The organism is Pseudomonas sp. PAMC 29040, assembly GCF_003994535.1.
GTDB lineage: Bacteria > Pseudomonadota > Gammaproteobacteria > Pseudomonadales > Pseudomonadaceae > Aquipseudomonas > Aquipseudomonas paraversuta.
In genome coordinates, this window is the sequence record NZ_RZAA01000001.1 from 115,344 (window position 1) to 173,014 (window position 57,671).

The window sequence follows — 57,671 nt, forward strand, 5'->3', positions numbered from 1 at the left end:
GGGCATGGCAGGCCAGGGCTGCTTGCGCAACGGGTCGACCGGGCTGTAACTGTAGCCATTGCAATCACTGGTCCAGCCCAATTCGCCACAGCTGCTCAAGCGCGCCGACATGGTGAAACCGCCGGGCGTCTGCATGTGCCGAAAAGGTGACTGGATCAAGACGCCGGCCAGAGCCTGCAAGAGTGCCTCGGCCCACGGCAAGGCAAACCCGTGAAGCACAAACCCCTGCTCGCTGATGCTTTGCAGTCGGGCGGGTTGCTGCAGGTCCTCGTCAGCAAACAGGTCGAGAGTCATTGGTTAAAGCGGCTTGCTCGCTTTGACATCAGTGATCTTGTCGTCCGAGCCGGCGTGAATGATTTCAAGCGCTGCGCGGGCTTCTTCATCGGAGCCGGTGGGTAGCTGTGCAAACTCGAAACGACGCTCGCCGTTGAGTTTGTACTTGATCACGTATTTAGTGGTGTTACGCGTAGTGTCCACAATATTTCCTGTCTTTGAAGGCCGGGGATGTCAGGCTTAGCGGAGTTTGGAGCTGGAGCGACGCACGATCTTGATCGTAGGCTGGAAGCTTGGCTTGCGGGTCACGCTAATCGCCCGGCTGGTAACGGTATCAATGGTGATGTTCCAGAAGCCGGTGCTGGGTGCCGTGATTCTGGCCGGGAAATCCTTGAATGCGCCGCCGTGGTAGGAGTGACGGCCACCATTTTTGAAGCTGCGAAAATGTGCGTCGCTCATCAGGCGAATATTGCAGGGTTGAGAGCACTCGATGACGACAATGTCGTCTTCGTTAAGGTGCTCGCGCTGGTGAATAAATTTCATGGGGGCTCCAAGGGGAGGGCTTTAGCTGAAAAATCAGCAAGATAGCATGTGCTTTAGTCCAAAAAGGAGACTAAAGCCGCATATTATGCCTCGATGCAGACAAGTCTGACGCAAAACGCGGATAATTCGCCACAATTGAATATTTATTCCCTGTGGCCGGGGAGAAAACCTGGAGATCCACTGTCGTAGGATCTTTAACGGAGGAAATGTATGAAGCGGGGCGTTCTGTTGGCAATGCTGGTTTTGGGTGGCTGTGCATCAGTCACGGATATAGAACAGACGCTGCCCACCATGAGTGTGATATCAGGCAAGAAGCCTGATGCGTACGCTCAGTGCCTGGTACAACAACTGTCCAGTACTCGAAGGGCGCCACAAATTGAGCCGCATAAAGAAGGTTTACGAATCATCGTCCCGCAAAAGCTGACGTCGAATCCTACAGCCGTGATTGATATTGAAGAGCGTTCCGGCGGCAGCAGCATCAAGGTCTATGAAAGCATGTCCAACGTGCCGGTGCGTCCGGGAGATATCCGCAAAGCCGCAACCCATTGTATTTCTGGTTGATCGCTGGCAATCCGGGCCCACTGTCCCCTCTGTAAAACCTGACGGCTGCTGCTTGCGGTGTCAGGTTTTTTTGTGCCCGGGATTAAACCCGGTGCAAGTGCAGAGGGCGTTCAGACAGCAAGCCGGGGCTTGGCGTTAGCGGTAGGTTATTGCTGTGGGCAGTGGTATCTCCAAGGTCTGTCCTGAGCAAACTACTTGCACACCACCACAATATTTCTGCTGTTGAAATTGCCCACATCTACTCCCAAGGTTTTCTGACTATTGTCCGCCACCGGTGAGCCGTCAGTTCCCACAATGCTGTAGCCGGTCCCGGCACAGGAGGCGTCAGCCTTTTCGTAGCACTTGGCCCAGGACATGGCCTCGCCAGAACAGTCTATGCTCAGTCCTTGCTTGCCATCCACCAGATAGGTGCTGGATGCAGTGGCACAGCCGCCAAGAACCAATAGTGCAAGAAGCGTCAGGGGCTTATTCATCAGGGTCAGTCTTCGAGAGTTAGGGGTCAGGATTTATTGTTGCGTCGACGGGCTGCGGGTGCTGGCTGATCCTGGAGTACAGAGGCAACCTCTACTGCGGCCTGTTCCGACTCAAAAGGACCGGCGACTTGCTCGTCAGCCGAGTCGGTAATCCACCATTGATTCGGGCTGAGATTTTTTATCAGGTAACCGTTGATGCTGTTTGTTGTGGCGGACATGGTGCAGTGGCCTTGTTGGCGGGGGAATGGGCGTAATAATAGCGCTTATTCAGGGCTTAAAGCTCGAGTAATGCCAGTTTGCCCACACTGCTTCAGAGCCCGTACGGGCTGGTCCACAGGTCATGTGGAGCAGTGGCGATTAGAAAAACAGGCAATAAGTGAACTAACTGGCGCAAATTTTCTCTATGTTGGCATCAGTTTGCTATCGGGAGGCATTGTAAGCTCGAAGCCGCCTGATTAGACTGCGCCAAAATTCGAACGTACAGCCCTTTTAAGGACTCATATGATCAAGAAATGCTTGTTCCCAGCAGCCGGTTACGGCACTCGCTTTTTGCCAGCGACCAAAGCCATGCCTAAAGAAATGCTGCCGGTGGTGAACAAGCCACTGATCCAGTACGGGGTTGAAGAAGCACTGGACGCTGGCCTGAACGAAATCTCCATCGTGACCGGACGTGGCAAGCGCGCACTGGAAGACCACTTCGATATCAGCTACGAGCTGGAAAACCAGATCAAGGGCACAGATAAAGAAAAGTACCTGGTCGGTATCCGTCGCCTGCTGAGCGAATGTTCTTTCTCTTACACCCGTCAAACCGAAATGAAAGGCCTGGGTCACGCGATTCTGACCGGCCGCCCGCTGATCGGCGACGAACCCTTTGCCGTAGTACTGGCGGACGACCTGTGCGTCAACCTGGAAGGCGACGGTGTTCTGACGCAAATGGTCAAGCTGTACAACCAGTATCGCTGCACCATCATTGCGATCCAGGAAGTTGATCCCCAGGAAACCAACAAGTACGGCGTTATCGCTGGCGACCTGATTGGCGACGACCTGTACCGCGTGCGCAACATGGTTGAAAAACCGGCGCCCGAAGATGCTCCTTCGAACCTGGCCATTATCGGTCGCTACATCCTGACTCCGGATATTTTCGAGCTGATCAAACAGACCGAGCCGGGTAAAGGTGGCGAGATCCAGATCACCGACGCCTTGATGAAACAGGCGCAAAACGGTTGCGTAATTGCCTACAAATTCAAAGGCAAGCGTTTCGACTGCGGTGGTGCTGAAGGCTACATCGAAGCCACCAACTTCTGCTTCGAGAACTTCTACAAAACGGGCAAAGCTTACTAACAGAGCCCGTCTGTAACGTTTCAAGAGAAAGCCACCTGCGGGTGGTTTTTTCGTTTTTTTACATTCGTCAGCACCGGTGCTGGTCAATCGCGCTGAAGTGATTATGCTGATGAGCTGCCCAGGAGATAGAAATGGCCTACGAATTTGATTTGTTTGTAATTGGTGCGGGATCCGGCGGTGTGCGCGCGGCCCGTTTTGCTGCAGGTTTCGGTGCCAAAGTCGCGGTAGCGGAAAGCCGCTATTTGGGCGGTACGTGCGTCAACGTCGGGTGTGTACCCAAAAAGCTGCTGGTCTACGGCGCACATTTTTCCGAGGATTTCGAACAGGCTTCGGGGTTTGGCTGGAGCCTGGGCGAGGCGAAGTTTGACTGGCCAACCCTGATCGCCAACAAGGACCGCGAGATTCATCGTCTCAATGGTATCTATCGTAACCTGCTGGTCAACAGTGGCGTGACCCTGCTCGAAGGCCACGCCAGACTGACCGGTCCCAACGAAGTGGAGGTCAACGGTCAGCGCCACACCGCCAAGAACATACTGATTGCTACCGGTGGCTGGCCGCAGATCCCTGAAATCCCGGGTCACGAACACGCGATCAGCTCCAACGAAGCGTTCTTTCTTAAAGAGTTGCCAAAGCGTGTACTGGTCGTGGGCGGTGGTTACATTGCGGTGGAGTTTGCCGGGATTTTCCACGGGCTGGGCGCCACGACTTCGTTGCTGTATCGCGGCGAGATGTTCTTGCGCGGTTTCGACGGAGCGGTGCGCAAGCATCTGCACCAAGAGTTGATCAAGCGCGGGATGGACGTGCAATTCAACGCCGATATTGCCCGTATCGACAAGCAGGCGGATGGCAGCCTCAAAGCTACCCTCAAAGATGGCCGCGAGCTGGTTGCCGATTGCGTGTTCTATGCCACCGGACGTCGTCCGATGCTCGATAACCTGGGGCTGGAGAACACCGGGGTCAAACTCGACGAGCGCGGTTTTGTTGAAGTGGACGAGCTGTACCAAAGCGCCGAGCCGTCGATTCTGGCGATTGGCGACGTGATTGGCCGGGTACAGTTGACGCCGGTTGCACTGGCCGAAGGCATGGCCGTGGCACGGCGTCTGTTCAAGCCTGAGCAGTACCGCCCAGTGGACTACAAGATGATCCCGACTGCGGTGTTCAGCTTGCCGAATATCGGCACCGTGGGCTTGAGCGAAGAGCAGGCGATTGAAGACGGGCACCAGGTGCGGATTTTCGAGAGCAGCTTCCGGCCGATGAAACTGACCCTCACAGAGTGCCAGGAACGCACACTGATGAAGCTGGTGGTTGATGCCGACACCGATAAAGTGCTGGGCTGCCACATGGTCGGGCCAGAGGCGGGGGAGATCGTCCAGGGCCTGGCAATTGCCTTGAAGGCCGGTGCCACCAAGCAGCATTTCGACGAAACCATCGGCGTGCACCCGACCGCAGCCGAAGAGTTCGTGACCATGCGTACCCCGGCCAAAGGTTAAGAGCCGGCTCCCACACCGGCCTGTAGGAGCGAGCTTGCTCGCGATGGCGGCGACGCGGTTTACCTGAAAAACCGCGTTACCCGCATCGCCGGCAAGCCGGCTCCCACACCAAAAACAGCATGCTCAACCCCGGCCTATACCTGTAGGAGCGAGCTTGCTCGCGATGGCGGTGACGCGGTTTACATGAAGAACCGCGTTACCCGCATCGCCGGCAAGCCGGCTCCCACAACAAAAACAGCATGCCCAACCCCGGCCTGTACCTGTAGGAGCGAGCTTGCTCGCGATGGCGGCGATGCGGTTTACATGATGAACCGCGTTACCCGCATCGCCGGCAAGCCGGCTCCCACAACAAAAAACAGCATGCCCAACCGCGGTCTGTAGGAGCGAGCTTGCTCGCGATGGCCGCGACGCGGTTTACCTGACGAACCGCGTTACCCGCATCGCCGGCAAGCCGGCTCCCACAACAAAAAACAGCATACCCAACTCCGGCCTGTACCTGTAGGAGCGAGCTTGCTCGCGATGGCGGCGACGCGGTTTACCTGATAAACCGCGTTATCCGTATCGCCGGCAAGCCGGCTCTCACACCAAAAACAGCATGCCCAACCCCGGCCTATACCTGTAGGAGCGAGCTTGCTCGCGATGGCGGTGACGCGGTTTACCTGAAGAACCGCGTTACCCGCATCGCCGGCAAGCCGGCTCCCACACCAAAAACAGCATGCTCAACACCGGCCTGTACCTGTAGGAGCGAGCTTGCTCGCGATGGCGGCGACGCGGTTTACATGATGAACCGCGTTATCCGCATCGCCGGCAAGCCAGCTCCCACAACAAAAAAGAGCATGCGCATCAGCTATCTGAAGTCCGCATACGGTATCAACGGTTGCACCGGCATCGGCAAGTTGCCCTGCCAGGTGTCAAACGTATACCGCAGGTAGAGCATCGCCCGGCTTGGGGCGTAGCCTTCACTGTGTTGATAGAGCAAGCCACCGCCCAGCACCAGATTGTCCGTCAGCCGGCGTTCTACCAGGCCCTGCAGGCGAATGCCGATGCCATTGCTGTTGCCTCCCGACGTCTCTCCCAACCCTTCCGATAGCTCGTAGCCGGCCTGATCCACTGCGTGCAGAAGCTTGTCGTTCAGCCCGCTCAGAGGGTAGAGGTCGTTGGACTTGGTTTGGGCGTACGACCAGCCCACCGAGCTTTCCAGGGATACAGACCAGTTAGGCGTACGAAAGGCGTAGTTGAGCGGTACGCCGATGGAGAAGTATTGCTGGGGACTGTAATACCCGCCCTGGCCCAGGGTGTATTCGCTCAGGTCTTTGTCGTAGCTCCAGTACATCACGGTCAGACCGGTGCGCATGCGTTCATCGGCGCGCTCCACCAGGCGATAGTAATAGCCCGCCATGGCGGTGTTCTTGTGGTTGTCTTCGACATTCTTGCCAACCAGCCAATGCTGCCCAAGACTGGCCCACACGCCGTCAACACCGCCTTCGTCGTGGCTCAGGCTCAGGGTCACGCCGTTAGAGGTCACACCCCCCCAGGTCACGCCCGTATTGGGGTCGGTCGCACCGGAGTACGACAGGATCGAGTTGCTCAAAGGCCGGCGCGATCCGGTCAGCGTCCAGCCCACTGAGCCGATCTTGCTGCTGTAGGCCACGCCGCCGAGCCAGTTAGGCACTTTGAACGTATCCGGCGTGCGGCCGATATCAACGTTCCATGTCTCATTCTTCCAGCCAGCCGCCAGCATGGTGCCATTGGCCGATTGCGAGCGGTCCTCACAGCCCGAGAAGTCCGGTCCGTCGGTGCCTTTGCGCCTTACGGCTACCCCGCAGGTGCCATAGTTCTCACGGACAAGACCGTCCGGGTCGGCTTTGAAAGCCCCGGCATCCATGTTGATCTGCTCGGCCCGCATAAAGCCGGTGCCATCGGCAATCGGTAAATCCAGTTGCAGGATGGTGGTCCGGGTGTCCGTATCCGAGGTGCCCTGGGAGGCATTGTCCGAGCGCCAGCCGTAATCAGTGTACAGATGCAGCGTCGGATTTTGTCGCTGGTACAGTTCATCCACGTCACTGCGCAGGCTGCTCGCCAGCCATTGGTCATCGTCTTTTTCACGACTGGCCATGGTCATGGCGCGATCGTCCCGCGGGCTGGCCTGCTGCGCTGGCAGCAACCCGGCACCGGCCATGCTTTTGGCGTAATAGTCCAGGGCTTGCTGCGGCTCAGTCGCGGAGATCAGGCGCGCTGCATCGCGGTACATCAACGGGTCGGCCTGGGGCGTCTTCAGCAGCTCGGCGTACATGGCCCGGGCTTTCCCCGGCTCACCCACGTCGGACCAGGCGTTGGCCACCCGGCGTTGCTGCGCAGGGGTCAAGACCACGCCCGGAGCCGGCTTGAACTGTGCCAACTGCTGACGGGCCGGGGCCAGTTGCTTACTGGCAATCAGGCTCTCGATTTGTCCCAACTGCGCATTGATGTCGCCAGGTTCATTCTTCAGCACCTGGCTGTACAGCTTTTGCGCCTGGGTAAAGTCGCCGCGTTCCTGGGCCCATCTGCCAACGGTCATCAGGTCGTCGTTGTCGGGGTTTTGCATCAGCAGGGCAATCGCCTGGGGCTCCTGGCCGGCTGCGCGCAGACTGTCGGCCCGGGCCACCAGCACGTTGCGCTGCAAGCGCGCATCGAGCTGAACCATGTCGTCAGTCCATTGCGCCCTGGGCAACAGTTCCAGCGTGCTCAAGGCACTGGCATCGCGCTCGGTGCTCGACAGGTAAAGCGCGTAAGCGTAAAGCGCCTGCGGATTTTTGCCCTGGCGCTGCATCAGCTGTTTGAAACTGGCGTCGGCGGCGCCTGGTTGATTGATTTCGCGCTGGGCATTGGCCAGGCGATAAGTCAGCCAGGGTTCATCGGGGGTCAAGTTGCGGATTTTGCTCAGCAGCGCCACCACTTGGGGCCAGTCCTTGCGCTCAGAGGCGGCATCGGCCTGGCGATTGAGCTCGTCCAGCTCCAAGCTTTGGCGCAACCCGGCGAATTCCCTTTGACTGGCAGGGGGCAGGCTATTGAGGAAGGCCTTGGCCTTGTCCGGTGACTGGGCGGTATACAGGCGCACCAGACCGCGCACCGCACTGCCATTGCCGGGTTCCAGGCGACGGGCCTGCAGCAGCAGGGCTTCAGCTTGGATATCATCGTGTCCGGCACGGGCAACGCTGGCCAGCCCGATCAGCGGGTCGGCATCCGCAGGTTTGGCTTTGCGCGCTTGTTGGTAAGCGTTGCGGGCAGCGACCAGGTTGTTCTGCTCCAGGGCCTTGTCGCCTTGACTGAGCAGCATCCGATAACGGCTGGCGTCCATCAGGTCTTGCCATTTGCTGATATTGGACGTGTCCTGATCCTTGGTCCGCGCGGTGGCGAAATTGGCACTGGACTCCTGATAGCGGCCCTGGCGAAACAGGGCCATACCCAATGCTCCGTAGAGCGTCGGGTCCTCGGGATATTGCTTGATGGCACGGCGCAGCAGACCTTCGGCGGCCACAGGGTTACGGGACTGATCAATCATCTGCTTGCCCTGTGCGCCTGCTTGCCAGGCCGGATCACCAAGCAAATGCTGTTGGGTCTGCAGATTTTTGCTGGCTTCGCCAAGCAGCGGGGAGGCCGGGTACCGATTGACAAAAGCCTGCCAGGCCTGGGCGGTAGAGCGATTCACGGGCTGGCCATTGAGGTACTGATATTCGCGCTCGGCGGCGGCGTTGCTGGCCAGTGGGTCGGTTGACAGTTGATGCAGCACCACCAGCGCTTCAGGTGCCCGATTCTCACGGAACAGCAAGTCGGCCAGGGTTTGGCGCAGCCCCACGTTACCCGGGTACTGGCTATCCAGTGCGCGCAGTTGTTCGATCACCCTGGGCCGTTGGCCGGGGATATTGCTGCGAATACGCAGATATTCCAGTGAGGTGGCGAAATCCGGAGGCGCATTGCCAAACAGTTGCTCGAAAATTGTGGCAGCTTCTTCCGGGCGGCCTGCGGCGGCAAACAGGCGGGCCTGCTGCAGGGCTTTCTGGCTTTGCGGGTCTTGCAGTTTCATCAGGCTCTGGGCCTGGCGCAGCGCTGGCGAGTCGGGCGCGATGCTTTGCAATTGTGCAAGGCGCTGGTTTGCCAGCCCCGGGTTTTTGTCCAGCAAGGCCTGGCGGATCGAGGCCACCAGCGCTTGGGGATTGTTCGGTGCGATCAGGCTCAGGCGCGCCAATGAGTCGCGCACCAGATCTTCGCGGTACAAGGCTTCACCGATCCGCACCTGCTCCAGCAACCACTGTTGCTGATCCTGCACGCTGACTGGCTGGGCCATGGCCGCAGTGGAAAAACCGCTGAGCAATAACGCCCATGTCGTTAATTTTTGCATGTGTTCGCCCACGCAGGACTGAGCCGACCATCCTTGTCAAAGCGATAGCGTTGTTGATCCCAGCCCTGGCCGAACAACAGCAACGACTGGTTGTAATAAGCATCGGCCGCGGGCGGGTCTTGCTGCACGCGAGCCTGCTGGACCGCCAGCGCCGGTGAATCGGCGCTGGCGAGCAGCGGTAACAGGGCCCCCGAGAAACCTACCGGACCGGTGCCGGTGTAGGTGCCGGTTATGGCATCTACGCTCTCTGGCGGATAACCCAGGGTCCGGGTCAGATTGACCATGGGGGCAAAGTGCTGTTGCAGGGTCTGGCGATTGGCCGCGTCCGGGGCCAGCATGCCGAGCCACAGGTAGACGCGGATCGCATCGTAGTCCCCCGCGCTGCCATCCTTGGGGTCCGGGGCCCAGCCGCCTGCGGCTTGCCACAGCAGCCAGTCAGGGGCAAAACCCTTGGGCGAACCTTCGATCAGCAGACGTTGCTGATTGCTTGCCAGCTCGGCCCAGACCGGTGAGATCTGGGCAAAGCGGGCCAGCAGTTGGGGCGGCATATAGCTGGGGTTCAGGCGCCAGCCTTGAGCGCTGTCAAACCCCACATCACCGGGCAGCAGCATCAGGCCCAGCCCGGGCAACGTGCGCAGGCTTTGGGCGGCGCTGCGCCAGAGCATGTTTTGCCCTTGCGCGATATAAGCCGGCCACTGCCACAGCCGCCCGGCCTCCAGCAAGCTGTAGGCAATCCACAGGTCGGAATCGCTGGCGTTGTTGCTATCCAGCACTTGCCATTTGCCGCTCTTGGACTGTCCCCACTGCCACGCGGGCAGATGCTTATCAAGATTGCCCTGGGCCAGGTTGTTGCGGGTCCAGTCGAGAATCTTTGCGAAACCTTGCCGGTCGTTACCCACCAGGGCAAAAAACAGCCCGTAGCTTTGCCCCTCGGAGGTGGTGATCAGCTGCGCCGAGGAGCTATCGATAATGCGTCCGTCGGCGCTCATCATCGCCTTCTTGTAACTGTCCCAGGCGGGCCAGTTACAGGTAGCAGCGCTCACCACCTGGGGCAAGGCGCCGAGGGTCACGGACAGGGCCAGTGCAGCAAGGCGTCCCATGGTCTCAGTCATCCTTGTGCAGGCGACGATTGGCTGCCCAGCTCAGGGCACGCCACAGCAGGAAGGCTGTCAGCAGAACGCTGATGACCGCCAGTACCGCCAGCAACACCGGGTGCTCGGACAGTTGATACCACAGCAGCAGGTACCACGGCAGGTTACCCACGTAGTACTGGTCACCCACCAGCTGGCTATAAACCCCGCTGCTGCGAATCAGCGCAACAGAGCCTGCCACGGCATCCAGTTTGCCGCTGTCGCCGATGGCATCACGCAGCAGGTTGTAGTCGGCGTCGTCATTGCCCAGCAGTGCAACGATGCTGCGCTGGTCATGGTGCGGTGACTGCATGCCCAGAATGGCTGCAATCGGTGCCTGGGCCGTGACCTCTGTGCGGTTGGCCGGTTTGTTGCGCTGATCAGGCGACGGGCCGCGGCGATTGTTGGCATCGATGGCGGAATTGCCATAAGGCTGTACCAGCATGTCGCGCTGGCGTTGCAGCAATAGGCTCAGGTCCGGATTGTCGCGCATCTCCGGTGCCATTTGCCCCAGCAACAGCAGATCAGCGTCTTCTTTGGCTGCCGTCTGCCAGTCATCGCTCAGGCGCAAACCGAAGGCCGGATAGCCGGAGCGGGCAGAAATCCCGGCCACGGCTTCAAGCAAGGTACTGATCTGGGTAGGAGTGGTCTTGGCCGGCACCACCACGATCGATTCCGACATGTCGGCCATGCGGCTGAACGGGAAACCGCTGCGGGCGAAGGCCTTGAGGTCTGGCATGCTGATGTAGTGGTGGTAGCCGGACAGGTCGATGGTCGAGTCTTCATCGATGATGGCCTGGGTGTTGGCCGGCAGTATGGTCTGGCAACGATCACGCTGGGCGCTGCCCATGGTACTGGCGAAGTTGAAGTCGAAACGCAGGCGGTTGCGGTCGCCAATTTTCAGCGAAGGTACCACCAGCTTGTCATTGGCATTGGCCGTGTCGTTGGACAGCACCGCCAGACGCAGTTCTTCAAGGCTGCTGGTGTCTTTGCGGACCAAAGGCAGGCTGGTGATGAACTGTTCGTTGAGGCTGATGTTCAGGCGCGAATCATCATTGGCCGACGGTGCGGTGTAACGGTATTGGGTGCGCAACGGAATGCCCTGGTTGCGCCACACAAACAGGTCGGGTGGCAGGTTCACATCCAGGGTGATCGGCCGCGGTTGCAATCCGCTGACTTGCAGCTGCTGCGGGTAGCTGATCAGCTCGGCAAAGCGCACCGGGCGGTCGGTACGCATCCAGGCCGGGGCATCGTAGGGTTTGCGGGGCTGCAGTTCTTCGACCTTGTCGATGGTCACGCGAGAGCCGCGCAGCAGGTTGCCGCCCAGAGCGAGGGCCTTGGCCGCGGTGGCCAGGTCTTCTTCGTTACGGCCCATGATCAGCAGGATTTTGCTGTAAGGCGCATCCGGGTGGTCAATCAGCTCGACCACAGGCGCGGTCACGGCCGGGAATTTTTCCAGGTCGCTCATGAACGCCGGGCGGTGATCATTGGTGGCAAACACCACCGAAGGCTGAGTGGCTTCCTTGTTTTGTACGCTTGGCAAAGCGTCATACAGCACCGGGAAACTGGCGCCGCGCCAGTTGGACTGGCTGCCGAAGTACGATGCCAGAATGGCGGCGGCTTTCTGTTCGCCCAGGGTCGGGTTGGCAGCGAATACAAACGGCAGTTCAAGTTTGCCGCTGTTGCGTGGATCAAAGAACGGCAGCGGGAAAAACGCCAGATCGTTGGTCAGGCTCAGCGCCTGCTCTTGCAGGGTGATGCTGCTGGAACGGCTGATATTGACCCACAGGGTGCTGTTGGCCGGGTCTTCGCAGATATCGGTGTAGTGGCCGATAAACTCCAGGCGAACCCGGTTGAAGTCCGAAATCAGGCGCGGATCAAGGGCCATCTGCTGAGTGGTTTTACGCCCCAGTTGATCCTTGTCGATGGGTAGCACCCCCATCAGCACATCATTGAGGTACACCCGGATATGGGAGACGGTCGGGATCAGCGAGGGCGAGGGGGTGTACTCCAGTTGCAGGCGGGCATCGCTGGCAATCCGGTCGCGGCGCAGGGTGAACTCCACTTGCTCCGAGTTGTTGATCCCCAGCAGCAGGGTGTCGGTGGCACGCCCCAGCTGTTCAAAGGTGCGGGTCACCGTCCAGCTCGGCAATGGCTGGAGCGAGTCCTCCACGGGCGGCTTGGGCAGCGGCGCAGGCGAGCTGCCCGGCAATGGCAGCGGTGCAGACATCAGCTGTGAGGCAAAGGTCATTAGCGCAAGGCTGGCGAAAAAAGCTTTTTTGGAAAATCGACTCATGATCTGCTCACTGGCCGGGAGATAAGAGGGGTGGACGCTTTGGGCATGCGCGGCAAAAAGCTGCCCAGCCACTGAAGAACTCGCATGAACGGACGCGCAAGCGTGCGCACCCAGGCAGGCAGGTATTGGTAAAGGCGGTAATAGCCTTTGGCGCCCAGGGCGAGAATTTCTCTCAGGCTCTGGATCGGCTTGTCGGCTTCGAATCCGCTGTTGTGATCGAGCCAGGCATCGGCCCGGCCAAAGGTGCACTGGACGAACTCGATTTTCTGTTCGGGCGCCAACCCGGCGAAGCTCAAACCCATAAACATGTCGTGGGAGCGGGTCAGGCTGCCGGTGAATACAAACTCGCGGTTGCCGCGCTGCAGAATCAGTGACACCAGGGTGCCGACCGGCAATTGCAGGGGCTGAATAAGCTGCAGGCCGACCCCGCCATCGGAGTAGTCCACCAGTTCACAGGGGTAGCAGTGGCCGTCGCTGAGTCTGATCGCCCCCGGCAACCGGGTCTGTACCCGATGGGTGTGACGCACCTGGCGCACTTCAGCAGCCACGGCCACGGCAGCACCGATGATCAGCAGGTTGTAAATCACCCACAGCACGCTGACGAAAATAGTGAAGATCTCGTCTTTGGGCCCGTAAAACAGGCGCCATACCGCAAAGCCGAGGCCGAGTACGTTGAGCAGCGACAGCACCAGGTAAGGTTTGGCGGTCTGCCAGTCGAACTGGTTCTCCTCCATCATGCCGCCCTTGGCGGTGACGTTGAACTTGCCCCGGGACGGGCTGAACAAGGCCACGGTGGTCGGCCGTGCGATGTACCAGGCCAGCACGGTCTCGTACACCTCGCCCCAGAATGTCTGGCGATAGGCGCCTTGCATCCGCGAGTTGGTCAGGCTGGCATGGATCATGTGCGGCAATACGTAGAGCAGAATCATCAGCGCCGGGGCGTAAATGATGTAGGCGTGCAGCAGCAGAAAGGCCAGCGGCGCAGTGAGGAACACGATCCGCGGCAGCCCCACCAGAAAGTGCATCATGGCGTTGGTGTAGCAAATACGCTGGAAGAGGGTCAGGCCTTTGCCCAGCAGCGGGTTGTCGGTGCGGAAAATCTGCACCATGCCCCGTGCCCAGCGGATCCGCTGGCCGATATGGGCCGACAGGCTTTCAGTGGCCAGGCCTGCAGCCTGGGGGATGCGCAAGTAGGCCGAGTTCCAGCCGTTGCGATGCAGGCGCAGGGCGGTGTGGGCATCTTCGGTGACGGTTTCGACGGCAAAGCCACCGATCGAGTCGATCGCGCTACGCCGGACGATGGCGCAAGAGCCGCAGAAGAACGCGGCGTTCCACATATCGTTACCGTCCTGGATCAAGCCGTAAAACAGTTCGCCTTCGTTGGGGCGGTTGCGGAAAGTCCCGAGGTTGCGCTCGAACGGGTCCGGTGACAGGAAGTGGTGCGGTGTTTGCACCAGTGCCAGTTTCGGGTCGCGCAGAAACCAGCCCACGGTCAATTGCAGGAAGGAGCGGGCAGGCATGTGGTCGCAGTCAAAAATCGCTACCAGCTCACCGTCGATCTGGGTCAGGGCATGGTTCAGGTTGCCGGCCTTGGCGTGGCGGTTGTCGGTCCGGGCGATATAGTTGATGCCCGCTTCCTCGGCGAACTGTTTGAAGCTTGGACGGTTGCCGTCATCGAGCAGGTGAATGCGCAACTTGTCCTTGGGCCAGTCGATACCCAGCGCGGCATACACCGTGCCGCGGGTCACCGAGAGCTCTTCGTTGTAGGTAGGTATCAGCAGGTCGACCGTCGGCCACAGGCTGGTATCGCGTGGCAATTGCGCCGGCTGGCGATTGAGCGGCCAGGAGGTCTGAACGTAGCCCAGAATCAGCACCAGCCAGGAATAGGTTTCTGCCAGCAGCAAAATAAGGCCGCATACCAGATCCAGGGAGTCGTTCCAGTTCAGGGTCGAGGTGTAGCGCCACCACAGGTAGCGGCACGAGATGATCACTGAAAGGGCAATCATCAACAGCGTCGGGAAGCGCCCCGGTATACGCCGCACCAGCATCGCTATGCCCCACAGCAAGATAACGAACACCAGTTGCGCCAGATACCCGAAGGGTTCGGTCACGCAGATAATGATCAATACCGCTGCCAGCACGCCAATGGCGATGTACAGCGCCTTGCGCAGGGGCCAGCCCATGGTGTTCCAGCGGCGCGTGCTTTTAATCACTTGCGGGCTGATCGCCGTAGGCAACCGCACAAAGGCATTGGACAGCAGGTTCCAGGGCTGCTGCACAATCCTCAGCAAGGTCTGCAGCAGTGAGCGCACATACTTGCCTGGCGAGCGGCGGCCCCGGTTCTGCTCGGCCGGGCGCACCAGCAGCAGCCACAGGCTCTGGATCGCATAGCGCAGCGGGTCGCCAATGCTCGCGGACTTGTCCGCCAGATGCGGGTACAGACGTCGGTGCTGTGCGCGCAGGGCTTTCCAGCTGGGGGATTCGAGGCGCAGGAAAATCCAGCCGAGCGCCTGAAGCGAAGCCAGAACAAAGGCCGTGAAACGGCTGCAGTTTTGTTCACGGCGCAAATAGGTATAGGGAAACCAGCGCTCTGTCATTCAAGCCTCCGGCCACGCAGCAGGCACCAGCTGGCCAAGCTGAGGATGTCTTGGGCGATCAGGCTGCCCGGGGCATAACGGCCTGCCGGTTCGCGCCGGGCCAGGGCTTCGCCCACGGCTTCATCGCTATGCAGGCTGACCGGCAGCAGGTAGCGGGCATAGCGATATTGCCAGATCAGCACCAGGTCACGTTGTAACTGGCTGGCCGCGTCATAGCGATTGACCAGCAACAAGGGCCCATGGCTTAGCTGTGGCTGCAACAGTACATGGCAAGCCGCATCGGCATTGATTACGGTGATTGCGATCTCGCAGTGCGGGTTAGCCGCATGTCCCGGCAAGCGTTGCGGCAGATCGAACAAGATCCAGTCAAAGGCCTCGGCCAGCTCTGCCTGGCGCTGCTTCCAGAGTTCGGGATCGGCCAGCAGCAAGGCATCGAGCTGCAGGTATTCGTCAGTGCTCAACTGACCGTAGGGCAGTACACAGAGCCCGGGCTCAACGGTCCATGCCTGCTGGTGCCAGGGTTGCTGGTCCAGGGTGGCCCGCGCCCAGCCCTCAGGCGGGCCGAGCTTGAGGTTGAAGTGCAAGCCGAGGGTGTTTTCCGGGCACATGTCGACCATCAGGACTTTTTGTCCCAGCTGGTGCAGTGCGTAACCCAGTGCCGCCAGGGTGGAGCTGGTGCCCACCCCGCCACGCACGCCATGCAGGCTCACGCAGATCATGGGTTCAGCTCCGCGGGCAAGTCCTGGGTGTTCGCCCTTTGCAGCTCTTCGACATGGGCCAGCAGCGGCCACCGTTCAAAGGCTTGCAGCAACTCCATCTGCGCCGAGACGTCGACATAATTGAGCGACGGCAAGTCGATCATCGATTTGAGGCGGGCGATGTCATCGGCGCGCTCTTTGCGCGAAAGGATGTCGGCGCTTATTTGAGCTTCTGTGGGTAAGGTAGCCATCCACCGTTCTCCTTGATTCGCACATAAGGCTTGCCGTTGTAGTCCAGCACAACAGTCCCGGAGTTTTCCGATACTTTCGCGGTCTGCGGCAGGTCAGTCAGCAGTTTTGTCCAGTCCACTGTCTGGCCATTACTGAGGGCCGGGTCGGCATACAGGCGGGCAATGATTTCGGCAACGGCCAAATAGCTGCTTGGCTCGGTGATATGCACCGGTGCGGTCTGCCCGTTGTCGCCCATATTGATCAGCTTGATGCCGACCGGAACGTGGGTAATGGAGTCACTGGGGATTTCACGCATGCCGGCAATCTGCATCCGGTCGCCATGCAGGGCTGCACCGTGCTCAGGCACGATGGCCACAACCACCCGACGGCCACTTTTTTGCAGCTCTTTAAGGAACGAATTCAAATCATCGAGCAAAAGCTGGGCCCGGCTGCTGTAGTCGGCTGCCTGGGTGCCGCCATCGGACTGCACCTGACGGTTACCGTCGTGCAGGGTGGTGGTGTTGTAGAACAGTGCCATATTCGGCTGCTTTTCGTTCAGGCGGTGTTGCCACCACTTGCTCAGCACATCGCGGTCGCGCCAGATCGGCGAGCCATCGAAGCCGACATAGGTGCGTGGCAGGCCAGCCGGAACAACCCCCAGCGCCGGCTGTGGCAATTCACCCTGTTCACGGACTTCCTGGAGAAAGCCGTCGAACTCGCCGGTGTGGTTCAGCATCAACTCATCCGAGAAACCCAGCTTGCGCAGGTCATCAAACAGCAGGCACTGATCGGCCGGTGGCTTGTACAGCTGAGCGTGGGATGTCTGGCCGCAACTGGCGCGTAACAGGCGGATCGCTGCCGGGCCGCTGTAGGCTGTAGCCGAGTTGAAGTTGTCGAAAATCACATCCATCTGGCTGAACAGCGAGTTATCACGCAAGCCCACGGCATCCAGGTCGTCCCAGGCCATGGAGCAGATATTGATCACCAGCAGGTCAAACGGCGGTGGCTTGACGGCGGGGTCCTTGAACTCGACCTTGCGGCTTGATTCAGCAAGATAGAATTTGTCCAGATAGCCATTGAGCGTCGCATCGTCCGGTTCACCGCCGCTGCCGGCCTGAGCGGTCTGGCCGGGCTGGGTGCTGGCCATTTGCTGATCGGCGGCAGGGGGCAGCAGCCATTGCAGGCTGCCCATGCTCAACCAGGCAAAGCCCAGCAGGGTGAAGGTGGTCAGGCGCAGCCACTGGCTGAGAAACAGATAGCCGACCACCAGCAACAGCAACATGGCACACACTTGCCAGTCGATGAAACGCCCGAGCAATTCAACGATGTAGTCGAAAGAGAAGTCCAGTACCCCGGGTTGCGCCAGCAAACGGCTGAACGGCGGGAACCAGGTGTCTTGGTACAGCAGTGCCACAGCCACCGGGATTGCTATCAGGGTGCGTGCGCGGCGCAGCATTGGATGGCCGATGGGGATCAACAACACCAGGGCGAAGATCAGGTTGGGCAATACCTGGAAGTTCAGGTGACCGGTCCAGGTCAGCAGGAATTTGCCGAGGAAATACACATTCCAGGCTCCCAGGCCGCGCCAGGAGCCGGAAATCTTGTGCGCCGGGGAGGCAGGCTTAGACAGACTCATCGGGCGCTCTCAAAGAAGGGCTGGCAGGTGCACGACGTCGAACGCCGCGGGATTTCAGATAGCGGGGTGACAGGTACTGTTCGAAGTGATCCTTCAAGTACCTGCGGATGCGCTGTGCGAACAGTGTCAGCAGCACGGTTACCACGCAGGTCAGGACAATCACATCAATCAGGTCAAGGAACGTCATGCTTGTGGCTCACGAATGGGCAACGTGGTGCGTTGCGGTGTTAACGGCATGCGGCTACCGGCAGCAGGTGTCGCCATTACGGTGTTTTCAATCGGAATACTCAGGTGGGCAGGTACTGATCCGGCCTGCATAAAAGCGTCCTGCGGCAGATCATCGGGGCCGGTGAGCACCTGACGCTGGAGAAACATGTCACGCCATGGCAGGCGGCAGATATTTCCCAGGGCCGGGTCCAGGCCATCGGCACGGCAGGCGAACAGAAACAGATACAGGTCTTCATCCAGTACGCAGGCAAAGTCACCATAGCGGCGCAGGCACATCTGGTTCAGGAACAGTTCTTCGGCCAGCCCGGGAACCGGTTGAAACCGGACCAGTTGGTGGGTGACTTCACCGGAACTGTCGTTATAAATCTGCTCCACGGTTTCGAAGAATTCCCGCGGGCTTACCAGACCGCGAATCTGCGGTGGCCGCTGGCGTTCCAGCAGCGTTGCAAAGTCGCTGTTCTGGCTGTATTGCCAGCGCTGGCCCTGAACACTTTCGATCATGCTGAGGAATCTTGAGAGCAGGGTGCCGTCCGGAACAATCAGGTTGGCCCCGCAGGCCAGCAGCAGTCGCTCGTCGCGATAGCGCACGGCGGGTTCCATTTCCCGCACTACGATCTTCAGTGTCGGGCCGCACTGTTCCCGCAGGTCGTGCAGTTGTTGGGCCAGATCGAGCAGCTGGTGGCTGTTGTCGATCCCGACAATGACTGTGGCCTGTCTGGCGTTGCGGGCTTCTGCAAGCAATGCTTCGCGGCTTTCAAACAGATACCAGTGTTTTGACAGTGATGGCGTGCCTTCCAGCACGGCGCGTTCGGCCAGGTACAGGTGCTGGTCGTCACCGACCCGTGGCTGCACGTCGACTGCGGTATCGGGGATCAGGGTAAGGGCATTGTCCTGGATCGCGAGTTTGAACTCCTGACCTGCCGTTACCCCCATATGGTTGTGCCAGAAGTGCAGTTGGTAACGCATGACACCGTTATGGCGATACAGGCGACCCAGGCCGGACAATGTCTCGTTGAGTTGCAGCAGTTGCGCATGCAGGAGCGGCGCCTCGCCGTGGGTAATCACCAGCAAGGTTGCATCGCGCAACTGCAGCCACTCGTGCAGACGCTGACACCAGCGTTGCAACTGTTTTGCGGTGGTGGTTTCAGCCCAGCAGCTGGCAGGTAGCAGCAAGGTAATCTGACTGCCGGCAGCGACACCGATGCGGCCCATATCCCGGGTCAGCGTGGCGAGCCCTTGCTCGACTTTGGCGAGGGGGATCTCGAACTGCCGGAGTTTGTCGGGGCCCAGATCGGCCGCCATTGTGCCGGTGATACTTTGCACCGCGTCCGCACAGCAAATCAGGGTCGCAGGTACATGCTCGGGAATCGCTTCAAGAAACTGTCGGGCCAGCAGCCTTGCATCAGCCTGTTGATCGACCGCGACCCAATACAAGCCACCGGTGCGCAACACGATCTGTTGATCAAGCAATCCACGGATAGCCAAGCTGATATGAACCAAGCGTAACGTCCCCCCAGGGATATACGAGTTGCAATACACCCCATGTTTGTCGGAAGTATTGTCTCGTTGCATACAAGGCGTTCGAGTAATGCCTTGCAGCGGTGACTTATTATTGACGCCAATCAAATGTTGATCGACATTTTATATAGCGGTGCCCGATGCGAAATACACCTGTTTGTTGGTTGTAAGCAATGCTCTGGAAGAGTAGTAGTTAAAATTAGAGCATGTAGGCAGATGCGCATCGTATCACTGAAAAATCATCCGAGACTATGATTCCAGTCACATGTCGTCAAAAAAATACCGCCTATTTTTCCGTCGGCATTTAATTGGCGCCTTGAGGGGTCGCGTTTAAAGCGGGTTTGCGGGCGTGGAATTCAGCCGTCTGTACGCAGGCGAAGACGCTTATGTGTGCGCCTGGCTTTCTCGGTGACCTGTTGCGTGCTATTGCTTAGGTGGGGGTGTTGGCTTGAGCCCCTTGAGCGGACTCATTTAAAGAGTCTGGAATCGTCACCGAAACGTCTAAGAGGTGCAGATATGCCAGTCAAACACGATTTGTTGCAAGACTTGGGACTCACTAAAGAGGCTGTCAGCAAGTGTCGCAGCGAAAACGCTCATCTGAACCAGTTGTTTGTGCAATATGGCGAGAAGGATGCCGAGGTCATTGAAGCGGAGGCCGGGGAGGCCATTGGTGTCCCGGATGAGGTCTTGAAGAAACTCAAGGAGCAAAGGCTCCAGATCAAAGACAAAATTGTCCAACTACTGAACGTTTAAGTCACCGCAAGCTGCAGGAATCGTATATGTCCAGAATTATCAAAATTGTTGCCACCTTAAGTGCCAAGCCTGGTCATGGGCCGGCTGTTAAACAGGCGCTGAGTGCATGTGTGGCCGGATCACGGGCTGAAGCCGGTTGTCTTTTCTATGACCTGCATGTAGACCGCTCCAATCCCGAGCGTTTTGTATTCATCGAAGGCTGGAAGGACATGGCGGCCATTGAGCACCACAAAACCACAGCGCATTACCTGGCGATGGGCAAAGCTGTTGCTGACTTGATCGAGCATCGTGAAGTGCTGTTGCTGGACGAGTTGAGTATCTGAGACAGGGATCAACACAGCAGCATCAAGCGGCGGCCCTGAACAGGCCGCCGTTTTCATGTCGGGCTTGTGCAAGCTTGTTAAGTTCCTCGGCAGCGACTACAGGGCCTTGGCCATGTCGCGTAACAGGTATTTCTGGACCTTGCCGGTCGAGGTCTTGGGCAGCAGGGTAAACACTACCGTGCGCGGCACTTTGAATCCCGCCAGGTGCTGGCGACAAAAAGCAATGATATCCAGCTCGAGCACCTGCTGGTGGTCATCCTTGAGGGTGATAAAGGCACAGGGCGTTTCGCCCCACTTTTCATCCGGGCGGGCGACCACCGCCGCTTCCAGTACCCCGGGATGACGATAAAGCACGCCTTCAACTTCGATGGTCGAGATGTTTTCGCCACCCGAAATGATGATGTCTTTGAGCCGGTCACGAATCTCCATGTAGCCATCCGGGTGGCACACGGCCAAATCCCCGGTATGGAACCAGCCCCCCTCAAAGGCTTGCGCCGTGGCACTGGGGTTCTTCAGGTAACCCTTCATAACGGTGTTGCCACGCATGAATATCTCACCCATGGTTTCTCCGTCCCGCGGGGTCGGTACCAGGGTTTTCGGATCGGCAACCATTACCCCTTCCAGCGTCGGATAGCGTACCCCCTGGCGGGATTTGATCTGCGCACGCTCGGCCAGTGGCCGGGCATCCCATTGCTCATGCCAGGCGCAAATGGTCACCGGGCCATAGACTTCGGTCAGGCCATACACGTGGGTGACTTTGATGCCCATTTCTTCCACCGCACCTATCACTTGGGCCGGTGGTGCTGCACCCGCGACCATCACACTCACCGGATGATCGATGGCAACCCTGGCGGATAGCGGCAGGTTGGTCAGGGCATTGAGCACAATCGGCGCGCCGCACATATGGGTGACCTGATGCTCCTGGATCAGACTGAGAATTCGTTGCGGATCAACCCGGCGCAGGAACACGTGCACGCCGGCCAGGGCCGTGATGATCCACGGGTAGCACCAGCCGTTGCAGTGGAACATCGGCAAGGTCCATAGATACACCGGGTGATTGCCGATGGCCCAGACCATCTGGTTGCCCAGGGAGTTAAGGTAGGCCCCGCGGTGGTGATAGACCACGCCTTTGGGGTTGCCCGTGGTGCCGGAGGTGTAGTTGAGCGCGATCGCCTGCCACTCATCTGCCGGCCATTGCCACGGGTAGTCAGGGTCGCCCTCGGTCAGCAGCGCCTCGTAATCCAGTGTGCTGACCGGCTGGCCTTCGCCGTATTGCGGGTCATCCACGTCGATGATCAGCGGTGGATGATCAAGCATGGCCACGGCAGCATGGATCACGGCATGGAATTCACGGTCGGCAATCAACACCCTGGCTTCGCCGTGGGCCAGCATGAAGGCAATGGCTTCGGCGTCGAGGCGTACGTTAAGTGCATTGAGCACTGCGCCGAGCATGGGCACCGCAAAGTGGGCTTCGAGCATGGCCGGGATATTGGGCAACATCACCGCCACGGTATCGCCCTTGCCAATCCCGCGAGCGGCCAGCGCACTGGCCAGACGCCGGCAGCGCTGGTAAGTCTGCAGCCAGGTGCGGCGAATCGAGCCGTGGATCACGGCGGGGTAGTCCGGGTAGACACTGGCTGTGCGTTCGATAAAGCTCAACGGCGACAGGGCAATATGGTTGACAGCATTGGGCTCAAGGCCTTGCTCAAAAATCGACATGAAGGTCTTCCGGTGGCTGATTGTTAGCTCTTTGGCTGCCCGCGCCCATCGGTGGGCGGGACAGTTTTATGTCCGGCCTGACTTATAGCTCACTCGGTGTGGCATAGGGAAGCAATGGCCCCGGGCTAATCCAGCAGCGCTGCCAAGGCAGCCATCACCTCGGGCTTGTCGGTGTGGGCCACGTTAAAACGCATGCAGTGGCGCAGTGCGGGGTCAAAGCCGAACAGGATGCCCGGCGCCAGCACCAGATCCCGGGCGAGCGCCTCCTGGGCCAGGGTTGCGGCGTCCCGTGCGGCGGGGAGCGTGGCCCAGATATACAGGCCCCCGGTGTAAGGTGCATTGAGGGTGAACCCCAGGCCTTGCAACCAGCTGGCCACCCGCGCACCGCTGGTCAGCAGACCTTGCATCACCCGCTTGCGGTGTTTGTGATAGGTGCCGTCAGTGAGCATCGAACAGACGACCTGTTCGAACATTTCCGAGGTGATACCGCCGCACATCAGTTTCAGATGGGTCAGGTTGGCGGCTGCCTGCGCCGAGGTCACCACATAGCTCACCCGCAGATTGGCACTCAGGGTTTTGGAAAAACCGCTGAGGTAGGTGACGTGTTCGATCCCGGCCAGGGCCGCGAGCCGCGGAGGCGGGTCCGGGTGCCAGTCGCCGTACAGATCGTCCTCGATGATATGGCAGTCATGACGCTTGGCCAGCTCCAGCAAGCCGTAGGCCTGGGCCGGAGAAAAGGAATGGCCGGTGGGGTTATGCAGCAGGCCTGTGGTCAGATACAGGCTCGGCCGGTGCTGTTCAAACAGCTGCTCCAGCGCTTGCAGATCCAGCCCCTGGGGAGTGCGCTCAAGGGTCACGACCCGTGCCCCGTGCAACGCCAGATTGGCGTGGAAGTTGAAGTAGCAGGGCATGTCCAGCAGCACCGTATCGCCGGGACGCACCCGCAAGCGCAACAACATGTCCAGTGCCTGCACGGTGTTGGCGGTGGTGATGATCTGCTCGACGGCAACGTCCAGGCCCTGGCCCAGCAGTTTTTGCTGGAGTGCCAGACGCAATGGCAGGTAACCCGCCGGATCGCCATAGCCGGTGAGGCGCAGCCCCGGCGAGCGGCTGAGCTGGCGCAGGTGGGTACGCATGGCGCTGGGCTCCAGCCAGCTTTCAGGCAGATGACCGCTGCCGGGGCGCATGGCGCCGCTGGCGCCGGTCAATGAGCGGCGCAGGACACTGGTCAGGTCTTGCGGTAACAGATCAAGCGCGCTCGCCCGTTCTGCAGCCGCAGCCCTGGCCGCGACAAAGTAGCCAAGGCCCTGGCTTGAAGTGATCCGGCCCTGTCCACGCAAGCGATCGAGAGCCTCAATCAGGGTGAATTTACTGACGCCCCAGCTCAGGGCCATTTCCCTGGCGGAGGGCAGTCTGGCCCCCGGGTTCAGGCGACCTTGGGTAATGGCCTGGTTCATGGCTTCGACAATCTGCTGGACTTTGGGAGTGCCGGGCTGGAATTCAATCGTGGGGATAGGCATCAATGACCTCGTACTTTACCGGTCATGCTACCAGTAAAGTACGGTCAAGTTGGTCGGGGCTTGATCTGCCCATGCCGGGCTGCGCCACCTAAACTGCGGAACCGCTCGCAGGTGTTCGAGCAATGGTTTCGGGATCTGATAAAGATAATGGCCACACAACTGACACTCGCGTCCTTCCTCTACTTTCTGTTTTTCTGCGCCACCATGACCTTTAGTCCCGGGCCCATGACCTTACTGTTGATGGGCTTCGGCATGCAGCAAGGCTTGAAGCGCTCAATGCCGGTGCAGCTTGGCGCCAGCGCAGCGTATCTGGTGTCGATCCTGATTTTTGCCGTCGGATTTGCCGAACTGGTCAAGGGCAATCCCCTGATCAGTCGCGTCATTCAATGTATCGGCGTGGCCTATTTGCTGTATCTGGCCTATCGGCAATGGAACAGTCGCGCACTGTTGCTGGAGCGTCCTGCCGAGTCCCTGGACAGCAGCTTCAGGGGGCGTTTCGCCAAGGGGCTGCTCACCGGCTTTGCCAACCCCAAAACCATTGTCATGTTCAGTGCCGTGTTCCCGCAGTTTGCCGGGCAGGGCAGTGCCACCCGGGCGCTGGATCTGGCGGTACTGGGGCTGGTGTTCTTGCTGTTGCAGTTCACCAGCGGCTGCCTGTATTGCTACTTCGGCCAGCGGGTGCGGCGGGTGCTGCAAAGCCCGTCGCGACAAGTTCTGTTGCAACGGGCCACAGCCATCATGCTGTTGGGGGTGGCCATTCTGTTGGCCCGGGGGTTTTAGCGGCTGAGCCTCAGAAGCGCAGGGTAGCCCCGGTGGTCAGCCAGCGGTCGCGGTCGCGGTTCAGGGTGCGACCGAGCACCAGGTCCAGATCCACGGCAGAGCCTATGTGGAACCTGGGACCTGTCTGCCAGGACTGCTCGCCGCCTTCTTCGCCGTAGCGTTCGCCAATCAGGGTCAGCGAGTTGGTAACGGCATATTCAAAGCCGCTACCCCAGGTCAGTCGGTGGCTCTGCTTGCCGTCGTTCCAGGCATGGCTCCAGCCGCCGTTGAGATTGAGTCGCAGAGGCGCGAAAGGTTGCCAGGTGAGCGGCAGGTTGAGGTCGGTGCCGTCATAACTGTGGGCCCGGTTCAGCGCAAAGCGGGCCTCGCCCGATAGCGCCAGTTCCAGGCTCTGGTCCAGACTTGAATACAGCTGCGCCTTGAGTTGCGGGCTCAACTGTCGGGCGGTGCCGTCGTTGCTGTGACCTTGCTCTATGGCGCCTCCCCATTGCAGCCAGGGCAGGTTGTGTGAAGTACAGCCCTGGGAAATGACTGCGTTGTGGGTGGCGCTGTGGTGACGGTTGCTGGTGAACCAGGCGTCGATGTTGCATTCGCCGGGGCTGTTGATTGCGCCGTCGTCGACCACGTATGAACCACCGGATGCACAGGTTTTGGAGACCAGGCCAAGGGTCAGGGCGATGCTCATCGAAGCGCCGACCCAATGGCGAACGGCTGCTGAACGGGATACTTCAGTCATGGGTAAAACTCCTGAGTGGAATCGATAAAGGTCAGTTGTTAACCGTTACAACATGAATGCCGGCCGCTCTGGCCCGGCTGATCAGCGCACAGGTGTCATCTCCCCCGGGCAGGGCAATGACCACGTCCGGGCGACTGTCCGTGAGCATGAATTGATTGCGCCGGCGCTCGGCCTGCTTGCCGTACATCTTCCAGTTAGGCGGGTAGCGCACCACATCGACTCCCGCCTCGCGCGCCCAGTCCTCCACGGCGCTGCCCAGATACGGACTGGCGCCGTGAATCAGCACGCTCACGCCATTGATGGCCTGGTAGGCATCCAGAACGCGCAGGCACATCAGGGTGTCGGCGTAATGGCGCCCGGCACAGATCAAGAGGCGCACGGGTCAGTGTCCCTGGAGTTGTGGTCGACGAAGCCGTTGAGTTCTGCGCAGCGCTCCAGCACCGGGTAGCCGAGGGCGGCAATATGGTGATGAACCCGCCGATAGTCGCGCAGCACGCGCTGGAAAATATCCCCGGACTCGGCCCAGGCCGTTTTGTCATTCTGCAATTTACGAAAATGCTCGCGACTGGCTTTGGCTTCCAGCTTGCGCACGGTGTCCTTGTGGCTGACCAGGGTGTTGGCTGCCAGCACGTCTTCGCCCATGAAGGCGGTCACTGCCAGGTTCAGGCTGTCCTGCAGGGCCTGGTGCATAGCCTGGATATGGCGCAGCTCGAAGCTGGAAAAGTGCTCGCCACGGCGGGTTCTGCGGATGGCCAGTTGCGCCAGGTTGTTGAGGATGTCGCCGGCATGTTCGAGGTTGATCACGAACATCAGGATTTCCTGGGCGCGGTCGGCGTCATGATCGCTCAGCCCGTCATGGCCTATATCCGCCAGGTAGGCACGAATGGCGGCACTCAGCAGGTCCACCGAGTGATCCAGCTGGCGGACTTTGGCGAAGGCGGCCTGATCGGGCTTCTCGAACAGTTGCAGCACCTGGCTGAGCATCAGCGAGGCCATGTCCGCCAGGCGCAGGGCTTCACGTACGGCGTTGGACAGCCCGATATTGGCCACTTCCAGCCCGGCTTCATCGAGGTATTGCGGCATGCCGGGATCCACCGGGCTCTGCTGCTCGGCAAACAGCCGGCTCAGCAGGCGCGCCATGGGTTCGGTCAGCCCGATAAACAGCAGCGCCAGGGCGATGTTGAATGCGCTATGCAGATACACCACCAGCTGGGCCGGGCCGATATCGGTTTGGCCCAGCTGTGCGGCAATCAGTGGCAGGCACGGCAGCAACAGCAGGCTGCCGAACAAACGAATCAGCAAGTTGCCCACGGGCAGGCGCCGCGCCACCGGGGAGCCGGCACTGAACACCGAGGGCAAGGCACCACCGATGTTGGCCCCCAGCATCAAGGCCAGCGCCGTCACCGGGGTCATCATGTCGGCACCGGCCATGGAGGCAATGAGCAACACCACTGCCACGCTGGAGTGGCAGATCCAGGTCAGCAGGACTGCGACCAGCACCGCAGTGACCAGGTCGCCCTCAAGGCTTTGCATGAGCGCGCGGAACACCGACGTGGCTTCCATATGACCCAGGCTGGCGCTGAGCAGACTCAGGGCCAGGAGCATCAGCCCCAGTCCGATCAGCGCGCAGCCGATGCTTTCAAAGCGTGAGTCATCGCGCAGGCGAAACACCACAAAACCCACCAGCAGTATCACCGGCATCGCCAGTGAAGTGTCGAAACTCAGCAGTTGCACCACCAGGGTCGAACCGATGTTCGCTCCCAGCATCACGGCCAGGGCTGGCGCCAGGCCCAGGGTGCCGGCGGCGGTAAACGAGGTTGCCATCAGGCTGACGGCGGTACTGCTCTGCAGTACGCCAGTAATACCGATTCCGGAAATCAGCGCCATCCAGCGATTGTTCAGGTTGCGCCCCATCCAGTTACGCAGCTGGGTACCAAACCCGCGCAGCAGCGCCGTTGAAATCATATGGGTGCCCCACAGCAACAGGGCTATGGCCCCCGCGAGGTTGAGTAACAGAGTGGTTCCCGACATGAGGAATCTCCACATAACAAACATTCATTGTTTTGCGGGCGCCACACCGGCGCCCGCAGATTCAGCTCAGAACCACTGCTTGAAGCGGCGGATGTAGAGGGTCTTCATCAACTGTGCAACGCAGCAGTAGCTGAACAGGGTGGCCACCAGCCAGGGGAAGTACGACAGCGGCAGAGGCTCAAGGCCGACCATGGTGCCCAGCGGCGAAAACGGCACGTAGATGCCCAGCACAATGACAATCAGGGTCATCATGATCACCGGCCATGCGGCAGTGCTCTGGATGAAGGGGATTTTTCGGGTGCGCAGCATGTGCACCACCAGGGTTTGCGAGAGCAGGCCCTCGATGAACCAGCCGGACTGGAACAGGGTCTGCATTTCCACGCTGTTGGCCGAGAACACGTACCACATCAGGGCAAAGGTGGTGATGTCAAAGATCGACGAGGTCGGCCCGATCCAGATCATGAACCGGCCGATGTTTTTCGCATCCCACTTGCGCGGTTTTTGCAGGTACTCCTTGTCCATCTTGTCCCAGGGCAGCGCCAGCTGGGAGATGTCGTACATCAGGTTCTGCAGCAGCAGGTGGATCGACAGCATCGGCAGGAAGGGGATGAAGGCACTCGCCACCAGTACCGAGAACACGTTGCCGAAGTTGGAGCTGGCGGTCATGTTCAGGTACTTCATGATATTGCCGAAGGTTTCGCGGCCTTTGAGCACGCCTTCTTCCAGCACCATCAGGCTCTTTTCCAGGAGGATGATGTCGGCCGACTCTTTGGCGATGTCCGTGCCGCTGTCCACCGAAATGCCCACGTCCGCATCGCGCAGGGCCGGGGCATCGTTAATCCCGTCGCCGAGAAAGCCGACCGTGTGACCATTGGCCTGCAGTGCCTTGAGCACCCGGGACTTCTGCAGCGGAGTGAGCTTGGCGAACACCGTGCGCTGCTCCACCTCCAGTTGCAGCGTGGCGTCGTCCATGGCCTCTATTTCAGGACCGAGCAACGGCGAGCCTGGCTCCAGTCCCACCTGGCGGCAGATTTTACCGGTGACTGTGGCGTTATCGCCGGTCAGTACTTTTACCGCTACCCCTATCGCCTGCAGCGCGGCAATCGCCGGGCCGGCGGTTTCTTTTGGCGGGTCGAGGAAGGTGAGCAAGCCGCGGATGACCAGATCCCGCTCATCGCCAGTGGTGTATTGCTTTTGTGACTGGGCCTTGGGAATTTCACGGGTGGCAACCAGCAGTACCCGGAAGCCGTCTTCGTTGTAGCCGCTGGCCAGCTCCAGCAACTGCTGGCGGCGCAGCGGATCCAGCGCAACGCTGGCGGTGCCTTCCATGACATGGGTGCAGATGGCGAGCATTTCCTCTACTGCGCCTTTACATACCAGCAGGTGGTCACCCCGTTTGTCCTTGACCACGACCGTCAGGCGTCGGCGGACGAAGTCGAAAGGCAGTTCATCGACCTTGCGGTAGGCAAACGGCACTTTGAACTTTGGATCCTGTGTAGAGAACTGCACCACCGCCTGATCCATCAGGTTGCGCACGCCACTTTGGTGATGGCTGTTGAGCCATGCCAGGGCCAATACCGATTCATCGCGCTTGCCGGTGGCGTCCACGTGGTGCTCAAGGATGATGTGATCCTGGGTCAGGGTGCCGGTCTTGTCGGTGCACAACACATCCATCGAACCGAGGTTCTGGATCGCATTCAGGCGCTTGACCACCACTTTGCGTTTGGCCATGGCGGTGGCGCCCTTGGCCAGGTTGGCGCTGACAATCATTGGCAGCATTTCCGGGGTCAGGCCGACCGCCACTGCCAGGGCAAACATTAAGGCATCGCCCCAGTCGCCCTTGGAGAACCCGTTGAGGAAAAACACAATGGGCACCATGACCAGCATGAAGCGGATCAGCAGCCAGCTGACGCTGTTGACTCCCCGATCGAATGCCGTTTGCGAACGCGAGCCGACGATGGCTTTGGCCAGCGAACCAAAATAGGTCCGGGGGCCGGTGGCAACCACCACGGCGCGGGCTGTACCGCTTACTACGTTGGTGCCCATGAAGCAGATGTTGGGCAGGTCCAGCAGGTTGCTCTGGTCGGCTGCCATGCCGGAGGCGGACTTTTGTGTGACGTCTCCCAGGGTGTCGTATTTCTCCACGGGTAAAGCTTCGCCCGTGAGTACGGCCTGGCTGATAAACAGATCGCGGGATTCAATCAGGCGAATGTCCGCGGGGATCATGTCTCCGGCGGACAGTTGCACGATATCGCCGGCCACCAGATTGCGCATCGGGATTTCAAGCACCCGGGGCCTGGCACCGTCCTTTTCGCGGCGCAGTACGGTGGCTGTGGTGCGGACCATGGCCTTGAGCGCTTCGGCGGATTTGGCCGAGCGGTGCTCCTGCCAGAACCGCAGCACGCTGCTGAGGCCGACCATCAACCCGATGATGATGACTTTGGTCAGGTCGCTTTCTTCACCGTCACGCAGCGGAATCCAGTAGTCGGTGAAAAAGCTGATCACCGCCAGGGTCAGCAGGACGTAGATGAAAGGGTTATGCAGTGCCAGCAGGAACTGCACGATCGCATGGGGCGGCTTGTCGTGGGCCACCTCGTTGTAACCCTCCAGTTGCAGGCGTTTCGAGGCCTCGAGCAGGGTCAGGCCGTCGGTGGAGGCCTTGACGTTCGCCAGGGTCGCCGACAGTCCGTTCTGTGCTTCACGTGCGGCACGCATGGACAGTTTTGCACGGTCTGCAGCGCTGTTTTTATCCAGTGCTTTGGGGGTTTTCAATGCGCTCATAGGGGGCTGCTCCTGTCGCCTGTTTTAATTCGGACATACATGCGACTTGCCTTTCTGGAGGCAAACAGCAGTCGTCCGGTGCGAAAGTCGGCGATCGGTTTAAATAAGTTTTAGGTGCAGTTGTATGTTTCGCTACAACAGCGCTATTAATCAGCGGGCAACAGGAAACTTCCAATCTGGTTCATAAAGAACAGCAGTCAGATAACGATGTTTATCAGGCGGAAGTTAATCGATGGCAGAACTTTCTTTGCAGAAGGTTCTGCGCTCGATTAAACCGTGCTTATCCGGCGCGAGCGGCTGTGTAGAAACTCGGGGCGCGGGCAAGCAGGCGAACGGGGCCACAACACGGAGGGTCCTGGGATTCGTTGATGCTCCAGCGCTGTTCCAGTTGCCCTGTGCCGGGGCTGACCCGCCAATGCACCTGGCGGTGCACAGGTTTTGCGCCGGGAACGGCAGTGGAGAAGGGGGATTGCCGAGCAAAAGCAGGCTCACGGCAGAGCTTGACCCGCATGCTCGAGCTAAAGGCGCGGACGCCAGGTAGTACAAAGGTTTTAAAGGTCATAACACACCTCGTGACCGGACTGATGCCGGGGAGGTCGTTACGTTGGAGCGTCAGGCTCTAGCGCAATTGACCCCGCCGTGCAGGCGAGTCCTGTCAATGTCTTGGTTAATTGCCCGGAGCTCCGCATTCGCGGTGACCGGACAGCGTCTAGATACTGTGTCCATTGGCTTCTTTTGTGAGGTTTAAAAAAGACCGAAGTAATTCGGCCTGCGCAATCTACTCAGTCAGGTAACTCATGTCAAGGTTAAACAGGCACAAGTAAGGGCGGTACAGCCAATGTTCAGAAACGGGAAAGTGTATTTAAAACAGTCACCGCTTGAATATGACAATAATAAAACTCAATAGCCGAAGAGTGGGGCGCCGAAGTGTGCTGTCAGCAAACGCCATGTAAGGCATTGAAGTTCAAAAGCACGGGTTGCATCCGGGCTGTAGCTGCGGCTGCTGCCCGATGGTGCTGCCATCACCTAAACGCTATAACTGCACGGATAATCTATAGGTTTGGGTTATATTAGGGGCTGTTTCAGCCCCGTATCGAGATTGGTTTTGTCGACTATTGACCCCGCAGCAACGCAGGTTTCAGCCATTGCATTAACTCAGGTTCAAACGCCTGTTGCGCTTTACCTTGCGCGTCTTGCGCCATCGAGCCGTCAGACCATGCGTTATGTATTGCAGGAGGCGGCGGATCGCCTGGGGGCTGAGGATGTCGCCATCGATGAGTTTCCGTGGCATCAACTGCAGCCGGGGCATATCACCGCGCTGGTGTCTGCACTGCGCGCAGATGGCTATGCGCCTAATACCTCCTCGCTGTACGTGAATGCCATCCGCGGCGTGATGAATCAGGCCTGGCAGCAAAGCCTGATCACCCAGGATCATTTGTTGAAGATCCGTGCGGTAAAGGCGGGAGGTGGTTCGCGTCTGACCAAGGGCCGTAATCTACGCCGTACTCTGATTCGTGAACTGATGGATGTCTGTGCTGCCGACCCGCGCCCCCAGGGCTTGAGGGATGCGGCAATCATTGCAATTTTGTATGGCTCGGGGATGCGCAAGTCGGAATCGGTGAACATGGACCTGTGGCAGGTGAATGTTGAGGAGCGCAGCCTGCGGGTGGTGGGTAAAGGCAACAAGGAACTGATCAAGTTCGCTCCGGCCTGGGCCTTTGAAAAGCTCGAGCAGTGGCTGGCGTTTCGACGGGACAACCTGCCGGACGGAGCCAGTGACGACGACTTCTTGTTCAACCGGATTCGTCGCGGCAATCACATCACCCGCGAGCGCCTTACCAAGCATGCGATTTACTACATCGCCAAACAGCGCGGCCGGCAGGTCGGGGTCGACATCATGCCCCATGACTTTCGCCGTTCATTCATCACCCGGGTGATCGAAGAGTACGACGTTTCCATTGCGCAAAAACTGGCCCACCACGCCAACATTGCGACCACCGTCAGCTATGACGTGCGCGATGACAATGAGCGGCGCAATGTGACTGACCGCTTTATGTTGTGACTGGCAACGCCCAGACCCGCAGCACTGAAAAAACAATGAACCCTCGCGGCATGCCCCCACCTAAAGCTTTACAACCTGGGAGGTGATGCATGCAAATCGAGCAAATTTGGGTCGTACTGGCCATTATCCTGCTGCTGATCGAGTTCTGGACCATCAGCCGCGTGCTTAAAAGCGCAGCCCCTGCAAGCAGTCGGCTGATGTGGGTGGCGGTCATTATCTTCGTGCCATTATTCGGCATGCTGGCGTGGCTGGTGGCTGGGTCGAAAAAGCACAGAAGGGATTCGTCTTCGGTCTCGAGGTGAGCCGCAAGAGCGTTATGAATAAACCCAAGCTGCAGGAGCAAACTCGCTCCTGCAGGGGGCTTGCCGACTCAGGTATTGGTCTTCAGCTTGGTCCACAGGCGCGTGGTGAGCCGGGCAATTTTGGCCGGCAGGTCCTCGACCGTGAACAGTGTGTCTATCACTTCTTTCGACGGATAGATGGCCGGGTCCTGTTTCACCTCTGACGAGAGATAGGCATCCGCTGCAAGGTTGGGGTTGGCGTAGTGGATGTTGTTGCTGATATCGGCAATCACCTGGGGCGTGAGCAGGTAGTTCATGTAGGTGTAGGCGTTCTTTTCATGGGGCGCGCTTTTGGGCATGACCACCATGTCCATCCACAAGGTGGAGCCTTCCCTGGGGACCGAGTAAGCGATGTTGATCCCGTTCCTGGCTTCCTTGGCACTGGCGGCAGCCTGCACCACATCGCCGTTAAAACCTATCACTGCACAGATATTGCCGTTGGCCAGATCGCTGATGTACTTCGATGCGTGAAAGTACTGAACGTAAGGCCGGATTTTCAGCAGAGCCTGTTCGGCTTTCTTGTAGTCTTGCGGGTCATGGCTGTGGTGCGGCAGGCCTAGATAGTTAAGGGTGACAGGTAGCACCTGGGTCGGGTTGTCGATGATTGCGACGCCGCACTGGCTCAGCTTCTTGATGTTGTTTTCATCAAAAAACAGGCTCCAGGACTGCGTGACATCGGTGGTACCGAAGATCTGCTTGATCTTGTCCACGTTATAGCCGATGCCTGCAGTACCCCACATGTAGGGGAAGCCGTACTGGTTGCCCGGGTCGTTCACCTCGAGCTTTTTCATCAGCACCGGGTCGAGGTTTTTCCAGTTGGGCAACTGGCTGCGGTCGAGCTTTTGTATGGCCCCCGCCTTGATCAGCCGGGACAGGAAGTGGTTGGACGGGCTGACCACGTCATAACCGGTGTTGCCGGTCATCAACTTGGACTCCAGCACTTCGTTGCTGTCGTGGATATCGTAAGTCGTCTTGATCCCCGTTTGCCTGGTAAACGAGGGCAGGGTGTCATCCGCGATATAGCCGTTCCAGTTGGAGATATTGACTGTCTCGTCTGCGTAGCTGGCTGCCGAAAACGCGGCCAGCATGACCGCCAGGGAAATCGTGTTGATGTGCATGTTCAATCACCTTTTCGAGGAGCTTTTATTTTTTTCGTCACAGTGCATCAGATTTCGGTTCTGGCCCTGACCGCTTCCACGCGCATGCGCAACACGGCGCCGATGTCGAAGAACGGGCGCGGCGGTAGCCAGCCCGGCCGTGCCCGGTCCATGACTGACTGCAACAGCGGGGAGCTGGCGCCACTGGCCATTTCCGCCAGCAACCGGCCCCACAGGGTGCCGCGTGCCACGCCGGAGCCATTGCAGCCGGCGACGGCAAACACCCGTTCCTGGACCTTGGCAAAATAAGGCTGGCCGCTGCGTGTGGCGCTCAGGTGGCCGGTCCAGGTGTAGTCAATGTCTTGTTCGGTGAGCCCTGGGAAGCGTCGTTGCAAGCCCAGCGCGTGGTGTTTGCGCCGCTGTATCAAATCGCTGTCGGACAGGTCTTTGGTACGGTATTCGGCGGTGTTGCGGATCATCACCCGGCGGTCCGGAGTCAGGCGTACGGTTGCGCCGAGGGGGCGCGTGGAAAGTACGCCCCAGGGCTCGACGCTGCCGATGGCCGCGTATTCCCGGTCTGTCAGGGGGCGGGTCAGGCTGGCGCTGAGTTCCATGGGGAAGGTGGCGCTGTTGTCGATCCCGGCGCGCGGAATGAAAGCGTTGAGGCACACCAGAACCTGTCCGGCCTCGATGCTGCCTTGGGTGCCAATGGCACGCACGCCACCGCGCACGGGTTCGAGGCCGCTGATCTCGGTGTTCTCGAATACGGTGACATTGGCTGGCAGTGCATCCAGCAGGCCTTTGACGTACTTCGCCGGCTGCAGCAGAGCGTTGCCATTACCGCACCAGATCGCCGACCGATAATGACGGGTCCCCAGTTTTTGGGCGAGTTGTCCGCCCTCCAGAAACTGTGCCGAGGCCCCCACGGCACTGAGGGTTTTGAGCTTGGCTTCGATGTGGGTCAGCTTGGCGGGATCATTGACTGCGAAGTAGTAACCCGAATCGCGGTATTCGCACTCAATGCCGTGGCGGCTGATGCGCTTGCGTACTTCTTCGCCGGCGGCGCAGCCGATTGCAGAGTCGACCTCAAAACCGGCAAAGCCGCTGTGGCCGATCAGCTCATCATCGCCGGGGTTTTCGTGGGACACCGCGTAGCCGGAGTTGCGCGCTGAGGCCCCCTGGGCTGCGCGCTGCCGATCGACCACGACGATACGCGCCTCAGGGTACATTTCTGCCAGGGAATGGGCGGCACTGAGCCCGGTGATACCGGCGCCAATAATCAGCCAGTCAGCTTTTTCCGGCCCCTTGAGGTGATCGCGGCCCGGGGAGGTTCCTGCCAGGGCAATCCAGCCACATTGATTTTTCACGTAACACCTCATTCAACGGTTGCGGCGCCTCCTGCTTGGGTGAATACATGCGCAAATCGCATGGCTGTTATCAGGTGGCGCCCTCTATAGCTGGAATTTATGACGAACAGGGTGATATAACCAACGTTATAAATTCATTGATCGATTCCAAAAACGCATGGATACAATTCGCCACGTACCGTCTCTACAGGGCCTGCAGGCGCTGGTTGCAGTTGCCGATTCGGGCAGCTTCACCCTAGCGGCGCAGGCGCTGTGTCTGACCCAGAGCGCAGTCAGTCGCAAGATCCAGCAACTGGAAGGGCATTTCGGTGTAGCGCTGTTCGCCAGAAACAGCCGCAGCGTGCACCTGACGGCTGAAGGCGAAGAGGTGCTGGGCAGCGCGCGCACCATTCTTGCGCAGTTGCGGGCGCTGGAAGACCGGCTTTCACCGCAAAAGCGTCCGTTTCGTATCCGCATGCACGTCTCCCTGGCCGTGCGCTGGTTACTGCCCAAGCTCAGTGACTTCTACTTGCAGCATCCGGACATAGCCCTGTCGATCGAAACCGTTGCCACCGAGATCGTTGAGCCCGCCAGCGACAGTGATGCCTACATCCTCTATCTGCCGGAGCCCCGCGCTGACCCGGCCTGTCTGGTGCTGTTCGATGAGGCACTGGTGCCGGTTTGCTCCCCGAATCTGGGGCCGCTGACGTCAATGGATGACCTGGCAGGTTTCCCGTTGCTGCACCGTTCGGCCGACAAGCAGGCGTGGATCGACTGGCTGTCAGCCAATCACGGCAACCCCCTGGAGAGCTATCGTCACATCCCGTTCAACCTCGATGAGCTGGCACTGGATGCTGCGGCCCGGGGGCTTGGGGTCGCAGTGACAGACATGACCCTGGCCGATGAGTCGATCCAGCGCGGGGTGCTGGTGATTCCGTTTGGCGAGCCATTGAAAACCGGCGGCAATTACTCGTTGTGCCCACAGCCCCTGGCCGCCGGACACCCGGCCTGTTCCCGGGTGCTGCAGTGGTTCGCAGAGCAGGCGCAACAGGCTAGGGTGCCAGGTGCTTGAGCATGATGACGGTGCGTTCGGCACCGTGGAATTCGTCGCGGATTTTTTCAAAACCCAGGCGGGCGTAAAAGCCTTCGGCGGTGATTGAAGAGGGCACCCTTAACTCTTGCAGGCCGTGCTGCCCTGCAACGGATTCGATTCTGGCCATAAGTTGCTTGCCGATTCCCGTGCCCTGGTGGCCGGGAGCGACGAATACACTGCGAATTACCTGCTGGTCCAGGCTTGCCGTTGCGACCACGGCCCCATCAAGAATTGCCACATAGACTTGACGCTGGATGATCAAGCCCAGGATCTGTGGGGCCGCAAAGCTTTGCTCCACCCGGGCGATGACGTCGGGCGGGTAGTCCAGGGCATTGGACTGGCGAAGTGCAGCGATCACCACCTTGCTGATGGCCGCTGCATCTTCGGCACGGGCCGCTCGAACCAGAACGCTCATAAGTGATTTATCCGTTGTGATGGTATTGGCGAACTACTTTAGACCTTGCTGCCGACGTCGGCCGCTCTTGATAGCTCAGTCAAATTTTGTAATAAGTCTGTTACTCAGAAAACTCTGATTGCGCTGTAGGATTGCATCCCCAATTTACTAAAGGTTTATATGAACACCCTGATGGAGCCTCCCAGTTGCTGCTTTCTGTCAGCAACCCGTTTGTTTTCAGCCTCTGTTGCTGATCGTTTATCTCATCTCTCCAGCGTTTCCAGCCTGACCGGTCCATCCCGTGTCTTGCGCCTGCCTGTCTGTCCTGAATTTCCTGTGGCCACTGCCTGCCAGAGGATCGACCCGGGCGCAGCATTCTCATCATCCCCAACCCCTCAAGAGCGCGCGTAAGCATTATGGAATGGATTGCTGATCCTACGGCCTGGCTAGGCCTGCTGACCTTGATTGTGCTGGAGTTGGTGCTGGGCATCGACAACCTGGTGTTTATTGCCATCCTGGCGGACAAGTTGCCGCCCGAGCAGCGCGACCGCGCCCGGGTCATTGGTCTGACCCTGGCGCTATTGATGCGCCTGGGCCTGCTGGCCAGCATCTCGTGGATGGTGACGCTGACCGAGCCCCTGTTCGAAGTGTTTGAAAAATCCTTTTCGGGGCGCGACCTGATCATGCTGTTCGGTGGTCTGTTCCTGTTGTTCAAAGCCACCATGGAGCTGCATGAACGGCTCGAGGGGCATGTCGCAGAGCGTTCATCCAACGCTGTGTATGCCATGTTCTGGCCGATCGTGGCGCAGATTGTGGTGCTGGACGCGGTGTTCTCGCTGGATGCGGTGATTACCGCGGTGGGCATGGTCGAGCATTTGTCCGTGATGATGATCGCGGTGGTGATCTCCATTGGCCTGATGATCATTGCCAGCAAGCCGCTGACCCGCTTCGTCAACAGTCACCCGACCGTGATCATGCTGTGTCTGGGCTTTTTGATGATGATCGGTTTCAGCCTTACCGCTGAAGGCCTGGGCTTCCACATTCCCAAGGGCTATCTGTACGCTGCCATCGGCTTCTCGATCTTGATCGAGGTCTTCAACCAGATTGCCCGCGCGCAACGTAAACGCAGCCTGCAAGGTGTGCGCCCGATGCGTGAGCGCACCGCCCATGCCGTGATGCGTTTGCTGGGCGGGCGTACCCTGAGTGCCGACGAAGTCGGTGAGGAAATTGCGGACATGCTGGAAGGCGGCGCCAGCGAAGAGGTGTTCCACCGTCGCGAGCGGGTCATGATCAGTGGTGTTCTGCAACTGGCGGAGCGGCCCATACGCACAGTCATGACCCCGCGCACGGAGATTGATCACATCGATCTGGCAGATTCGGCCGAGAGTATTCGCGCAAAGCTGATGCATTCGTCCTACTCCAGGTTGCCGGTGATCAGGGCAGGGCGCATCGATGAGCCATTGGGCTTTGTGCACAAGAAGGAGCTGTTGAAAGAGTTGTTGGCCGGCCATCAACCCGATCTGGAAGCCATGGCCCGCAAGACCATCAACTTGCTGGACAGTTTCTCGATCCTCAATGCTCTGGAGCAGATGCGCAAAGAGTCCACCCACATCGCTTTCGTGATCAACGAGTTCGGTGACTTCACCGGCCTGCTGACCATGACCGATATTCTGGAATCGATTGCCGGCGAGTTGCCTGACGCCAGTGAAATCGAAGGCCCGAACATTGTGGTCCAAGGGGATGGTTACTTAGTGAGCGGCGCCTTGAATCTGAGTCAGATAGCCCTGCACACCGGTTTCCCGGCCAAGGCCACGGATGACTATCAAACACTGGCTGGAATGGTCATGAGTTTGCTGGACCGTCTGCCTGTGATTGGCGACAGCCTGACCTGGGAAGGGTGGAACCTGAGGGTGATGGAGGTTGAAGAGCGGCGGGTGACCAGGGTGCTGCTTAGCAAAGCGTAATCTGTAGGAGCGTACTTGCTCGCGAGTTCTTCGCTGTTGCGAAAGACTCGCGGGCAAGCGCGCCCCTACAGGGCTGTTTTACTCTTTGTCAGGCAACGCGTAAGCGATCACGTAGTCACCGCGATCGGCTGACTGGCGTGCGCCACTGGCGGTGATGACAACGTACTGCTTGCCGGTTTTAGGCGACACAAAGGTCATCGGGCCGCCCTGGCTGCCGACTGGCAAGCGGGCCTTCCAGGCCTCTTCACCATTGGCCGAGTTGAAGGCGCGCAGGTAATAGTCCTGAGTCCCCGCGATGAAAATCAGACCGCCCTGGGTGGACAGCGTACCGCCCAGGGTAGGCATGCCGATTGGCAATGGCAGGTGCATCTTGACCCCCAGCGGGCCAGTGTCCTGAACAGTGCCGACCGGTACTTGCCAGGCAATTTTCTGGGTCTTCATGTCGATGGCAGTCAGGGTGCCGAACGGCGGAGCCTGGCAAGGGATGCCGGCGATGGACAGGAAGCGGTTCTTGTTCACTGCATACGGCGTGCCTTTGAGCGGTACTGCGCCCATGCCGGTATTCAGTGCTTCGCCGCCGGAGTTGGCCACCGCTTCTTTTTTCTGCGGCACCATCTGGATCCACAGGCCCAGACGCATGTCGTTGACGAAAATAAAGCCGTGCACCGGATCAGTCGACAGACCGCCCCAGTTCATGCCCCCCAGTGAGCCCGGGAAGCTCAGCGACACATCGGTACCAGGTGCGGTAAACAGGCCGTCGTAACGCATTTTCTTGAACGAAATGCGGCACAGCATCTGATCGAACGGGGTTGCGCCCCACATGTCCGACTCGGTCAGTTTTTGCGCACCAATCTGCGGCATGCCCACCGATTTCGGCTGGGTCAGCGAGTAGGGTTCGTTCGGAATGTTGGAGGCTTTGACCGCTACTTCTTCAACTTTGGTCAGCGGCTGGCCGGTGTGGCGATCCAGAACAAAAATCTGACCGGCCTTGGTGCCGATCACCAGCGCCGGGACCTTGCTGCCGTCAGGCTTGGCAAAGTCGATCAGGGTCGGCTGCATGGGCAAGTCGAAGTCCCACAGATCGTTATGAACGGTCTGATAGACCCACTTTTCATCACCGGTGGAGGCGTTGAGTGCCAGCACCGAAGCGCCGTACTTGTGGTCCAGAGCCGTGCGTTCAACACCGTAGATGTCGGTGGACGAACTGCCCATCGGCAAGAAGATGGTGTTCATCAGCGGGTCATAGGACATCGGCGCCCAGCTGTTGGGCGTGCTGCGAACGTAGGTCTGACCCTCTGCCGGAGCCTGTTTGTCTTGCGGATTGCCAGGGTCGAACGCCCAGCGCATGGCGCCGGTGATTACGTCAAAGCCGCGGATCACGCCGCCAGGCATGTCGGTTTGCACGTTATCGGCAACCCGGCCGCCAACCACCACTGTGGTACCTGCCATCAACGGTGCCGACGACAGCTGGTAAAAGGAGTCAGGCACATTGCCCAGACCGGCTTTCAGATCAACCTGGCCATTGGTGCCGAAGTCCTGGCAGAACTTGCCGGTGTCAGCATCCACCGCGATCAGGCGCGCATCGATGGTGTTGGTGAGCAGGCGACGCTGGCAGGCAGCGCCGGGGGCAACAGCCACTGGCACGGCAGGGGTGCTGCCATCAGTCGGCTGGGCAACCGGTGCGCTGGCATCGAAGTACGCCAGGCCCCGGCAACGTTGCCAGACAGCCGATTTTGCATCGATGTTGTTCTTCCACAGCTCTTTACCGGTATCGGCATCCAGAGCGATGAGGTTGTTGTGTGGGGTGCAGATAAACACCTTGTCGCCCACTTGCAACGGGGTCAGCTGGTCTTCTGCGCCATTGCCGTCGCTGATCGCCACGTCGCCGGTCTGGTAAGTCCAGGCGGGTACCAGATCGGCAACGTTACTGCGGTTGATCTGGTCCAGTGCGGCAAAGCGGCCGCCACCTTCGTCATTACCGTAGTGTGCCCAGTCTTTCTGGGCATTAGCCGGGTCGACCTTGGTCAGGCCCGGGCCGTCGCCGGTAGCCGACACCGTGGCGTGGGGTAGAAACATGCCCCAGAAACCGCCAGCGATGGCCACTGCCAGCACCGCGCCCAGCGCGTAACCCCCGTTCCCGCTCAGGCCGTTGGCCTTGCGCAGAGAAGGGTAAGCCAGCGCCACCACCAGGCTCAGCACGGCCAGGGCGAACAGGCGCGAAACCAGCGGCCAGAACACCAGCCCGGCATCCAGCAGGGCCCAGACAATCGACGCAACCATCACGGCAGCGAACAGCCAGACGCCTGAAAGGCGTTGTTTGAACATTAATACCGACGCGGCAATCATTCCGAGACCGGCCAGCAGGAAATACAGGCTGCCACCAAGGGTGGCGAGATAGCCGCCGCCGGCGACGAACAGCAATCCGAAAACCAGCACGCCGAGGGCTGCGACCCAAACGGGCCAGCGGCTCACGGAGGCCGAAGGTTGAGAATTATTCATGGTGCATGACCCTACTGATGCATGAGCGATTGAGGTGGGAGCAGCCTATTAGGTATAGCTGTTTCCATTACAGAGTGGCTGGGGAAGCCTTTGCAGCGCCTGGTGCCTTATGGAGCAGGGCGAGACAACCGGCAGAAGTCATAGATAACTATGTACTAAACGGTTAGTTCCGTAACTTTAACAAAAAAACACGCCCTGCGACAAATTGTCCGCGCAAACCGCAGCAAGCCAGTGGCGAGCGCTTTCCCATCCTCACCTCGGCGCCTCTCTCGCTGGAGCCGGGGATGCAGGTAGCGGCGGGGCAGAGGTTGATGGCCATGCATCGCAGGCATCATCGATGCACGGATGCGCGAAGCACTGGCGGCACAGCGTGCAGCAGTTACGCAACTGGAGCACAGGCAACAGGTACAGCGCGCCCGGTGCGTTAAGCGAGAGAAATGCGCTCTGGCATTGACGCAGCCTGCGGTGGAAGGCATGGAAGTATCTGGAGTGGCGGCCGCGTTGGGGGCGTAAATCGCCAGGCTTTGGTGCACCGGGGTTCCAGATGGAGCCGTCGGACAGCAAGGGGAAAGGGCTGCCGAACCTGATGCCAAGGGTCATTATTATAACTATACTAAATAGTTCTTTAGTTTAGTTATATCTAGAATGCATATATAAGCCTAAGACTACACGCAGTTGAAAAGGCCGCGAATACGTACTATTGAGGCCGGTTCAAAGGGAGAAACCGCGACAAAACACTCGGTTTGCCATCTTTGAGACTGCACGGCCTGGCGTGCTACAGGCTGGCTCCATGGCGGATAAACACGAAATGCGCGCTTGCCGCCGCGACCATTGATGGCAAACACACCGCGCGACAACAAGGTCTCACGATCAAAAACGAACTGTCCGCAGCGTCCTTCAGTAGACACATGAACCACCACGAAATCGATGTCATCCGCGCTATCCAGTGGTGCAATTTCGCCGCCTGGGCAAGGTCGTTTCCACAGGGTGACGAACTGGCCGACCTTGGTTGGCGTCACTTTGGCTACCCTGAAGACAACCTTGCGACCTGCAAGAGTAAAGCGCAAACCGCCATATTCCCGGGCTTCACTGTCTACCGAGTAATCAACCGGATGCGCTAAGGCAGCGTTCAAATACAGGCTCTCGATAGCTGTCAGCAAAGGCTGTGGGAGGATCATGTGCGGTACGCCATCAGGTATTCAGCATGACCTGTCTGCTCGTCAATTTGTTCGCGGACCACATCAAAACCCTGTGAGCGATAAAAGGCCAGGCTGGGCGCATTCTCTTTGTAAACCGCAAGGCTCAACTCACCACGAAGGTTTTTCGCGTGCTCAAGCAACTGTTTGCCCAGGCCTTTGCCTTGATGAGCCGGATCAACAAACAGCGCGGCCAGTTGATTGCCCAGCAAGGAGCAAAACCCCTGGACGCTGGATTGGTCTTCAAACACATAGGTCTCAGATGCCAGGATGTAAACATCACGCATCGTTGCTGTATGGGATTGCCAGTAAGCCGCGTCGATAAAGTCATGAGCCTTGATCGATGCGCTCAGCCAGATTTCCACAACAGGTTCCATGTCGTGTAGTTCAAATGCTCTGATCATTTGTCATTCCATTGTGGTGTTGGCCGACAAGCTTAATGCAAAGCCAGCAATTAGAGCGCGTCAGGGTATTGTTGCAGGCATCGAAATGCGGGGATCGTTCTAAAGAGGAATTTCCAGCCTTGAAATCTGACCTCCACTGACCCTGACGCACCAATACGATAGTTCGCATAATGTATATTATGTTAAATCACGTATCTGGGTCTGGGTTCGTCCCAATGGCGAGTTCGCTTCGTGACCTCGCGACTGCGGAAAATTGAAACTTTTCCCACTAAACCCTTACCCACCTCCATTGAGTGCGTGCAAATTTAGAACGACCTCGCCCAAAAAAGCTCAATTTTGAAATTTCCTCGCCTTAGACCACCGAAGCAATTTTGCAGATAAACCGTGAACGAATCGATAGATAACGTCCCTCTTAAGCGCTATCCCTACATTACTCGTAGCTTTTGGCAGTCAGATCGGCGCGACGCTGTGTCTCGTACCGTTTCCGAATATCAACCGCAATAAGCCCACTGGCGAGCTGGGGTACCCCAGAGGTGTGGTTGCGCGGCCATTTTCGGTTAATATTTTCTGAGTGTTTGGCGCATATTTTAAGAAAATCTTGGCGCGGTTAAGAAAATCTAGCCAACGACAGGGGAAAAATGGGAAATTTAATGGGGTTACGCCCATTAGATCAATGCGATGGAGCTACCCACTGGTGCGGTAGCAACCGTCCTATTTCACTGGCCCTCTGTGTCGGCAACCGCGTAAGTACATCCTTGAGATAGCCTTACGGGTCATGCCCGTTCATGCGTGCCGACTGAATCACGCCCATGATTGCTGCAGCCCGTTTTCCGCTGCGCAACGACCCTGCGAAGAGCCAGTTTCGGTGACGCCCAGTTCAAAGCCTGCCTTTTTGCCAGCGAAGTCATTGCAGACCAGCTTGCCCTTCCAGTTTCCAAGGAAGTTTCGGGCATGTTCGCCAGCGCGGCTCGGGCTGAAGTCGTAAACGACCGCCACCAGATCTGAGAGTACCTTCAGTGATCAACTTTCCGGATTCATGACGTCACGAATAGCACATGATCAATGGAGCCGGAGTTGGAGTGTCTAGTTTTGTGCGCTCTTCGACGACCCATACGCCAACCGGCCAGATCACTTGCAGCACCAGGAGAATGGTGAACGTCAAAAAGGCCCGAAGCAGATACTCATGGGTCATTTTGATACCGGTCACCTTCTCGTTGACCAGTGAGTAGTTATGTAGGACGGCGCTAGCGAGCTGCTTGGCTAAGCCCGCTTTAGGCGAGCCTTCTTTCCAGGTATTGGCTAGCTCACCTGGACCAAGCTGAGTGAACCCGGCGACTTTGAGCGTTCTGAACGCCCAAGCCCCTGCGCGCAGCAGGAAAGCCACTGCCAATCCAAATAACATGAGGCTAATGCAGCCTAGCCATTTGCTCGACTTATCGCTCCATAGGGTTGGTAGCAGCGAGACAAGTACGGGTATCAACGCCGTGATGGCGGCTAGGTAAATACCTGCTTTCGCATCAGATCCCTTCCGACGGTCAACTTCTGCATCAAAAAGACGCCGCGACTCTTCCAGCACTACGTCGCTGTCTGTCGACCAATCTCCCTCTTGAACAGATGCAGCAATCCCCTGCTTCCATTCCGTATCCTCGGTCTGCTCAGCAGATGACAATGGGATTAGTGTCGGCCAGAGCCAATGGAGCCATTCTTTAGGCTGAAGCAATTGCGCTCACCGTCAACTCGTCTACGATCGCCGCAGCAATAGGGTAACCCGTTAAATTTTCAATCCAAGCCCACTGCCCGTTCGGGTTGATCTCTAAGAACCACAGTTTGCCTGAACGATCGCAAACCAAATCGATACTAGCTTCATGCACTGAAGTTGAACCCGCCGCTCAAGAACAATCTTTTCGTCGCAGCGGGATCTTGACGTACTGTCCCCGGTGAAAAACTCTGCCTGGTATCAGAGGTATTGTTTCTCGCGGCCGGAACTGGTCAGGGGCGCTCAAGATACTCTGCGTAAGGTATCCGGCGCCGAGGGCTGAGAGTATGGAGTCGCAGGTTGATCTCTACTTCTGGCTCTCGGCACGCCGCTGACCACCCGTGAAAAACACCTGCCCTCACTCGGATCGGAGCCTCAGACAATATTCTTCGTCGCCAGACTCAACGCATCGATCTTCATCAGCGGTAACCGATTGCTCCCCGTGCCCGAAAATACCGTCAGGCCGAATCTGAACCCAGTCGCTTCATCCTGAACCGGTCGTTCAGTTTCAAACCACTGCTGATCCGCATCCCCCACCTGCGTAATGAACGCAGGATGCAGTTGCCCTTCGGTCGACGTAGGTGGCAGCAGGCTTACAGGGATAATCGTCGCCGGCACGCCACTGCTGCCGCCCCCTGGCACCAGGCTATACGTATAGCTGCTCTGTAGCCCCACCAACACCGGCAGTTCCGTGCTGCCATGCAGCGTCGGCGTCAGCAGACCGGCAAAGAAATCATCCAGCCAAGTCGCGATCGACTCCGGCTTGGTGGCCTGCCGGTCTAAGGCATATCTCGGGATTTCCAGCAATGGCACCATGGGGTCGGCGAAACGGGCGACGGCGGATGTGAACTCGAAGGCCGCTGTCGTCTGGATTGCGGGATCCGGCGCCAGGTGACGGTTACGCGTAACCTGGATCGATGCCCAGCCGTTCTGCAGGGCAAACAGGTCAAGCTCCGCGAACTCCACCGCCCTGGCGGCATCGAGCCGCGCCGCCGCATAAGGCAGCACGGCCGGCAGCGTGGGGTTCTTGGCATCCTTGCGCAGCTCATAGCCCCAAGTAGCCGCTCCCGTCGCAGGGTCGAACTGGATCCGTTTCGGCGCGTAATTGTCCGGGTCGATCAGCACCATTGCCGGCGGCAGGAAGTTGCTGGCAGGCTGCCCGTATTTACTGAAGCTCTGCGGCAGGATCTGCACTTGCGCAGCCTGGGTCTGCTCCTCCGGCATCAGGCGAATCTCGAATGCATACTCGACCTTGTAGGTCGGCTCCACGACAAGGATCGTGGACGATTGGGCCGTGGCCCAGGCCGCAAAGGCTTGGGCCACGCCTGAGACTACTGCGTCAAGCGCGGCGATCGCGCTGGCGGCCATGGCGACATCCGGGTTATCGGCCGTCGTCTTGCCGTCGATCGGACGCAGGTAGGTTTCAAGGTCGCGGCTTACCGCCGGGTGGATCGCCACGAACTGTGCCAGAGCGGCATAGAGCTGCTCGGTCGGCGATGGGCTGCCGCGCAGCATTTCCCCGTCGCTATCACTGTTGAACACCACTGTGGCGCTGACCGAGTCCTGGGCGGCCTGTTGCTGCAAGTAGCTGAAGCGGTAGGTCCAGGTTTTCAGCTGTGCCGGCGCAACCTCCGCCGGATCGATGACGCTGGAACAGCCGCTCTGCGCCACGACCATCGCCGGCACGGGAAGCGCGCGCAAGGCCACCGGAATGCTGAAGCGCCCTCCTCCGACGGGCTTGATCGCCTGGTTGTAAGGGCCAGTCAGGAAGGTCACCCAGCGTGACTGCTGGTAGTGCTCGATACCCGCTACACCGTGGATATCGTGCTCGACGTGGGTCAGGGCATATCCCAGATCCAGTTCGACATAGGCGTCGCTCTCGGCCGACCGCGAAGTCACCAGGAACGCCAGGGTGCTGGCCTGGGCCTCGGCAGACAACGGAATCTTCGCCGTGGACAAGGCGAAGTTGTCATTGGCCGATACGCCCGCCTTGCCAAGCCCCCCTGTCGGCTGCCCGAAAAGACGTGGCGCAATCACACCGTCTGGCAGCACCGGGGCGTAATGGGCGTTGCTCACGGGGAACACGGCCACGCAGGTGAGGGTGTTGGCGTTGCTCAGGCGGCGCAGCAGCGCCTGTTCCAGCTTGTCCACCGCTGCTTGTTTCAGGCCGCTCTCAGGCTGCTCCAGCACAGGTGTCGCCGTCGAGGCTATGGCACCGGCCAGCAGCTTCTTGGACTGCAGCAACCGGTAGAGATAGCCGGCCTTGGGGTCGTACGGGTCGGTCGGGTTCTCGTTGAGCCCCAGCAAGCGATCGAGCTGGAACATCGGCGTCGAATAGCTCGCACCCAGGCTATCGTCGATGGCGGCCAGGCACTCGGCCAGCCAGACGTTCGGGTCGACATTGGTAAAGGTAGTCGGTAGCGCCGTGCCGGCCGGATAAGCTGACCCGCTCTGGTATCGCTCGATAGCCACCTGCAGGGCCTGCAGGTGGCTGGCAATGGGCAGCGGTGCGAAATAGCACGGTGTATCGCCGATGTCGAAGCTGATCCCTTGGTCACTCGCCTTGGCCATGCGCACCGCCCAGATCGTCGGGGTTCGGGCAGCATTGGGCGTGGCGGGGTCGGCGGAGCTGGTGCCCAGGCGCATCTGCCAGTCGGCGGTGACGAAGACCTTCTCGAAATCCACGGCGAACTGGTCGAGCGCAACCGGGTAAGCCGGCGCCTCGTCCTCTGCCGCAGGTGTCTCCAGGTTGGCGTCCACCGGAATGGTCGCGCTCACCGCGACACCGCCCTGCAACGCTCGCAAGGCGGGTGCCACAAGGGCGGCCTGGCGGCTGAAACGCAACGCCAGATCCAGGCGAATGATGTCGCTGCCCTGGGTCAACCCGGCGACATCCACCGGCATCGAGAGCTTCGTCGTTGCCGGTGGCGTGGCGCTCGCGCCGTTGGCGCGGGCCGCCAGGTAGACAACGACCTGGTCGACGTAGCCGAGGATGGCCTCGCGTGCCGCCTCGGTGAGCAGTTGCTCAGGTGCCGCCAGCAGTGAGTTGACTAGCGACATGGACACGGCCTGGCCATTCAGGCCAGGCACGCCAAGACCATCGTAGTTCTGGTTGAGCTGGAAGTAGATCAACTGGAATCTGCCCAGGTCGGCAATGGCATTGCGCTGCCAGACGGGTATCTCGTCACCGAAGCGCACAGCCTGCAGATGCGCTCTGGCGTCTGCGGGGGCGTACGGCGAGGGATCGAAGTTGAGCAGGACCTCCAGCACCGGCGCGCCCGCAGCCCCCGTGTAGCGATAACTGCGGGTCGTACTCGGCCAGGCATCCAGTGCCACCAGGCGATCACTGTAGCTCAGGGCCATGGGCACATTGCCGAAGGGTTGCGGGTCGCCGGCAGCAGGCACGCTGAACGGGCTGGCGGTGCGGTTGCCGAACAGATCCTGCCAGTCCATATGCAACTGCAGCAGCGTGCCGACACCGATGTACGGGTTGTCTGCGGCCATAGGCAATCCGGGCAATGGCGCCGCCGGTGCCGGGTTGATCAAGGCCTGTTCGGCAAAGCCCAGGGCCTGGCTGTACAGGTACGGGCTGTCCTGGGCGGCAGCGACAAAGCCTGTGCCGCTATTACGCACCTTCGCTGGTTCTGACGCCTCCGGCACATCCCTGGGCCCGAACGCGGCGCTGTCCACGCTGGGTTTGAAGAACGGCGTGGCCACCACCCGTGCCGACAGCAGTTGGTAAAGCTGCAGCAAGGTCGCATGGCTATAGGCGTCGATCTCGGCCTGGGTCGGGCTGGGCCCCAGGTTCGCAGGCTCCAGTCCACGCTCGCGCTCTAGGGTCAGGGCGGCGTTGCTCAGCCCCAGATTGGGGGTGGCATCTAGGGCCAGTGGATCGATCGTCACGGTGGCTTGGGCGAACACGCCGGCGACATCCCGCGCACCATAGCCGAGCGCCACGACATCGGCCTGGTAATAGACGGCCATGGCTTGCAGCGTATCACCCGGCCCTTCCGCCCTCACCTCATAGGTGAACGGCGGGATCCTGAACACTGCCAGGGCGGCCACGGGCACGCCGGGGTTGAAGGCCAGAATGGCGGCCGCGGTGATCGTCGGCGTCACGCCGACCGAGTAATAGGCGGCCATCGCCGCGATGGGATCCTTGCCGTCGCCGACATCACCGGGCAGCAACTGATGATAAAGGCCGGAAACCGGGATCTGTCTGCCGAGTGTCAGGGGCGCGCCAGCGTTGCTGGCGACCAGGCCGGCAATGTCGATAGCGTAGGCGTTGCTGATATCGGCGATACTGGCGTCGGAGGCCAGCGTCAGGCTGGTCGTCGCGGCATTGACCCCGCACAGTTGCACTACCGACGCCTGTGGATCGATCGCGGCCGTGGTCAACAAGGCGTTGATGCCGTTGAAGATCCGCTGTCCCTTGGGCTGTGCGACATCCCGGCGCAGGGTCAGCACCAGGGTCAGGGTGGCGATGCCACTCTCGTCGAACAGCGCGGGCGGCAGGCCAGTGCCGTCGGCCAGCAGTTGGTAGAACAGATAGCTGCCGCCAGAGTTGACCGTCGACAGCTCCCAGAGCAGTTTGATGAACTCGGCCGGCGTGTTGGCAATGCCGGTCGGCGGACCGGCTGCCACCAGCCTGTCCGTCAGCGGCGCCTGTGGCGGATTGGTCTCGGTGGAGAGGTTCGATTGCACGATGAACGAGAGGAATTCACTGTCGGCGCGGCTGGTCAGCCCACTGGCGCCATTGTTGGCATCGGCATAGAGCAGGAACAGGCCGCTGGCAAGGTCTTCACCCTCGCTGGTCATCGCCGTCAGCCAGCGCTCGAGCAGTACGGTCTGTGCCGGGTTGGGGCCGATGATCTCATAGGCGAAACGCGCCAGTGGGCGTGCCGCCGAGCCAGGATTGCCAGGGCCGGGAGGCACCACGTCATTGGCGTTCGGCTGCTCGGGCGCAAGATCCGCAGTTTGGGCCAACTGCTTGATGCGGAATTCGATACGGGTGGCAAAGGTGCAGGCGTCGATGTCGCTGAAGCGAGTGCTTGAGGTCGCGGGGTCGCTGATGCCCAGAGACGCGGACAGCACCGGCATGTACGGCATCAAGGCCGCGCTGCTGGCAATGTGCAGCGCCAGCGCTGCCTGCTTCGCTTCGACGGTCGCCAGCAAGGCATTGGACAGGTCGAACAGCAACGGCCTGGCTTGCGGGCCGGTGCTCGCATCCTGTTGTAGTGTGCCAGGCGAACGGGTCAACTCCAGCAGGCGGGCCATGTCCGTGGTCGACCAAGGCACAACGTTGGCGACGCTGTAACGCGTCGGTGCCAAGGTCATTTCCGGCTCTGCGGTCAACTGCTCGATCCGTGGCCGGTAACCGTTTTGCCTCACCGAGGCCACGACCTTGGCAAGCAGCGAAGTCTGCGAAGCGATGTCGAAGCTCAGGCTGGCACCGCTGCCCAGGGAAAACCAGGTATAGGCCGGATCATCCGGGCGCGTCAGCGTGACAGGATAGTCACCGGCGCGATCCGCCAGCGGGAACTGCTGACCCGTCAGTTGGTAGACGCCATAGGCCGATTGCGCCGTGGCCCAATGGGGGGCGCCATAAAGGAAGCCGCTGCTCGGGATGCTCAGGCCTGGCGCCACCGGCAAGCGCATGCCGTGCAGCATGTAGCGCGCCGCCGTGCCGGCGGTCTGGCCGAGGTTTCCGGCTGCCAGTATTGCCTGCCACAGGCCATCCTCTGGCAACACCACCAGGGCCGGTATCGCGAAGCGCAGGCTTGCGTCGACCTTGAACAGCCCCTCCTGCACCAGGTTGGCGGCTGTCAGGAAACTTTCGAGGGGAACCCGCAGCGCTTCGGTGATCGAGGCGATGCTATCGCCCGCTGCCGTGGTCACGACCACATTGGGCACGGTCAGCACCACCGAGGCGCTGAGCAGGCCAGTCTGGGTATACAGCGTCGTTTCGCCGGCCAGTCGCTCGACGGTGATGGCGAAGGCCTGGGCGATGCTCGTGAAGCTATCCCCTGCCTGCGTCGTGTACTGCCTGGGCGCGCCATCCAGGGTCAGCGCGATCAGCACGCCGGGGACGATCAGATTGCTCTGGGCCTGGTTGCCCAGGATCAATGCGGCCGCGCTGGTGTTGTCCGGCACCTGTGGATCGGCGTAGCGCGCCGCAATCGCCGCCAAGGTGTCGCCGACCTGCACCATGTAGGCGATGTTGGCGATGTCGAGCTTCAACCCGGGCGTCAATGGGTAGTTCAGGTTCGCCTGCGCCAGCGGCGTGGCCTTCAACTGCCCTTGCTGCAGGCCATTGGCCCAATCGAGGATGGACTGCAGGCTGGTGGCCGACGTCAGCGGATAGGGATAGTCGTCGAACCCATCGATGGCGCTTTGCACCAGTTGTCGTGCCAGCAGGATGAAGTAGTCGGTGAATACCGAGGCGGCCAGCGCTTCCTGGGTGTCCGGCAGTGCCGCACGCGCGGTGCCGGGCGCTGCCGATTCGTCGCGGACGTTGGCCGCCACCGAATTGAAGATGGCACGCAGCTCGGCCTGATAACCTGGGGTTGCGCTGACGTAGTCGTCGTAGTCGATGGTGATCGTGGCGCTGGCATTGTCCGGATCCGGGACTTCCATGCGGAGGAAGCTCAGCGCCGGGAAGAGGGTCGAGCCGGCGTCCAGTTCGGCCTTGCGCTGCGCACTGAGACTGGCGTGGGCGGCAGACACGGTGACGGTGAAGTTGGCTGCCAGGAAGTCCAGCAACTGGTCGCTGCTGAATGGCGCCTGGGCCGGGTCGGACAGGGCCTGCAGGATTCCTTCCAGCAGTGGCCGGGAAACGTCGCCCTGGGTGGACCCAGGCAGCGCCAGCAACTGGCGCTCGGTTTTCGGCACCACACTGCCGATCAACCACGGCAGCAGCGCCTTGCACAGTCGGCCGAACGATGTATCGTCGCCCGCGCTGGCGCCGTCAGCGGTCGGCGCATCCATGGCGAACAGCAGCACCAGGGCGCCCTCCTGCCCCGCATAACCTGCGCCTTCGGCTGCCACTACGGTGAACTGGGTGAGCGCGGTAATTTCCAGGGCGACCTTGTCGGCGGCCGACTGGCGTGCGCTGAAAAGGCGGTGAGCCTGGGTGAAGTCCAGCGTGAATGGGCGTGGGGCAATGCCATGCTCATGCAGCGTGCGCGGTAGCGGCAGCGCTCGCGACTCGATCAATCCCTTGTTCCGGGCGAATACCGGCCCGGCCAGGTTGTTGCTGCCATCCCAGGGCGCCTGGCTGTCGGAGCCGATGGTCAGTTGTTCGGTAATACTGGCCGAGAACGACAGGCTGATCTTGATGGAGAACAGCCCGAGGTCGATCTTGACCGAAACGCTGACCTTGACCGATGCCGACAAGGTCAGCGGGATCTTGCGGAACGACTCGTACTCGATCTTCACATACACCATGACAGTCAGGCTGACATCGGCCTTGATGATCGCAAAGTCGACGGAGCCGTAGAGCTTGCCGATGATCCCGAACGTCCCGGCGAGCTTGAAGTAATAGTCACCCTGGACTTCATTGGCGCTGCCGGTGTTGCCGATCCGATAAGGATGCCATGATGCCAGTGTGCCTTCGATGATGCCGAACACCGTGATCGAGAAGCCGGCCTTGAGAATGCCCTTGTCGATGTAGCGGCCGATGCCCAGCTGCGCGCCAAAGCCGAACACGATGACCGGGTGGAAGGTGCCGCGGGTCGTCTGCGGCAGGTTGGGTGCAGTGGCGTTGGACAGCTTGCCGAAATAGAAGCCCCCCGACCCCAGTACCGGCACCCCGTAGATGATCGCCTGCACCGTGAAGGAGCGGGAGAAATCCATGTTGCTGGGGAAACCGAAGTCCACCAGGAAATCGCCATTGGTGTAGATCTGCAGGCCGATCACCGGCAGCGTCACCGAGAACGCGCCGAAATCCAGGTTGCGCAGCACGCTGGGCAAGGTGAACTCGATCTGGTAACAGCCGATATCATCGGTGATCTTCTTGTACAGCACGTCGATGGCCAGCCCGGCCAGCACCTTCATCTTGTCGCCGTTGAGCGCCAGGCGCAGGCCATACAGGTCCGGATCGTTGAACACCACCATGAAGTCGATGGCGTACTTGGCGCTTTCGCCGATCCGCAGGATCCCGAAATGCATCGCCCCCAGCCAGTTCGAACTACGATTGTAGTAAGGCTGCCCCGGCTTCTGCTGGCTCGGGTCGAACGGCATGCCCGGGCCGCTGGATGCAGGAATGGCTTCCAAGGCCTTGATCACTTCCTGGGTGGTCTTGAACGTCGGCGCGCCAGCGATGGCGATGCGCTGCCCCAGGGCCAGGAGCTTCAGGTCGAAGTAGGCATTGCCCTGCCCCGGCACCGGCGGCATGTTCTGGACGTCCTGCCCGCCCTGCTCCGGGTTGAACAGCGGTTGCTCGTTGAGCCCCGGCACGCTGCAGGATCCGTCGATGGCCAAGGTGACCTTGCCGTCGACCTGGAGAAACTGCAGGCCCTTGATGGTCAGAAAGCCGAGGTCGATCGGCGCTGGCAGGGTGTACTTGGCGGTCACCCGGCTCTTGGCGCCGCTCTTCAGGTCGAACTGGATGGAAAAACCGTTGAGGGCGATCGAATTGAGCACGCTCCACGGGGCCGGCAGCGTGAAGTACGGATCGCCGAGCATCTCCACCAGGGCCGTGATCAGCGAGCCGACGGTCCACCCCGTCAACGAGAACGCCACGACCTGTTTGTCGAAATCGTACTCGGCGCGAAACCCCTTCCAGCTCATCCACAAAGTGCTATTGGCGGGCAGCGCAGCCGCAGCCAGCGGCAAGTCACGAAGCGTCGTCACGCCGCTGCTGGTGGTTGGCGCACCGAAGCGGTAGCCGATCTGTATCGGACCGAGGAAGTCGATATTGATCGTGCCGATGACCGAGCCGGCGAATTCCTCGCCCGGCTTGCGGCTGCCGTCGTAGTCGAGTCCGAGCTCGGCCAGGATGTCGATTGGGATCTGTGGCGTCAGCTCGAAGATCCAGCGGATGCGGGTGGAGATCGAGTAAGACGAGCGCGTGCCTGTGGCCGCGACGGCTGTGCTGCGCCGCCCGAGCGCCCGAACCGGGCTGCGCCAGCGCGCACGATCATGGACGTTGCGGGCCGAGCGTGAGTGCGACCGCTCGGTGAGCGCTGCCGACATCGCCTTCGGAGCGACCGGAATGCTGGCCTCGAGTGCCAGGGCCTCGACCGTCAGGGTGCCCGGCAGGAAACTCGGAAGATCGTAGGCACGGAAGAACTGGTTGATCAGATCGGACAGCACCAGGGGCTGGGCCAGCGAAGCTTGCAAGACCCACAGCGGTATCGGCAACGTGCCGTCGTAGGCGACACTCACGTTCGCGGCGACCGGACCGATGATGAGCTGGCCGATCATGGAGCCGGCATACACGGTCTTGCCGGGCTGACCATCGCTGCGGTTGGGCGTGCTGGCGGCAAGATCGAACACTAGGCCGGCGACCTGGATCAATGGCTCGTACACGCCACTGACCGGGTTGATATACTGCACGAAGGGCACATCAATGAAGGCATCGACCTGAAAACCCAGCGCGTAGGCCTTCCTGCTCGGGCTGACCTGCACGAAGATGTCGGAGAAATCGACCGACACGCCGTCGGGCAAGCCGATGGCGCCGCCAGTGATCCCGCGAAGAACGTCGTCCAGCGAGGCCTTTCCGGTGAAGGCCCCTTCGAAGTTCAGTGCACTGTCTATTTCGATATGGAAAAGCCCGCCCGGAAGGCCGTCCTTGGTTCTGAATATTTCCGGAAACAGCTTGAAATCAGCCTCGATCAAACCGCTTGAATCCAGGCGACCGCCTTGCTTGGCCAACGACCAGTTCACCGAGAAGCTGTCGAGCTCGAAGACCTGCTGAGTGGTCGGATCGGAGAACAACGGAATCGGCTGCCCCTGCACGCTGCCCATCAAGACAGACAACTGGTTCCAGTCTGGCCTAGGCTTGAGCGGCCCGCCGAGCTGGAAGCCCAGCAGTTGCACACTGGCGAGGTATTGCTGGAGTACGGGCGGCAGCAAACTGAAATAGCTGCCTCCTGCACCATCCGACATCAGCTTGAGCACTGCAGTTGGCGTGATCGGTGTGTCGGTATCGCCGGGGCCGATGACGAACCGGTATTGCGAGCCATCGGTGCTGACCAGCACCTGGAGGTCGAAGAGCAATGTGCTGCCGTTCGCGCCTTCGACCTCGATCTGGGTCCCGAAGTAGTAGAGCGGGGTCTGCACCGGAACGGTCTCGGCCTCGCCCAACTCGTCGCGCAGTCGTTCACCTTCCTCGTCCTCAATTTCCAGATCCGTTTCGATGAGCATGCCCAGGTGGGGCGTCAGTACACGCAGAAAGAACAGACGCAGATCGTTCCCGCTCGGCAGCAGAGCGCGGATGTGAGTATCGGTGAACAGGATGGTTTCGTTGTCTGCCTTGTCGAGCACGATCGGGCCGACCGTCAACAGCCGGGTAGCCGGCACCGGCAGGTTGGCGATCAGTTGGATCAAGGGCACAGCGGGAGCCGGTACGCTCGTCAGCCCATACAGGTTCTGCCCGGCCTGCATCGCCAGGGTCGCGTTCTGCGCCGCCCATACGTAGTCTTGGGCGGCGCTGGCGAAGTAGAAGCGCTGCTGATCGAACTGCAGCAGGGCGAACGGCCAGTTGGCCGAGGACATATTCGGGAACTGCTCGGACAACTGCCAGCCTGTTGGGATGACGTCGATGCCCAGCAGCGGTGTCTGCGGCGATCCCGCCGCTCCGAACAGGGTGGACACGGCCGTCGTCGCGTTCAGGAAGCTCAGCAGCAGATTCGGGATCGAAAAGCGCTCATCGACGACCGGCGTCACCGCCGCGCGTTCGTACTGGATCGTCAGCCCCGCCGCGCCTTCCGGCAGCCGGTAGGCCGCCTTGATGGCCGCGGTGAAACCCGCCGGTGGTGTCAGCCCGGCTGCGGTGAAGAAGGCGTCGTTGAGGACGACGGGGCCTGTCGGCGCATTGGCGAAGGCATCGCGCAGGATTTGAACGGCGTGATCGGTCATGGTGTTCTCTTCGCTCAGATGTCAGCGACGATAGCGAGATGGTCGCTGGTGCTGCGGATGCAGCCGTAGTTGCCCCAGCCTCGAAAGGCGCCCTGGCGTCCTACGTTGTGCACCGGCGCCTGCGCGGGGGGCGGTGCGCCAAATTGGACCAGGTTGCCCATCCTGATCGGCAGGTTGTAGGTGCCGATCGGAGCAGCGCCAGGCGGCGGCGCAATCGCGCCGTAGTTGGAACCGACAATTCCGTTCAGTACCGTGACATTGGCCATCGGCCCGCCTGCTGCTCCGCCATATCGGGCCAGGATGTTGTCGATTGAATAGAAGTTAGCGATGACGTGGGTGCCGGTATAGCCGTATCCAGGGTAGTACTCTAACTGTGCGTTTCTGCTCCAGTAGCTGGCATGGCTGGTTCGCCGGATATGGGTGGCGAAGTAGCCGGGCCAACCGTTGAGCGGCGCCGGCGGCCCCCCGGGGCGATCGATCCCGAGTGCGTAGCCATTGCCCGCCAGCGTTGCATAGTTGCCGTTGCGCGTAAGCAAAGGATCGTTGTTCAGCAGGTTGACATTGAAGTCGCCAAGTACGACGCGCACCTCGTTACCGGCCAGCGGTCCATCTGCAATTTCCGCGATTCTGTTCAACCTGCGGAGGTAGACGCCCGCCCCCGCATTGGCCGGTGAGTGGATGCAGAACAGCGAGATGTTGCGCGCGACTGGCCGCGGCGCCGGGCCTACGCCCAGCTCGGCAAAACTGACCCAGTACGGTGCGCGCACGCCACCGAAGTTAATGGGCCCGGCCAGAGCAGGGGCAAGGGCAGCCGCATAGGTGAATCCGGTGGCCGCTGCCAGGCGGCTCTGCGCGATGCCCACGTTGTGTGCCGCGCCTGCCGGAACCACTGCATTGGCAACGATAGGCGCCACAAAGGGCGCTGGGTAGGCTGCAACAGGCGGAGGGCCCATCCCGGCAGGATCGAAGGCTGGCCCGACGCCGCCAGGCCACTGCCAAGGCCCGGTAAAGACGTAGTTGGTGCTGTCGTAGTAGACCGCCACCGATTCGCGTGGCCCGGTCTGCAGGGGCGGCACCAGACGCCAGTTGGGATTGCCGGTGGTGGCCTGCAGTGCTGCGAGCAGCGTCAGCGCGCCCGCAGGGCCGCTTCCCCGCGCAAGGATGCCGCGCCCGTCATAGCCGGTGGCCACTTCCACCACCACGAATATGTCGGGTGGAGAGGCTGCTCCCAGGGCGCCGGTGATGCCGAAATGGGCATTGATGTAAGCCAGTCTTTGTACAGAGGCCTGGTTCTGATTCAAGGCCGCACCGTTCTGCCGCCCGTTTCCGGGGTTCGCGATCTTATTGGTGGCGAACTTTTCGATGTTCCAATAGAGGACGCGTGTCATGACGTTTGCTCCTCGCCAGCAGGAGGTGAAAGCCTCGGCGGCTGCCATTCCTGCAGCGCCTCGATGGCCGTCAATGTGCTCTTCGTATCCTGGACATAGGCGGCATACCAGCCGAGGCTCCCGTCGCCAGAGGGATCCCCGAACAGGAAGAAGTTGATCGTCGCGCCCGGTGGCAGCTTGGCGATGCCGAGGAAGCTGAGCCCGATATTGTTCAGGCGCAGAGTAAAGGACGGGGTGGCGGCCGAGACGTGTTCGCGCCGCAACAACAGACTGTCGATGGACAGCTTGAGCACGCCCTGGATCGAGAACAACTTGGCGCCCGGTGCGGCGCCCGGAAGCTGCAGGCCTGTGAAGACAGCCGTAGAGACCTCGCTCGGCAATGAGGTTGGCGCCCAGGCCAGCAGCAGGCGGGAAGTGAAGCCCGTTTGCGAAACCAGTCCGCCCGGCGAGCCCAGGGTGAGCTTGTAGGTGATTGCAAACCAGGGGCCGGAAATTGGCTTGACCTTGGGTTCGACCCCGACTGGTAGAAAACCGAAGTCGATGGGCCGCTTGTCTTCGGCCCCTGCGATGAAGCCATCGACCTGCAGGGCGAGATCGGTGAACACGCTGTGCGGGCGGGCTTGGCTTGCCCCCTGATCCAGCGCCAGCCTGCTGGCTTCGAAGATGAAGGTGACTGCATTCGGCGCGTCCGCGGGCGAGGACATCGACACTTCCAGGCCGGAGAAACAGAGCCCCGCCGCTGGCGCCACCGGCGCTGCATCTGCAGGCGGCCCGAACGACAGCAAGTCCGTTTCGCGCTTGCTCTTGTCCGGCAACAGCACTGACAGCACCGCGAACTCGAGCGCCCCGGACATCAGGAAACGACTGCGCACTATGCCATCGTCGCCGTGGTCGCTGCCGCTCGACAGGGTGTTGAACACCACCCGCTGGATCGCCACCGCTGGCAGCACATTGCTGCCCAGTTGGAAGCGGGTGCTGGCATTCTGCTCGAACACGTAGACACCCGTGTCGCC

40 protein-coding genes and 1 pseudogene (2 of these 41 cut by a window edge) are annotated in these 57,671 nt (G+C 60.1%); 10 read left to right on the forward strand and 31 right to left on the reverse strand.

Annotated elements, in window-relative coordinates; genetic code table 11:
• The 3 genes in view from alkB to WG29040_RS00540 are tightly spaced (at most 36 nt apart) and all read right to left on the reverse strand, a layout consistent with a single transcriptional unit that may run on beyond the window.
• Positions 1-294 carry the 5' portion of a DNA oxidative demethylase AlkB gene (gene alkB / locus WG29040_RS00530; RefSeq protein WP_127195362.1) on the reverse strand. The gene continues 363 nt to the left of window position 1, outside the view, so only the first 294 of its 657 coding nucleotides appear in the window; its start codon is at positions 292-294; the stop codon falls past the left edge of the window.
• A 3-nt stretch (positions 295-297) separates the two neighbouring features.
• Complete coding sequence (locus WG29040_RS00535) at positions 298-477, reverse strand: hypothetical protein (RefSeq protein ID WP_003445731.1); 180 nt, start codon at positions 475-477, stop codon at positions 298-300.
• Between the two features lie 36 nt (positions 478-513).
• Positions 514-816 (reverse strand): DUF1883 domain-containing protein, encoded by a 303-nt coding sequence (locus tag WG29040_RS00540; protein WP_003445729.1) that lies wholly within the window; start codon positions 814-816, stop codon positions 514-516.
• A 210-nt stretch (positions 817-1,026) separates the two neighbouring features.
• Between WG29040_RS00540 and WG29040_RS00545 the strand changes: the two genes are divergently transcribed.
• Positions 1,027-1,377 carry a hypothetical protein gene (locus WG29040_RS00545; protein WP_003445727.1) on the forward strand — a complete coding sequence of 117 codons (351 nt, stop codon included), beginning with the start codon at positions 1,027-1,029 and terminating at the stop codon, positions 1,375-1,377.
• Between the two features lie 191 nt (positions 1,378-1,568).
• Here WG29040_RS00545 and WG29040_RS00550 read toward each other — a convergent pair whose 3' ends face one another.
• Entirely contained in the window at positions 1,569-1,850 is a 282-nt protein-coding gene (locus WG29040_RS00550; protein ID WP_003445711.1) for a hypothetical protein, read from the reverse strand.
• Between the two features lie 26 nt (positions 1,851-1,876).
• Positions 1,877-2,068 carry a hypothetical protein gene (locus tag WG29040_RS00555; RefSeq protein ID WP_127195363.1) on the reverse strand — a complete coding sequence of 64 codons (192 nt, stop codon included), beginning with the start codon at positions 2,066-2,068 and terminating at the stop codon, positions 1,877-1,879.
• 283 nt (positions 2,069-2,351) lie between these two features.
• Between WG29040_RS00555 and galU the strand changes: the two genes are divergently transcribed.
• The gene (gene galU / locus WG29040_RS00560; RefSeq protein WP_003445709.1) at positions 2,352-3,191 is read left to right on the forward strand and encodes a UTP--glucose-1-phosphate uridylyltransferase GalU; all 840 of its coding nucleotides are present in this window, start codon (positions 2,352-2,354) and stop codon (positions 3,189-3,191) included.
• Between the two features lie 131 nt (positions 3,192-3,322).
• Positions 3,323-4,681: a glutathione-disulfide reductase gene (gene gorA, locus WG29040_RS00565; protein ID WP_003445707.1), complete on the forward strand. Its 1,359-nt coding sequence runs from the start codon at positions 3,323-3,325 to the stop codon at positions 4,679-4,681.
• A gap of 847 nt (positions 4,682-5,528) precedes the next feature.
• Here gorA and bcsC read toward each other — a convergent pair.
• Genes bcsC through bcsE form a run of 9 tightly spaced genes read right to left on the reverse strand, consistent with a single transcriptional unit; the run spans position 5,529 to position 19,375 of the window.
• On the reverse strand, positions 5,529-9,059 hold the full coding sequence (bcsC, locus tag WG29040_RS00570) for a cellulose synthase complex outer membrane protein BcsC (RefSeq protein WP_127195364.1): 3,531 nt from the start codon (positions 9,057-9,059) through the stop codon (positions 5,529-5,531).
• Positions 9,047-10,159 carry a cellulose synthase complex periplasmic endoglucanase BcsZ gene (bcsZ, locus tag WG29040_RS00575; protein WP_003445702.1) on the reverse strand — a complete coding sequence of 371 codons (1,113 nt, stop codon included), beginning with the start codon at positions 10,157-10,159 and terminating at the stop codon, positions 9,047-9,049. The genes bcsC and bcsZ overlap by 13 nt, the downstream gene beginning before the upstream one ends.
• A gap of 4 nt (positions 10,160-10,163) precedes the next feature.
• Entirely contained in the window at positions 10,164-12,485 is a 2,322-nt protein-coding gene (gene bcsB / locus WG29040_RS00580) for a cellulose biosynthesis cyclic di-GMP-binding regulatory protein BcsB (protein WP_127195365.1), read from the reverse strand.
• The gene (bcsA, locus tag WG29040_RS00585) at positions 12,482-15,082 is read right to left on the reverse strand and encodes a UDP-forming cellulose synthase catalytic subunit (protein ID WP_127195366.1); all 2,601 of its coding nucleotides are present in this window, start codon (positions 15,080-15,082) and stop codon (positions 12,482-12,484) included. The genes bcsB and bcsA overlap by 4 nt, the downstream gene beginning before the upstream one ends.
• Positions 15,079-15,801, reverse strand: coding sequence for a cellulose biosynthesis protein BcsQ (bcsQ, locus tag WG29040_RS00590; protein ID WP_003445686.1), 723 nt, complete (start codon positions 15,799-15,801; stop codon positions 15,079-15,081). Before bcsQ ends, bcsA begins: the two co-directional genes overlap by 4 nt.
• Positions 15,798-16,031, reverse strand: a complete 234-nt coding sequence (gene bcsR, locus WG29040_RS00595) for a cellulose biosynthesis protein BcsR (RefSeq protein ID WP_127195367.1) — start codon at positions 16,029-16,031, stop codon at positions 15,798-15,800. The genes bcsQ and bcsR overlap by 4 nt, the downstream gene beginning before the upstream one ends.
• On the reverse strand, positions 16,001-17,647 hold the full coding sequence (gene bcsG / locus WG29040_RS00600) for a cellulose biosynthesis protein BcsG (protein WP_003445680.1): 1,647 nt from the start codon (positions 17,645-17,647) through the stop codon (positions 16,001-16,003). Before bcsG ends, bcsR begins: the two co-directional genes overlap by 31 nt.
• Positions 17,634-17,834: a cellulose biosynthesis protein BcsF gene (gene bcsF / locus WG29040_RS00605; protein WP_003445678.1), complete on the reverse strand. Its 201-nt coding sequence runs from the start codon at positions 17,832-17,834 to the stop codon at positions 17,634-17,636. The genes bcsG and bcsF overlap by 14 nt, the downstream gene beginning before the upstream one ends.
• Entirely contained in the window at positions 17,831-19,375 is a 1,545-nt protein-coding gene (gene bcsE, locus WG29040_RS00610) for a cellulose biosynthesis protein BcsE (RefSeq protein ID WP_003445676.1), read from the reverse strand. The genes bcsF and bcsE overlap by 4 nt, the downstream gene beginning before the upstream one ends.
• A 534-nt stretch (positions 19,376-19,909) precedes the next feature.
• Here bcsE and WG29040_RS00615 point away from each other — a divergent pair.
• Entirely contained in the window at positions 19,910-20,146 is a 237-nt protein-coding gene (locus tag WG29040_RS00615; protein ID WP_010657027.1) for a YdcH family protein, read from the forward strand.
• Positions 20,147-20,172: 26 nt separating this feature from the next.
• Positions 20,173-20,469, forward strand: coding sequence for a putative quinol monooxygenase (locus WG29040_RS00620; RefSeq protein WP_003445673.1), 297 nt, complete (start codon positions 20,173-20,175; stop codon positions 20,467-20,469).
• A gap of 96 nt (positions 20,470-20,565) precedes the next feature.
• On the opposite strand, the gene WG29040_RS00625 is transcribed toward WG29040_RS00620, so the two are convergent.
• Both WG29040_RS00625 and WG29040_RS00630 read right to left on the reverse strand, forming a co-directional pair.
• Complete coding sequence (locus WG29040_RS00625) at positions 20,566-22,188, reverse strand: acyl-CoA synthetase (RefSeq protein ID WP_010657026.1); 1,623 nt, start codon at positions 22,186-22,188, stop codon at positions 20,566-20,568.
• Between the two features lie 125 nt (positions 22,189-22,313).
• Entirely contained in the window at positions 22,314-23,708 is a 1,395-nt protein-coding gene (locus WG29040_RS00630) for a PLP-dependent aminotransferase family protein (protein WP_003445671.1), read from the reverse strand.
• A 147-nt stretch (positions 23,709-23,855) separates the two neighbouring features.
• Here WG29040_RS00630 and WG29040_RS00635 point away from each other — a divergent pair, with 147 nt between their 5' ends.
• Entirely contained in the window at positions 23,856-24,488 is a 633-nt protein-coding gene (locus WG29040_RS00635) for a LysE family translocator (RefSeq protein ID WP_127195368.1), read from the forward strand.
• A 10-nt stretch (positions 24,489-24,498) separates the two neighbouring features.
• Here the strand turns inward: WG29040_RS00635 and WG29040_RS00640 are convergent, their stop codons facing one another.
• The 4 genes from WG29040_RS00640 to mgtA all read right to left on the reverse strand — a co-directional run bounded on the left by WG29040_RS00640 (position 24,499) and on the right by mgtA (position 30,036).
• Entirely contained in the window at positions 24,499-25,224 is a 726-nt protein-coding gene (locus WG29040_RS00640; RefSeq protein ID WP_127195369.1) for a hypothetical protein, read from the reverse strand.
• A 31-nt stretch (positions 25,225-25,255) separates the two neighbouring features.
• The gene (locus WG29040_RS00645; RefSeq protein WP_127195370.1) at positions 25,256-25,603 is read right to left on the reverse strand and encodes a DUF2493 domain-containing protein; all 348 of its coding nucleotides are present in this window, start codon (positions 25,601-25,603) and stop codon (positions 25,256-25,258) included.
• On the reverse strand, positions 25,591-27,255 hold the full coding sequence (locus WG29040_RS00650) for a Na/Pi cotransporter family protein (protein ID WP_127195371.1): 1,665 nt from the start codon (positions 27,253-27,255) through the stop codon (positions 25,591-25,593). Before WG29040_RS00650 ends, WG29040_RS00645 begins: the two co-directional genes overlap by 13 nt.
• A gap of 66 nt (positions 27,256-27,321) precedes the next feature.
• Positions 27,322-30,036, reverse strand: coding sequence for a magnesium-translocating P-type ATPase (mgtA, locus tag WG29040_RS00655; RefSeq protein ID WP_127195372.1), 2,715 nt, complete (start codon positions 30,034-30,036; stop codon positions 27,322-27,324).
• Between the two features lie 1,216 nt (positions 30,037-31,252).
• Between mgtA and xerC the strand changes: the two genes are divergently transcribed.
• Both xerC and WG29040_RS00670 read left to right on the forward strand, forming a co-directional pair.
• On the forward strand, positions 31,253-32,098 hold the full coding sequence (xerC, locus tag WG29040_RS00665; RefSeq protein ID WP_003445663.1) for a tyrosine recombinase XerC: 846 nt from the start codon (positions 31,253-31,255) through the stop codon (positions 32,096-32,098).
• 89 nt (positions 32,099-32,187) lie between these two features.
• Positions 32,188-32,400 (forward strand): PLD nuclease N-terminal domain-containing protein, encoded by a 213-nt coding sequence (locus tag WG29040_RS00670; RefSeq protein WP_003445661.1) that lies wholly within the window; start codon positions 32,188-32,190, stop codon positions 32,398-32,400.
• A 68-nt stretch (positions 32,401-32,468) separates the two neighbouring features.
• Here the strand turns inward: WG29040_RS00670 and WG29040_RS00675 are convergent, their stop codons facing one another.
• Complete coding sequence (locus tag WG29040_RS00675) at positions 32,469-33,557, reverse strand: polyamine ABC transporter substrate-binding protein (protein WP_003445659.1); 1,089 nt, start codon at positions 33,555-33,557, stop codon at positions 32,469-32,471.
• Positions 33,558-33,604: 47 nt separating this feature from the next.
• Complete coding sequence (locus WG29040_RS00680) at positions 33,605-34,903, reverse strand: FAD-binding oxidoreductase (protein ID WP_127195373.1); 1,299 nt, start codon at positions 34,901-34,903, stop codon at positions 33,605-33,607.
• Between the two features lie 157 nt (positions 34,904-35,060).
• Here WG29040_RS00680 and WG29040_RS00685 point away from each other — a divergent pair, with 157 nt between their 5' ends.
• Positions 35,061-35,954, forward strand: a complete 894-nt coding sequence (locus tag WG29040_RS00685) for a LysR substrate-binding domain-containing protein (RefSeq protein WP_127195374.1) — start codon at positions 35,061-35,063, stop codon at positions 35,952-35,954.
• On the opposite strand, the gene WG29040_RS00690 is transcribed toward WG29040_RS00685, so the two are convergent.
• Positions 35,935-36,390 carry a GNAT family N-acetyltransferase gene (locus tag WG29040_RS00690; protein ID WP_003445651.1) on the reverse strand — a complete coding sequence of 152 codons (456 nt, stop codon included), beginning with the start codon at positions 36,388-36,390 and terminating at the stop codon, positions 35,935-35,937. The genes WG29040_RS00685 and WG29040_RS00690 overlap by 20 nt on opposite strands.
• 395 nt (positions 36,391-36,785) lie before the next feature.
• On the opposite strand from WG29040_RS00690, the gene WG29040_RS00695 reads away from it, so the two are divergent.
• On the forward strand, positions 36,786-38,333 hold the full coding sequence (locus WG29040_RS00695) for a TerC family protein (RefSeq protein WP_003445648.1): 1,548 nt from the start codon (positions 36,786-36,788) through the stop codon (positions 38,331-38,333).
• A 78-nt stretch (positions 38,334-38,411) separates the two neighbouring features.
• On the opposite strand, the gene WG29040_RS00700 is transcribed toward WG29040_RS00695, so the two are convergent.
• The 8 genes and pseudogenes from WG29040_RS00700 to WG29040_RS00735 all read right to left on the reverse strand — a co-directional run.
• On the reverse strand, positions 38,412-40,832 hold the full coding sequence (locus WG29040_RS00700; protein WP_127195375.1) for a glucose/quinate/shikimate family membrane-bound PQQ-dependent dehydrogenase: 2,421 nt from the start codon (positions 40,830-40,832) through the stop codon (positions 38,412-38,414).
• Between the two features lie 665 nt (positions 40,833-41,497).
• On the reverse strand, positions 41,498-42,010 hold the full coding sequence (locus WG29040_RS00705) for a MepB family protein (protein ID WP_127195376.1): 513 nt from the start codon (positions 42,008-42,010) through the stop codon (positions 41,498-41,500).
• Positions 42,007-42,432 carry an N-acetyltransferase gene (locus tag WG29040_RS00710; protein ID WP_127195377.1) on the reverse strand — a complete coding sequence of 142 codons (426 nt, stop codon included), beginning with the start codon at positions 42,430-42,432 and terminating at the stop codon, positions 42,007-42,009. The genes WG29040_RS00705 and WG29040_RS00710 overlap by 4 nt, the downstream gene beginning before the upstream one ends.
• A 670-nt stretch (positions 42,433-43,102) precedes the next feature.
• A pseudogene (locus WG29040_RS00715) lies at positions 43,103-43,437 on the reverse strand (transposase domain-containing protein); the annotation flags it as partial.
• 37 nt (positions 43,438-43,474) lie between these two features.
• Positions 43,475-44,152, reverse strand: coding sequence for a hypothetical protein (locus WG29040_RS00720; RefSeq protein ID WP_010657015.1), 678 nt, complete (start codon positions 44,150-44,152; stop codon positions 43,475-43,477).
• A gap of 411 nt (positions 44,153-44,563) precedes the next feature.
• Positions 44,564-55,270: a LysM peptidoglycan-binding domain-containing protein gene (locus WG29040_RS00725; RefSeq protein ID WP_127195378.1), complete on the reverse strand. Its 10,707-nt coding sequence runs from the start codon at positions 55,268-55,270 to the stop codon at positions 44,564-44,566.
• 14 nt (positions 55,271-55,284) lie between these two features.
• Entirely contained in the window at positions 55,285-56,658 is a 1,374-nt protein-coding gene (locus WG29040_RS00730; protein WP_010657013.1) for a hypothetical protein, read from the reverse strand.
• On the reverse strand, positions 56,655-57,671 hold the final stretch of the coding sequence (locus WG29040_RS00735) for a hypothetical protein (protein ID WP_127195379.1). The gene runs 2,604 nt beyond the window's last position; 1,017 of the gene's 3,621 nt are visible here — the last part of the coding sequence; the start codon falls outside the window, past its right edge; the stop codon is at positions 56,655-56,657. The genes WG29040_RS00730 and WG29040_RS00735 overlap by 4 nt, the downstream gene beginning before the upstream one ends.

Coding starts and splice junctions, on each gene's coding strand:
- bcsF (WP_003445678.1), bottom strand. CDS start 17,834: ATGACGTTCCTTGACCTGATTGATGTGATTGTCCTGACCTGCGTGGTA.
- bcsG (WP_003445680.1), bottom strand. CDS start 17,647: ATGAGTCTGTCTAAGCCTGCCTCCCCGGCGCACAAGATTTCCGGCTCC.
- galU (WP_003445709.1), top strand. CDS start 2,352: ATGATCAAGAAATGCTTGTTCCCAGCAGCCGGTTACGGCACTCGCTTT.
- bcsQ (WP_003445686.1), bottom strand. CDS start 15,801: ATGATCTGCGTGAGCCTGCATGGCGTGCGTGGCGGGGTGGGCACCAGC.
- bcsC (WP_127195364.1), bottom strand. CDS start 9,059: ATGCAAAAATTAACGACATGGGCGTTATTGCTCAGCGGTTTTTCCACT.
- WG29040_RS00730 (WP_010657013.1), bottom strand. CDS start 56,658: ATGACACGCGTCCTCTATTGGAACATCGAAAAGTTCGCCACCAATAAG.
- bcsA (WP_127195366.1), bottom strand. CDS start 15,082: ATGACAGAGCGCTGGTTTCCCTATACCTATTTGCGCCGTGAACAAAAC.
- bcsR (WP_127195367.1), bottom strand. CDS start 16,031: ATGGCTACCTTACCCACAGAAGCTCAAATAAGCGCCGACATCCTTTCG.
- WG29040_RS00620 (WP_003445673.1), top strand. CDS start 20,173: ATGTCCAGAATTATCAAAATTGTTGCCACCTTAAGTGCCAAGCCTGGT.
- WG29040_RS00635 (WP_127195368.1), top strand. CDS start 23,856: ATGGCCACACAACTGACACTCGCGTCCTTCCTCTACTTTCTGTTTTTC.
- WG29040_RS00650 (WP_127195371.1), bottom strand. CDS start 27,255: ATGTCGGGAACCACTCTGTTACTCAACCTCGCGGGGGCCATAGCCCTG.
- WG29040_RS00670 (WP_003445661.1), top strand. CDS start 32,188: ATGCAAATCGAGCAAATTTGGGTCGTACTGGCCATTATCCTGCTGCTG.
- WG29040_RS00545 (WP_003445727.1), top strand. CDS start 1,027: ATGAAGCGGGGCGTTCTGTTGGCAATGCTGGTTTTGGGTGGCTGTGCA.
- gorA (WP_003445707.1), top strand. CDS start 3,323: ATGGCCTACGAATTTGATTTGTTTGTAATTGGTGCGGGATCCGGCGGT.
- WG29040_RS00705 (WP_127195376.1), bottom strand. CDS start 42,010: ATGATCCTCCCACAGCCTTTGCTGACAGCTATCGAGAGCCTGTATTTG.
- WG29040_RS00615 (WP_010657027.1), top strand. CDS start 19,910: ATGCCAGTCAAACACGATTTGTTGCAAGACTTGGGACTCACTAAAGAG.
- WG29040_RS00625 (WP_010657026.1), bottom strand. CDS start 22,188: ATGTCGATTTTTGAGCAAGGCCTTGAGCCCAATGCTGTCAACCATATT.
- WG29040_RS00640 (WP_127195369.1), bottom strand. CDS start 25,224: ATGACTGAAGTATCCCGTTCAGCAGCCGTTCGCCATTGGGTCGGCGCT.
- WG29040_RS00540 (WP_003445729.1), bottom strand. CDS start 816: ATGAAATTTATTCACCAGCGCGAGCACCTTAACGAAGACGACATTGTC.
- WG29040_RS00555 (WP_127195363.1), bottom strand. CDS start 2,068: ATGTCCGCCACAACAAACAGCATCAACGGTTACCTGATAAAAAATCTC.
- WG29040_RS00685 (WP_127195374.1), top strand. CDS start 35,061: ATGGATACAATTCGCCACGTACCGTCTCTACAGGGCCTGCAGGCGCTG.
- xerC (WP_003445663.1), top strand. CDS start 31,253: ATGCGTTATGTATTGCAGGAGGCGGCGGATCGCCTGGGGGCTGAGGAT.
- WG29040_RS00725 (WP_127195378.1), bottom strand. CDS start 55,270: ATGACCGATCACGCCGTTCAAATCCTGCGCGATGCCTTCGCCAATGCG.
- WG29040_RS00710 (WP_127195377.1), bottom strand. CDS start 42,432: ATGATCAGAGCATTTGAACTACACGACATGGAACCTGTTGTGGAAATC.
- WG29040_RS00700 (WP_127195375.1), bottom strand. CDS start 40,832: ATGAATAATTCTCAACCTTCGGCCTCCGTGAGCCGCTGGCCCGTTTGG.
- bcsZ (WP_003445702.1), bottom strand. CDS start 10,159: ATGGGACGCCTTGCTGCACTGGCCCTGTCCGTGACCCTCGGCGCCTTG.
- bcsB (WP_127195365.1), bottom strand. CDS start 12,485: ATGAGTCGATTTTCCAAAAAAGCTTTTTTCGCCAGCCTTGCGCTAATG.
- WG29040_RS00695 (WP_003445648.1), top strand. CDS start 36,786: ATGGAATGGATTGCTGATCCTACGGCCTGGCTAGGCCTGCTGACCTTG.
- WG29040_RS00550 (WP_003445711.1), bottom strand. CDS start 1,850: ATGAATAAGCCCCTGACGCTTCTTGCACTATTGGTTCTTGGCGGCTGT.
- WG29040_RS00675 (WP_003445659.1), bottom strand. CDS start 33,557: ATGCACATCAACACGATTTCCCTGGCGGTCATGCTGGCCGCGTTTTCG.
- WG29040_RS00630 (WP_003445671.1), bottom strand. CDS start 23,708: ATGCCTATCCCCACGATTGAATTCCAGCCCGGCACTCCCAAAGTCCAG.
- WG29040_RS00690 (WP_003445651.1), bottom strand. CDS start 36,390: ATGAGCGTTCTGGTTCGAGCGGCCCGTGCCGAAGATGCAGCGGCCATC.
- mgtA (WP_127195372.1), bottom strand. CDS start 30,036: ATGAGCGCATTGAAAACCCCCAAAGCACTGGATAAAAACAGCGCTGCA.